Consider the following 57671-nt stretch of genomic DNA (forward strand, 5'->3'; position numbering starts at 1 on the left):
GAAACGCTTGCCCGGCTGTTCGGCCCGGCGGAGGTGCAGGAAACCACTCGGCAGCTCCTGTACAACGCCAATGCCACCGGTACGACGTTCCGCGATGCAGCGCTCGATGTTGGAACTTATTCGTCGCTGATCCTCGACCCGGGCAGCGGCGGCATCGACATGCGCATCTACAAGTTCGGCACGACGGATCGGGTCGCTGCGGAATCAGACGCGCGTTTCACCACCTACCGCCTCGGCGGCATGGTGCTGCGCACGATCAAGCTTTACAATGCCGGCGGCACCAACAGCGAACTCGCGCTGAGCTATGCCAGCTTCTTTTCCATGACCAATGCCGCAGTGGGCGAAGATCGTCGCTGGGACAGCTTCACGGTGTTCGGCCTCAACACCGCAGGCGGCAACGTGCCCAAGACCGGCCATGGCCTCTTTGATGGCCGAGTCTATGGCAGCGCGGTGGGCGCTGGCGCCACGGCCGATCGCTTCTCGATGGAAGGCACCGCAACGATGGATTTCGACTTTGCCGCGTCAAGCTTCACCGGTGCGATGACGACCGCAGCCACCAACCTGCGAACCGGCGTGACCTCGCAACTTGGCAGCTACACCTTCGACAATGGCAAGATCGCGCCCCTCTCGCTCTCCTTCAACGCGGAAATCGCGGGCACGCCGGGCAGCTCCGGCGCTCTGAACGGCAGTTTTTACGGCCCGGCCGCGCAGGAACTGGGCGCGACCTTCGGACTCATCACGCCGGGCGCAGGCACAGTGCTGACCGGCGTGGGCGCGATCGTCGGCAAGCGGCGCTAGTGATCGGCAGCCTTCGTGCGTTAGGTTGATACCATGGCCGACCAGCGCACGAGCGACGCCCCCTTCGCCCCGCCTGCGGGCGCGACCGCCAGCCTGCGCTTGGGCAGCGGCGTGGCTATGGAAGCGCGGATCAGCACCTCGGGCCTGCTGGGAGTGGCCGCGATCGTGTCAGCCGCGCTGCTCGGCTCGGCCGCAATCGTGCTTGCGGCGAGGCGGAGCCGCGCGGCCGCCCCGCCCGACGCGCGCTAAACCTTACTCCTCGCCCATCCGCAGTGCGGCGATAAAGGCTTCCTGCGGGATCTGCACGCTGCCGTACTCGCGCATCCTCTTCTTGCCTTCCTTCTGCTTGTCCAGCAGCTTGCGCTTGCGGCTGGCGTCGCCGCCATAGCACTTCGCGGTGACATCCTTGCGCAGCGCCGCGATCGTCTCGCGGGCGATGACCTTGCCGCCGATCGCCGCCTGAATCGGGATCTTGAACAGATGGCGCGGGATCAGGTCCTTAAGCCGCTCGCACATCCCGCGACCACGGCTCTCGGCGGTCGAGCGGTGGACGATCATGCTCAGCGCGTCGACCGGCTCGTTGTTGACGAGGATGCTCATCTTGACGAGGTCGCCCTCACGGTGGCCGATCTGCTCATAGTCGAAGCTGGCATAGCCGCGGCTGATCGACTTCAGGCGATCGTAGAAATCGAACACCACTTCGTTGAGCGGCAGCTCATAGGTCACCTGGGCGCGGCCGCCGACATAGGTGAGATTCTTCTGGATGCCGCGACGATCCTGGCAGAGCTTGAGAATCGGCCCGAGATACTCGTCCGGCACGTAGATGACCGCCTGGATCCACGGCTCCTCGATCTCCTCGATCCGGTTGGGATCCGGCATGTCGGCGGGGTTGTGGAGTTCGATCTCCTTGGCCTCGGCTTCGCCCGCCGCCTTGGTGAGGCGCATCTTGTAGACCACGCTCGGCGCGGTCGTGATGAGGTCGAGGTCATACTCGCGCATCAGCCGCTCCTGGATGATCTCCAGGTGCAGCAGCCCGAGGAAGCCGCAGCGGAAACCGAAGCCGAGCGCTGCCGAAGTTTCCATCTCGAAGCTGAACGATGCGTCGTTGAGGCGCAGCTTGGAAATGCTCTCTCGCAGCTTCTCGAAGTCGGCGGCGTCGACCGGGAACAGGCCGCAGAAAACCACCGGCTGGACTTCCTTGAAGCCCGGCAGCGCTTCGAGGGCAGGCTTCTTGGCGTCGGTCAGCGTGTCGCCGACGCGCGCCTGGGCGACTTCCTTGATCTGCGCGGTGATGAAGCCGATCTCGCCGGGACCAAGGTCGGCCAGCTGCTCGATCTTCGGGCGGAAGGCGCCGACTCGGTCGACCAGATGGGTCGTGCCGGTCTGCATGAACTTGACCTGCTGGCCCTTCTTGATCGAGCCGTCGATCACGCGGACGAGGATGACGACACCCAGATACGGATCGTACCAGCTGTCGACCAGCATCGCCTTCAGCGGCGCGTCGGGATCGCCCTTGGGCGACGGGATGCGCTCGACAATCGCGTCGAGGATCTCGTCGATGCCGATGCCGCTCTTGGCACTGGCAAGAACGGCGTTGGAGGCGTCCAGCCCGATCACGTCCTCGATCTCGGCGCGCACCTTCTCCGGCTCGGCCGAGGGCAGATCGATTTTGTTGATCACGGGGATGATCTCGTGATCATGCTCGATCGACTGATAGACGTTGGCGAGGGTCTGCGCTTCCACACCCTGCGCGGCGTCGACGACCAGCAGCGCGCCCTCGCAGGCAGCGAGGCTGCGGCTCACTTCATAGGCGAAGTCGACGTGACCGGGCGTGTCCATCAGGTTGAGGACATGGCCCTTCCATTCCAGACGCACCGTTTGCGCCTTGATGGTGATCCCACGCTCCTTCTCGATGTCCATGTTATCAAGGACTTGCTCGGACATCTCGCGGTCGGCCAGGCCGCCGGTGCGCTGGATCAGGCGATCGGCAAGCGTAGACTTGCCATGATCGATGTGCGCGATGATCGAGAAATTGCGGATCTTGGTGATATCGTTGGCCATGATTCCGCGCGCGTTAGCAGCTTGGAGAGAAAAGCCAAAGTACCCGATTGTACGGTGACGCGGCATCGCTAGGCCGCGGCGCTTCATTCTGTTACGGACGCAACCGGGGAGCGGCCTCGCAACGGCGGGCGCCGCTTGGTTGTACAGGGAGGTTTTAGTACGATGATGAAGCAGTTGCTCGGCGCCGCCGGGGCGATGGCACTCTGCATGGGCGCGGTCCCCGCCCTCGCCCAAAGCAAGCCGACCAAGACCCAGCGCACGCAGGAACAAGCCGTGCAGGACGTACCGCATTGCGCGCGCAAACTGGGCACACTGTCGATCGTCGACGGCGACGATCCCCGCGGCTGGACGCAATATTCGCTGGCACCGCCGCAGAAGCTGCTGAAGGTGCTGGTGCAGCGCTCGGGCTGCTTCAACCTCGTCGACCGCGGCTCGGGCCTGCAGGCGGCCGAACTGGAGCGCAACATCGGCGGCAATCTTGGCCATCAGCGCGGCGCGAATGTCGGCCAGGGCCAGATCAAAGCCGCCGACTATGTTCTCGTCGCGGAAGTGCAGGCGTCGAACCGCAATGCGGCGGGCAACGGCATTGCCGGTGCGGCCGGCGGCGTGCTCGGCGGACCCATCGGCGGCCTGATCGGCGGCATCAAGTCGCGCAAGATGGAGGCCAATACGGTCCTGTCGCTCACCAATGTGCGCACGACCGAAACGATCGCTACGCAGGAAGGCTATGCCTCCAAGAACAGCGTATCCTGGGGCGCGGGTGGCGGCGTCGGCTTCATCGGCGGCGGTCTGGGTGCGGTCGGCGGCGGCTATGACAATACCGACATCGGCCGAATCGTGACGCTCGCGTTCATCGACGCCTATTCGAAGATGGTCAATGAACTCGGCCTCGTGCAGCCCGGCGACGCCGGCACCGCCCAGGCTGCGCCGGCCAAGACCTTCACCGCGCAGGCACCGGTGGCGATGCGCGCCACGCCCGCCGCGGCCGGCAAGGTGATCCGCACGCTGCCGGTCGGCGCGATCCTCTACCCCACCGGGAAGAAGGACGGTCTGTGGTGGGAAGTGGCCGACGAGAACGATAATGTCGGCTGGGTACTGAACACCAAGCTCGCACCGTCGAACTGATCGGACGCGGCTAACGAAAAGGGCCGTCGCGGAGATCCCGCGGCGGCCCTTTTCTGTACCCGTGACGCCTCCCCCAGATGGAGGAGGCGCAACCGGTATCGCTTACTTAAACTTCCCGCTGAGCGAGAGGCCGAACACGCGGGGCTCGTTGAGCACGGCGGCGCGGTAGTTCTCGATCACGCCCTTCAGGTTCTTCTCGCCCGTCAGGTTGCGGATGAAGCCGGCGATCTCCCAGGCGTCGTTCTCGGCGGTATAGCCGATCTTGAGACCGCCTTCGAAGTTGCCGTTCGCGGTGAACTCCTTCGTCTTGTACAAAACGAAGTTGGTGTAGCCCTGCACGTTCCAGTCGGTCTGGAGGAACAGCCTGCCACCGATGTCCATCGGGATGTCGTAACGCGCGTTGACGTTGAAGTTATACTCCGGCGCGTTCGGCAGCGGATTGCCGTCGATCTTGGTCAGGAAGACCGGCGAGCCGAATAGCACGGTGGTCCGGGTCGGCGCCAGCACGGTGCAGGCCAGCGCGCCGCCAAAGGCGCAGGTCTGCACCTCGACATTCTTGTCCTCGATCTTGCTGTGCAGCCAGCTTGCGCCCGCCTGAATCGAGAGGTTGCGCACCGGACGCCAATCGAGATCGGCCTCCATGCCATAGGCCTTGGCCTTGTTGGCATTGAGCAGCACGCCGTTGCCGTTGAAGTCGTTGCCGTTCAGCTGGATGTCGTCGACCGTGTAGTAGAAGCCCGACACGTTGAGGCGCAGCGTGCGGCCGAGCTGGCTCTTCACGCCCGCTTCCCAGGACAGGATCTTTTCGGAGTTCGCGGTCGAGAAGTCCGAGTTGAACACTGCGGAGCGACCTTGGATCGTCGGGCCACGGAAGCCCTTGGCCACGCGGGCATAGATGCTCACGTCGGGGTTGATCTCATAACGCGCGCTCAGGTCCCAGCTCGGCTGCGTGTCCGAAAGGCGCGCATGGGTCCGGCCCTTGTAGGTGGAGAGGTTCGCAACCGTGTTCGCCGTCTTCAGCAGATCGGTCGTCTTGGTATCTTCCGTCACGCGGCCACCGGCGGTGATCGTCAGCTTCGGCACGATCTCGTAGCTAACCTGTCCGAACACCGCCCAGCTGGTGTTCATGTTGTGCAGCCGCACCCAGTTGTTGGGATTGTTGTTCGGCGGCGTGAGGAAATAGGCGCGCTGGTAAAATTCGGTGATGTCGCGTGCATCGAAGTACATCGCGCCGACCTGCCACTTGAACGGGCCCTCGCCGTTGCTCGCGACACGGAATTCTTCAGTCCACTGGTCGAGACCGCGCACGCGGCCCATCGACTCGCCATAGCCGGCGTTGCCGAAGTCGGCGCCCGCACCGCCATCGGTGTCGCCGCGGCTGTAGCCGGACAGTGTCTCATAGCCCGTGATCGACGTCAGCGTGACGGGGCCGATATCCCAATTGATGTGCACCGAGGCACCGGCGGTCTTGTAGTTCTGGGGATTGTCGGCGCCTTCGTCCCAGCGCGCGCGGGTGAACTGCACGCCGGTGATCTGGTTCGAACCGAGCGGCAGTGCGGCGCGGCGGAACACGGTGGCGGTGCCGTCATACCAGCGGGCATGGCCCGAGGCCAGGATCGACAGGCTTTCGTTCGGTGTGGCGAGCAGCTGCAAGCGCACGTCACGCTCGTTGAAGCCGCCGGCGGCGTTCTTGCGACCGACACGCGTACCGTCGGCAGTCGGGCCGGTGTAGCTATTGTCGATATAGTCGTCGCGGTGCTGGTAGAGCCCAGAGATACGGAAGGCGAGCTTGTCCTGGATGATCGGACCGCCGACGCCCGCGTCGACATTGACGCTGTTATAGCTGCCATAGCTCGCCGTCGCGCGACCCTCATAGTTCTGCGAGGGGCGAACCGAGTCGAACTTGATGATGCCGGCCGTGGTGTTGCGGCCGAACAGCGAACCCTGCGGGCCACGCAGCACTTCGATCTGGTTTACGTCGAACACCGGGTTCGACTTCATCACGACATGCTCGAGAACGATATCGTCCTGGATGATCGAAACCGGCTGCGAGGCGCCGAGGTAGAAGTCGGCATTGCCGAGGCCGCGAATGTAGAAGCGCGGGAAGATGCGGCCGGTCGACGATTCGACATAGAGGCCCGGCACCTTGCCGGAGAGCGCGAGCAGCGTGTCGTCACCACCGGCGGTGTAGTCGCGCGCCTGCGCGGCCGGCAGAACGGCGACCGAGACGGGCACGTCCTGCTGGTTTTCGGGACGGCGCTCGGCGGTGACCACGATTTCGGCCAGGCCGTCGTCGCCCGCGGCAGACGTGCTGTCCTGCGCGAAAGCTGCGTGGGAGGTGAACAGCGCGCCCAGGGCGGCGCCGATCAGCAGGCTGCGCTTGTCGCGCGCGAGATGAAGCATTGGATTTCCCCGACTGGATGTTTCGTATTTTGATTGAACGGCATGCGTGGAAGCAGCGCGGCCATCGGCCCGCTATGAAAACGTCGTAATGATGTAGTCCCCGTTTACCGTCGCCGTCCCGCTAGGCCGCGATTGTGAACTTCCTGTGACGGAATTCGGGCGGTTCGTCGCTTCGATGCGACCAGGTCAGTCGGCACCGCCGAATGCTGCGATCGCCGCCATCGCAGCGGCAAACCGCGCCTCCCCTTCCCCACGAACCCAGGCCCAGCGTACCCCGCGTCGCTCCAGTTCAGCACGCGAAAGCTCGAAGAAGCGCCGCCGCGCCTCGTCGGTGCCGAACAGTCGCGTGCCATCTGCCACCCAAGGAAGATCGATGTCGAACAGCAGGTACAGGTCGGCGGTTGCGTCCCATGCATCGAACCAGGGGTCGCGCGTGCCGAACAGCATGTCCGCCCATACCGCCGTCATTAGCGGGTCGGTGTCGAGGATCAGGGGGCCATCCTTGGCCGCCAGCATCATCTGCGTGCCCGCATCATGCGTCTTCGCGATCTCGACCAGATCGCGCATCGTGAAGTCGGTGCCCCGCGTCTCCGCATATTCGCGGCCATATTCGTCGAGCACCGTGCCGCCGATCGCTTCCGCAACCCGAGGCGCGATCGTCGTCTTGCCCGTGCTTTCGGGACCATGCAGGCAGATCGTGCGGGGAATCATCGTCGCGCCCTATTCCAATCGATTGCCCCCCACACCGAAAGCGCCAGGAAAAGGCAATAGAGCGTGGCCGTCAACCAGAGCCCCTTCACCATAAACAGCGGAATTGCGAGCAGGTCGACCAGGATCCAGAGCGGCCAGCATTCCCAGGCACGTCGCGACTGCAGAATCTGGGCGACGATGCTCACGACCGCGATGGAACCGTCCCACCAGGGAAAGGCCGCATCGGTGAACCGATGCATCGCCGCTCCCCAGCCCAGGGCGGCAAGCGCTGTTACGCCCGCCCAGCGCAGCCGCGCGCCGTTGCCGAGCAGAACCACCGGCACCTCCCCTGCATCGCTGCGGGCGCGGCGCCAGTTCCACCAGCCATAGCCGTTGACGGCGAAATAGAAGCACTGGAGCAGCGCGTCGCTGTAGAGCCGCTCTTTCAGGAAGATCCATGCGTAGAGCGCGACCATCGCCAGCGCGAAGGGATAGTTCCAAAGGCTTCGCCGCACGACCAGCGTGACATTGGCTACGCCGAAAAGGGTGGCAACGGCTTCGATCGGCGACACCGCATCGGCTTATCCGCACGCAAAGCAGGGGTCGAGAGCGCAACAACGCAGGTTTCGGAAAAAAATCGGTCCATTGCGATTTTGGCGTAACGAACCGCTTGACGGCTCCGCCAACCGGCCCTTATAGGCGCGCCTCCAAGCTCAAGCCGGTCTGCTCCCGAAAGCATTGTAGACCGGACTCCGTCGGGGAGTAGCTCAGCCTGGTAGAGCACTGTCTTCGGGAGGCAGGGGCCGGAGGTTCGAATCCTCTCTCCCCGACCACTTTCTGTCAAAGCATTGAAAACACGTCCCAACCCTCTCCGAGGGGGGACTCTGTACCCCAGAGTGTACCCCTCGCTGTACACGGACGTGCATGCGATGAAGCATCCCAACCTCGCTCGACGCGGTCATCTTTTCTGGTGGCGGCGGAAAATCACCCTCTCCGGTGTGATCATCCCGATCGACCTGCCGCTACGAACAGCAAATTTTTACCAAGCCCGTGTCATCGCCGAATGTCTCGGTGGGGCCTTGGAGGGGTTACGGGTGGCATACGGGCAACGCGGGTCCATGATCGACGCGACCACGCTCAAGCGAATCTTTCAGGACGCGATGCGCTGGCAATTGGACCGCATCCTTCAAAGTCAGATTGGTAGCACCGAACCCGTTGCTGCGCACCGCCTGACCAACCGGATATATGCAGAGTTCTGGCGACATCGCGCAAGCAACGGCCCGGATGCCGCTTGGCCGCACGATGAGCAGCAGCGGCTGATCCGTAGCGGTTGGTCGGAGGCGGATGTCGGGCTGTTGCTGGAAGAGGCCGATAGGCATAGCGGCTCGCTGGTCTCCCTTCGCCAATTGCAGGCTTACGCGGAAAAGTTCGGCTTCGAGCTCAGCCCCACAAACCGATCCCGCGTCCAACAGGTAGTTTTCAGCGCCCGAGCCGCCGCTTGCGAAGCAGCGAACGATGAACTCGGACGTGAACCGGGAGATCTCAGCAAGTGGGCAATGGAGGCGGTTTCGACTACCGAGCCCCTGGGCTTCGAAATGGCACCTTCTTCTCCGCCGCCTCACCCGCGGCCTACACCTGCAACGCCGGACGCAAGACCGCCTGCACCTCGAACACCGACACCCCCCTTATCAACGAGCGCTGAATTCCCCGGAAAGCTGCTCGTCGAAGCTATGGACGAGTGCATCGCCAAGTTCGTTGGCGAAGAGGCATGGAGCCGCGACACCGTCGAGCAGGTTCGGACTGCCATCCGCCTTTTCGACTTCGCCTGCGGGGAGAATGTCGTGATCGAGCAGATCACGAAGGACCACGTCAAGAATTTCGACGAGCTTTGCGATGCGCTCCCCAACCGGTGGGGCCGCACGGCCGAGGAGCAAGCGGGCGGCCTTGCCGCCAGCCTTGCGCGCGCGAAGGGAATGGATCCTTCGATGCTGGGCATGAGTCTGGCCACCAAGAAAAAACACCTGACGTGGATATCCAGCGTTCTTACATTCGCCGCCTCCGACCGCGGGGGCAACCACGAGCCGGTGGAACTAGCGGCGGTCGAGAAGGCAATCCGTGAGATTCGAAAAGGGATCGGCAAGAAAGGCGGCAAATCGAACCGTAAGCGAGCGCGCGATCTGCGTGCCAGCTGGACCAAGGAGGAAATCGCGCAGTTGTTCAGCGCCCCAATTTGGCATGGCTGCGCCAGTCTGGATCGACGCCTGGAGCCAGGTAAAGAGGTGTATCATGACGCTTGGTATTGGCTACCACTCATGATGGCACTGTACGGTGGACGATCTTCTGAACTGGTAGCCCTGCCCCTCGCCGACACGTTCGAGAAGGCAACTATTCCGTATTTTGAGATAGACTACACGGATTTGAGATCCTTAAAGAATGTTCAGTCAGTACGAAAGCTACCAGTGCACCCTGAGTTGATAAGATTGGGGTTCATCGACTATATTGCAGAAGTTCGCGCACGTGGACGCGAATTGCTTTTTCCCGAGATGCGCTCGGCACGAAGCAAAAGCTTCGCGAGCACCTTCTACAAGTCTGTCTTCAAAAAATGGAGAGACTGGGCTTTCCCAAATGGAACTGAATGGCGCCATCAAGTCAGAGGTGCAATGAAGGACAAGGATGTCCACAGCTTTCGAGGCACTGCTTCTTCCATCATGAAGGGCAAGGTCCCAGACTCAGTCCGATTTGATATCTTGGGCCATGAAGGTGGAAACGAGACCACACGAACATATGACGAGGAGGCCACGCTCGAAGATAAGCTGGATGCGCTGCAGTGGTTGACACCATTAACCTCGCATATTCAGCCGAGAGTACTGCAACTTCGGTCCAAGGACCGCCAGAATTTCGGTGGGACTCGAGGACGACGGCCCCGCTAGCCAATCGAGCAAATCGCCCGCCCTTAGCAAATCCAAATGTCCTCATATGAGCAATTTATTGCGTATGTTGGCATAAGTGCCCATATAAGGGCTATGCTGATCACGCCATCCGAGTCGATCGCCAAGTTGGGTGCTCGTATTCAAGCACGCCGTGCTGCCATGGGAATCACCCAGGCCGAGGCGGCAGAGCGATCCGGCGTGTCCTACAGTACCTGGCGTCGCCTCGAAACGCAGGGTAAGGCCTCGATAGAAGACTTGGCGCGGGCGGCGATCCTGCTCCGCTGCGAGCACCAGCTGGCGGAGCTGTTCCCACCCCCAGCGGCCGCCAGCATGGACGATCTGCTGAAACAACAGAAACGGGAACAGCCTGCTCCGCCGCGTCGCCGAGCTCGAACCAGGTCGGCAACGTGACGCGGCTCGCACCGGGGACGCCGATTGCGATCGGCTTGCGATTCGAGGATGGTGCGGACGACCAGCCCGTCGGTCGGGCGGTCATGGCGAACGGTCGTGGGATGCTGGAGTGGAGCAAGGAAGTCCTCGCATCCGGCATCGCCGTATCCCCGTTGCTCTATCCGCCCGAACATGGCCTTGTGGAAGCGCGCGGCCGCGCCTTCGATGGGCTGCATGGCTTCCTCGCCGACAGTCTGCCGGATGGCTGGGGCGCCTTGCTGATGAAGCGCCGCGTGGAGCGCCTGGGCACGCGCTGGGAAACTCTCGACCCCATCGATCGCCTTGCGCTTGTCGGCGAGGAAGGGCGCGGGGCTCTGGTTTTCGCGCCGGCGACAACGCCGCCTGCCGAGGTAGCGGGGCTCGACTTGGATGCGCTCGCCGCGCAGTCGCAGTCGATTCTGCTGGGGAACGATGCCAACCTTGTCGATGTCCTTGCCCGACTTGGCGGTGCCTCCGGCGGCGCGCGACCGAAGGTGCATGTCGGCTTCGATGCCAACGGCGCGGTCAGCATCGACGAGGGCGAGAACGCGCCAGGCTTCGAAAGCTGGATCGTGAAGTTTCCCGCGTTGCTAGATCCCATCGATATTGGCCCCATCGAGCAGGCCTATGCCGAGATGGCGCGAGCAGCGGGTATCACCATGGCCGACAGCCGCCTGCTGCCGGCTCGCCATGGGCCCGGCTATTTCGCCACCCGCCGCTTCGACCGTCCCGGGGACGGCCGGCGTTTGCACATGCTCAGCCTCGCCGGCGCTGTCGAGGCGCCGCCGCATGTGCCGAGCCTCGACTATGACGGTTTCCTGCGGGCGACTCTCGCGATCACCCGCGACGTGCGCGACGTGGAGGAAGCGTTCCGCCGTATGGTCTTCAACGTGCTGGCCTACAATCGCGACGACCATACCCGCCAGCATGCCTTTCTGATGGACCAGACCGGGCGCTGGCGGCTGGCGCCAGCCTATGACCTGACCTATTCGACCGGCCCGGGCGGCGAGCATTATCTCGCGGTTGCCGGCGAAGGGCGGCGACCGACGCGCGGGCATGTCGACCGTATCGGCAGGATGCATGGCATCGCCGACCGCCGGATCGCGGAGATCGTCGACGCAGTCGATGGTGCAGTATCGGACTGGCCACGCTTCGCTGGCGAAGCTGGTGTCGGTGCGTCGCACGCGGAAATCGTTGAGCGCTTGCGCGAGGTGCGCAGCAGGTTCGTGGATACCAAAGCCGCCTGATTGCGGGCGGGCGCGGAGCGCGCAAAATCAAGCAGCGGGCAACAACAGGTTCGCAGCGGTGCCGCCGCTGCGAGCTTGACCCAAAGAAAAGTCGCCGCCCCACTGGATCGCGAAATCACGGACGATGCTGAGGCCCAGCCCCGCCCCGCCCGTCTCGCGGTTGCGTGAGGCTTCGCCCCGCTCGAACGGCAGCAGCAGGCGTTCGCGATCCGCGGCGGGAATGCCGCGCCCTGCGTCCGTCACCGAGATGAGCACCCGATCCTCGATCCGCTGTACGCCGATCTCTCCACCGCCGGCATAGTCGACGGCGTTGCGCAGCAGATTCTCGATGGCGCGGCGAAAGGCGGGCTCGGGCGCGAAGATGCGGGCCTCGTCGCCAGGCAGCAGCCGTATCGCCGCAGTGCGTTCGTTCAGCGCGTCCACGATCGCGTGCAGTTGCGCGCGCACGTCGAGCGCTTCGGGCGGTGTCGCTGCGTCGCGTGCGAATGCCAGGACCTCGCCGATCATTCCCTGCATGCGCTCGACATCGGCGACCATCCGGCCACGCTGGGGCTCGGGCGTACTCTCGATCCGGAGCCGCAGCCCGGTCAGCGGCGTGCGCAGGTCGTGTGCGATGGCGGTGAGCATCCGTGCCCGCTCGGCCGCTTCCGCGGCAAGCCGTGCCTGCATCGCGGCGATCGCCGCCGCGGCTTCGCGCAGCTCGCGCGGCCCCTCCTCCGGGATGCGCACCGCCCCACCGGAGTCGAGCGCATCGGCGAGGGTCCGGAACGGCCGGGTCAGGCGGCGGGCGAAGATCCAGGCGATCGGTGCCAGCAGCATCAGGCTGACGGCCAGGGCGATGAGGATGTTCACCTGCCAACGCGCGAAGAACGGCCGGGCAGGTGCGACGCTCAGCCATCGACCATCCGACTGCCGGACGCTTGCCGTGAAGGCGGGCACCGGCAGCCCGATCATGGCATTGCGGATCGCGCTGCTCACCGTACCGGGCGACACCATCTCGAACCTTCCGCGCCCCCGCTGGACCAGCACGAAGGACGGGGGTGCATCGGTCTTGTCGGCCCGCAATACGCTCCCCACGACGGTCGCGGCCTTGTCGCCCAGTGGCTTGGCCCCGGATGATACGACCCGAACATCGCCGACAGGCCGCCGCAGCTCGGAGGCGATAATCGCTTCCAGCACCGCCGTGCGCGGTCCGGGCAGCGGCTCGGGGACGATCCGGCGCTCGAAGCCCGGCATCGGATTGCGGAGCGCGGCGATCGCCTCGGCGGCGCTGACGCGAACGGCCGGCGGTTGCGGCGCCAGGAGCACGATGGCGGCGGTGGTCGCCACGCTCAGCGTCGCCACGGCCACGCCGAAGCCGCCGATCGCGACGAGCGCGCTGGGCGCCCGCTTCACGCCGCTCGCACCGTCGGCAGGAAGCGGTATCCGACGCCGCGCACCGTCTCGATCACCGGCATCGGGTCTGCCTCGGCGAGCTTGCGGCGCAAGCGGCTGACCGCGACGTCGATCGCGCGGTCATAGGGTGCGGCGTCCATGCCCCGCGCCAGATCGAGCAGCGCATCGCGCGTCAGGATGCGTCCCGGACGCTGGACGAAAGCGGCGAGGAGCGCGTGTTCGCCCTCGCTGAGCGACACGGCACGCCCGGCAGGATCGCGTAGCCGCCGCTCCTCCAGATCGAGCCACCACCCGGCGAACGTCACGCCCCCGCGGGAGGGGCGCTGCTCTTCCCCTGCCCGCGACGGCCGCCGCAGCAGCGCCCGCACCCGTGCCAGCAGCTCTCGTGGCTCGAAGGGTTTGGTCAGATAGTCCCAGGCCCCCACTTCGAGACCGACAATCCGGTCGGTGACGGCGTCGAGCGCGCTGAGCATCAGGATAGGTATGCTCGCGTTCGACAGGCGGCGACAGAGCGACAACCCGTCCTCGCCGGGCATCATCACGTCCAGCACGATCAGATCCGCGGGTGCTTCGGCGAGCTGGCGGTCGCAGGCCACTGCACTGGCGGCGGTCCGCACGGCATAGCCGTGGCCGCTCAGGAAGTCGGCAAGCGCATCCCGAATACTGGCATCGTCGTCGACGATGAGGACCGTGTTCGTGGCAATCACCTCTGCGTGCATGCACAATGTGTAGCAGCCCATTGTAGCATTTGCGTAACAGCGCGCGCTACCGAACGGGCATCCCCAGGCTACGCCCTTCCGCTGCAATCCCACCAACACAGCTTCGGGAGGTGCACGTGGGGCGGACGATCAGAAGACTTGTCGGGGTGATAGGCGGTATCGTCCCCGCCGTGGTGGAGGCCCAGCAGGCATCGCCCGCGGGAAGCGCGAAATCCGACGCGGCGACAACCCAGTCTTCCCCCGCGGCGCAACCGGCCGGCTCTCCGACGCCGGGGCAGAACAGCCCCGCCCCTGTCCAGTTTCGGGGTGCGGATGGCAAGCCGCTGCCGCCGGAGATCCAACGCAAGCTGGAAGAGCAGCTGCGCAACAATCCGTCCGCGCTTCTGGGCAACGGGAGCGCACAGCAGCAGCGCGGCACCGGAAACGATATTCTGGTCACGACTCGCCGCGCGCGCGGCGCCGTGATCGGCGACGTGCCTCCCGAGCGCACGTTCGGCCCGCTCGACATCCGCGCGCTCGGCGCGGACAATATCGGTGCGCTGCTCGATATCCTCGGGCCCCAGCTGGCCAGTGCGCGTGGGCGCGAAGATGGCGGCCCGGTCGTCTTGCTGAACGGCCGCCGCGTAACCAGCCTGCTGGAAGTCGCGCGGATCCCCGCCGAGGCGATCGAACGGATGGAGGTGTTCCCGGAGGAACTGGCGCTTCGCTATGGCTACCGCGCCGACCAAAAGGTCCTGAACGTCGTCACGCTGGAGCGCTTCCGATCCCGTATCGGCCAACTGGGTCTGCTGGCGCCGACCGAGGGCGGGCGGGAGAGCGGCACGGGCAAGGTCGACTATCTCGCGATCCGCGGCGATACGCGGCTTTCGCTGGGCGCGACCTACACCCGCGCCGCGTCGCTGCTGGAGAGCGAACGCGACCTCCGGCAGTTTGTCGGCACACCCGAGCTCGGGCAGTTTCGAACGCTGTTACCCAGCAGCGACCAGGTGACGCTGGAAGGCGTGGTGAGCGGGCAGCTTCCCGGTGATATTGCGGCAACGCTGAACGGCCGCTTCGAGGGAACGCGGACCGAGAGCCTGCTGGGTGCGATCGGCACTCGGTCGCTGCGCCGCCACAGCGACCGAGGCATCGCGCATCTCGGCACGACGCTGGGCGGGCCCAGCGGCCCGTGGCTCTGGACCGTCACCGCCAGTCACGATCGGTCGACCAGCAACACCCGCACGGATCTGGGCGACGGCGCTGCGGGGCGGGAGCCGGCGCGGTCCACGGACGCGCGCACCATGGCGGACCTGCTGCTCAACGGGCCGATCGTGCAGTTGCCGGCAGGCCCCTTGTCGGCAAGCGCGCACGCGGCCGTGGAGGTTTCGACGTTCGACAGCCGCTGGGGCCGCGGTGCGACTGCCGGGCACGTTTCTCCCTCGCGCCAACGCGGGGCAGCGCAGCTGGACCTCGATCTGCCCATCTTCCACCGCGGCGACAAGCACGGGGCGGTGCTCGGCACTCTCTCAGCCAATGTGAACCTTGCGCTGGAGCAGCTTTCCGATGCGGGGAGACTGCGGAGCTTCGGTTATGGTCTGCGCTGGAGCCCGTCGTCGGCGGTTGGCGTCATCCTGTCCGTGGCCGACGACCAGACCGCCCCGACCCTGGAGCAGCTCGGAGCCCCGCTGCTGGTGACACCGAACGTCCGCACCTTCGATCTCGTCCGGCAGGAGGTGGTCGACACAACCCGGATCTTCGGGGGCAATGCCGCCCTGCGCGCGGAGGATCGACACCTCGTCAAGCTGGGCGTGACCCTCCGACCGATCCCGCGGACCGATCTGACCTTGAGCATCGACTATGTGGCGTCGCGCATCGACAGCCCGATCGCCGCCTTCCCGATCCTGACGCCACAAATCGAGGATGCGTTTCCGGGCCGGTTCACGCGGCGCGGTGACGGGGTCTTGTCCGCGATTGACGGACGGCCGTTGAACTTCGCCGATGCCCGGCAGAAGCAGCTGCGCTGGGGCGTGAACTTCGTCAGGCCGCTTGGTCCGGTGCCGCCCGGCCTGCAGAATGGGAACGTTCGGGTGTTCGGAAGCGAAGCGGAGGCGCGCCGCGCATTTCCGGGCGCCGTGTTCACCCAAGCCGATCCGGGGAGCGCCGCGGCCCGTAGCATCGGAAATCTATCGAGCCGACTGTTCCTCAGCGTCTATCACAACTGGTATTTCGAGGACTCGATCCTGCCACGGGCAGGCGTCGCGCGACTTGATCTGCTGGACGGCGGTGCGGTGGACGTACGCGGTGGTCGCCGCCGGCACGAAGTCGAGTTCCAGGCCGGGGCCTTCAAGCGCGGCCTGGGCGCCAGAATGACCGTCAACTGGCAGAGCGGGACGGAAATTCGCGGATGGGGCAGTGCCCAGGGCGATCTGCACTTCGGCGGCTACGCGGTCGTGAACCTCACCGTGTTCGCGAACCTTGCCGAGCGCCTCGGTGGCGTTCACGCGCCCAAATGGCTGAAAGGTGCGCGCGCCACCCTCGGCATCACCAACCTGTTCAACACGCGGCCGTCCGTCCGAGATCAAGCGGGTAACACGCCGCTCAGCTATCAGCCCGCGTATCTCGATCCGCTGGGGCGGATGGTCAGCTTCACGCTGCGTAAGTCGTTCTAGTCGAGATCGAATTTATCGCGGAGACGTCTTCCCGCGTTCGACGTCGATCATGAGCTTCACGGCCTTCGTCGGATGCTTGCGGCTAAGCGAAAGCCGCGACGTGCATGCCCGGCCTATTCCTGCTTGAGTGTCGCAGGGCCATGAAGCGGCAGCGCGCCCTTCGGTACGAGAAGGCGCGCCGCCGGAACGGGCACCGCGAACAGCGGTAGCTGGCGCCAGTCGAACAGGCGGCTGCGCAACCATGCCGGCTGGCTCCACTCGTCGATCACGTGCCGTCCGACCAACAGGAACAGCCAAGTCGCGATGAGATCATCGTCGAATGGATCGGCCGCAGTGTGATATCCGTGCCGTTGCGAAAGGAAGCCGGCGATCGCCCAGTGACACTCTGCCCAGTTCCACCAAATTCGAAGTCGTTCATCGTCGATGAGAATGCTGTAGTCTCCGCCCAACAAACGCGCGAGATTTCGATCGGGCACTTCCGCTTCAGTTGAGCCGATTATCTCGGTATATTCGTGGTCAGCCCACTGCCGAATATTCTCGTCGTCATTGCGCCGGCTCTGGCGCATCATCCGGATCAGCATCGACAGGTTGGCGAAGCGTGTCTGCGCTTGCTTGGCCCACCACGCGAAGGTGTCGTCCTTCTGGATCATCAATTCGTAGCTAGCGAAGCGCGGCATGGGATCGTCTTCCCATTCGAAATTCGAACCATCGCCGATCGGGAGATCCAGCGGCCAGTGGAACGGGAATTTCCGGACGGCATCCCAATAGGGTCGCGAGATCGGGCGGCCCGATTTCTCGAAGTCCGCCGGCGGCAACACGAATCCGGTGGAAAGGGCGCCGACCACGTCACCTTCGGCTCCGGCTGACGCACCCGCCAGGAAATCATCCTCGATCAAGCCTTCTGCGCGGGCTCGCATGAATGCAGCATGGAAAAGCTCGGCGGCCGGCATCTCGACCTTTCGCTCGTGGCGGAGCGCAGCTGAAATTCGCCCGGGCAGGTCCGGGGCAAGTTCCGCTGCCGGAGATTTTCCCGTTTTTCCGCTCCGCTCCGAATATTACCGCTGCCGCTCCATTTGCGCCAGCCGCAGGAGCTTCCCTGAAAACCCGGATTTCCACGGTTTCCGAGCCCATTCTGGGGAGGTAGCCCCCATCCGGCTCCCCGGAAACCGGGATTTCCCCGGCTTCCTAGCCCATTTCTGGGGAAGCAGACCCCATCCGACTCCCCGGAAACTCGGATTTCCCCGGCTTCCGAGCCCATTTCTGGGGAGGCAGCCCCCATCCGGCTCCCCGGAAACCCGGATTTCCCCGGCTTCCTAGCCCATTTCTGGGGAAGCAGGCCCCATCCGGTTTCCCTTAAAACCCGGATTTCGAGGGCTTTCAAACCCATTTTCTGGGAAGTCAGATCCCAGGTTAGTCCAGTCGCGCAATTCCCCAATTCTGTATGCAGTGCATCCAGATTGGGGAGGCTCTGGCGAGCGGTCACTTCGTGATAGTCACTGCCGTCACCGGCAGTGGCGGCTATACGCCGTTAGTTTTTTCCAGTCCATCCTATAACCTGAAGTGACTGGCAAAATTAAGTTTTTTATTGCGCTAGAGTCGCGCGCATCAGACAATATGTGCATGGCTATTCAGCTCGACTTCGACTTCGATCCCACAGCGGCGCTTGCTGCGTCCAAGGCTGCGCGCGCTCGAGCCGCGATGGCGAAGTATCGAGCGCACCTGTCGGACGATTACATCACCGGTAGGGAAACCGACGTGCTCAAGCTGCTACGCCGGGGGCCGACGTACGAACCGAAGCGGCAGCTTGACCCTGAAACACCGCACCCATCTCGCTCGGGTCTGCCTCCGGCACAGTTTCATATACCGCGTCCCCCACGTGGGCGCCCCACCACGCGGGATGGCCGCCAATCCTTTCACTTTGCGCTTACGAACGTCACCAAAGGGGTCGACGGGAAGTGTCGGACCAATGATGGCAAAGATGCAGACCCTGTTTTCCACGTCGGCTATGTGGCGCGTGAAGAGGCCGTCGCCACCGATCTCGTCCCGACGGTGCATGAGGCCGTTGCGCATGTCGGCTACATCGCTCGCGACGAGGCGGTTGCGCTCGATCCGGACGGCACCGCCATCATACTGGCCAATGTCGAAGATCCGACCACATTCTTCGCGAAAATTCTCGAGCATGAGAATAGCGGCCACCTCGACGGCATTTGTCTGTCGCAATCCTACGACGAGGCGGCGTTGCGGACCCTGCTCGGCGTGCCCACGATTCCACCTGCGCTAAAGACCGGTATCATCCGAATCCTCGAAGACCCGGAGGCACATCGCGTACCGAAAACCTCAAGCGAGAAGAGCAAGACGCATCCTTTCCAGATAGACGACGACATTTCCAGCTGTCGCAGCTGGCTCAAAAAGCACGACGCGGACGGGCAGGTATATCTTCGGAGGGGGCGCGGCGGCATCGTCCAGCGCCGCATCACCGGCGAACTGCCTGCCGAACTTGATCGCGGCCAATGTCGGCGTGTCTTGCAGCGCTTGGTACGGGAATTGGAGCGCCGCGGCTTGCGCTATTTCGTAGCACTCCACGCGCCGAGTGCTGCCAACGACAATCGCAACTGGCATTTTCACCTGCTCTATTACGAAAGACCCTGCGACAAAATTGGCGACCAATGGGACTTTGAGATCGTACAGAAAGTACGGTCGTCTACGCGAAATATTCGAGATACTTATCCCTATCGCCAGAATAAGGACCGCGGTGTCGGTCACAAGACTTGGCCTATGGAAATGCGCAAGTGCTTCGCCGCTGCGGTAAACATTGAGTTGGAGGCGATCGGAAGCGTCCGCCGCTATGATCCCCGTTCGTATGCCGAGATGCACCTTTGCGCCGAGCCACAAGAGCACCTCGGCCGAAGCGTCGGGTTCATTGCCGACTGCGGGGCAGCCCCTAGCAAAGACCGCGAAAATGCTCGGAAAGGGTGGAGCGCGCGCCAATTCCAGATGATCCAGCGCTTCGCGGAGGTCGAAAAGGCGGATGAAGAGCGATTTCGCGGACTCCGCGCCAACCTTGGCGATACCCCTCAGGCGCGCGAGAAGCTGACGGAGTTGGAGCGCGCGCAGGCAGAGGCGCGTGCCGCAGCCTGGACGGGCAAAGTTCTGCTCGACATCTTCCACGCCATGGCTTGCAGCAACGCTGAGCAGACTGGCCGGAAGATGAAGGGGCGCGCCGTCGAACAGGCTGAAAAGTGCCGCGCCAGGGGCAAAGATCCAGCGGCAAATCGGATGTTTCAAGCCTATGAGCAGCGGGTGCGAGAGGCGAACACTTATCTCGCAGACCTTGAAGAGGCGTTCGCGCCCGAGGTCGAGCTCGCCAAGTCCCTGATCAGGGATGCCGAGGTCGCTTTCAAGCGTATCGATGCAGAGCTAGTGGCCGTACAGAATGCGGCGACCCAGGTCCAACCTGATCGCGGCCTGGCTCCCAGGCCCGTGCTTGTGCCGCCCACTCCAGCAGCCCTCATCCCATACGAAAAGCCCGCAACCGTGTCGCCGGAGCCGGCCAGGAGGAGTCCTCCACCGCTTGCCGCCCCCGCAAATTCTTCGAAGCCGGCAACAGCTCGTGGCCTGGAAGAGGTCAGCCGCTGGCTCGCCGAGGTCGAGAGCAAGCGGCGGCGACTCAAATTGCGTGACGGGCGGGTTGAACCGTTGGATATCACGCCCCGTGACGTGGAGATGCTCGACATCGCTTCCCTGCAACAACAGAAGGAACTCAGTAGGCTGCGGGACCGCCAGAACCACCTGATCGCCAGAATCGTGAAAGCGGTGGAAGCTGCACCCGGGATCCTCACCATCCCCGCGGAAGCGAACGGCAAATGGACGCTGGCTCATCGCGATGGCGATCTTCAGGATGGCCTGAAGCGGTACATCGTCGATCCCGATGTTCAGAACCGGCTGCGCGCGGCGCAGGAAAAGGGGTTGGCGGAGCAGGCCGCCAATCGGGGCGTCGCGCCGCAGGTGCATCGGGCGATCGACGAAATATCCAGGGCAGCGATCGCCATTCACCAGGGCGAGAACGGCTTCACCATCCGTGAGACCGACGCCAACCGTCTCGGTATCGAGCGCGAGTCTCTGGAAGGGGCAGCCGCACAGCGCCGGCTCGAGGCCATTCGGCGTTCGCAGGAGGGCCGGGTAGCGCAGCCCGCTGCACAACAGACCATCCACACGCCCGCTGAGGAGAACTCGCAGGCGCGAGCGCTTGTGGTTCCAGTACCCATCCCATCAGCCTCGGTGCCCGTCGAGCCGGCCGTTCGGCCAGCGACGCCCACGCCGGTTCAACCTGCCGCTGAAGCTCCGATGGATCGAGTGCCAGCTGTACCCCCTGCGGCCGAGCATCCACTCGTCGAGCAGTGGCTGGAAGCGCACCGCGCCCAGGCGAAGGCCGGCAACAGCATCCCCATTGGGGAACGCAACCGTCGCGCGGCTGTCGCGCTAAAGGATCCACACGCCGCCGAAGAGCTGCGCCGGCTTGGATCCGAGCTCTGGGCAGCGGTCGAAGAACAGGCCGCGGCAAATCGGCGCTTCCAAAAGCGCGCTGCCCGCCAGTTCTCGCAGCGGCCGACGATCACCTGATTGGACAGGTACCGGGTTTGAATACTGCGATCGGCGCCTAGCAGATTGCGACGTCGACCGCTGCCATGACGGCAGCATGGAAAAGCCCTCGGCCAAGGTGAATTTGAAGGCAGGTTGAAGCGAAGGTTCTGAAAGAGCGGAAAATTAAGTTCGGCATCCGCCGAGCTGCGCTTGATCACACCTTCGTCGAGACCGGCTCGGCCGGCCATCCCCAGCAACTGTACGTCGTCATGCCCACCGCCCTGCGCGGTCTGGGTCGATGTCGTGCATCCGGAGCATCTTCATGATACCTGCCCCCATCAAAACCGTGCACATCGCCGAACTGGATGTCGGCTCAAGGTTCGGCCTTGACCGCACCATTCCGGTCGGCGCGGCGATCCTGAGTGCCCAACCGCAAGGCGACCGGGTAAATTTCGTACTCGACAGCATCGTTCTTCGCCCGTCCGATCCCGTCGATACCCTGTTGCACTGGCTCGACCAGCATCTGGAGCACCCAGGCGCAGCCATCTTCGGATACCGGCTGACCGATGCCGCGACGCTGCTCGGTCGCCTGCCGGGCGCCACCGAGGGCAGCGCGCTGTCCACGCTGGCCGGCCTCGGCCAGAATGACGTGCTCAACCTGTCGGCGCGTACCCGCGCAGGCGCACTGTCGTTCCAGCAGGCCTGCGCACAGGCCAAGATCTTGTGCGCGCATACCGCCCCCAACGACCGCTTCGCGTCCTGGGTGCGATCCGATGTGCATACCATCGAGCAGGATGCGCAGATCGACGTCATCGGGTGCTTCCGCCTGATCCTCCATCGGCTCGTGGCGATCAAGGCGGCCGGCCGGCCGATCACCGCCACGCTCCGAACCGCCTTCGCTGCCTGGCTCGAAGAAGCGGATCACGCCGCCGCCCACCTCCATGTCGCGGACCTGCTCTCCGCAGCTGGCTGATCAACCGCAGCCGCACTTCGGTTCAAATCAAGGAATTCTCCCATGTGTCTCATCGATTCGATCGAGGGGCGCGGTTTCGCGCCCGTCTCGATCGGCCTTGCCGTGCGTACCATCGGCACTTGTCCCGGAGCCGGTCACCGGCCGGATGCGCGCCTGGTCTGCGGGATCGGCACGCTGACCGTCATGCCGAACGACGACGGCGGCTATCGCTTTTCCGCCGACGCCCGCTGCCTGGGCGAGGGTGATACCGTCAGCGATTTGCTCGATTGGCTGGAGCCGCAGCTTCCGCCCACGCAAACCGTGGTCAGCTGGGATAATTGGGGCTCGGTGCCGCGGCGCCTCCTCGCGCTGGCCGACCCGGTGCGGCATCCGGGCATCGTCGCCGCGGCTGCCGACACCGCCGGCCGCTGGCGTGATCTGCCGCGCGAGCACACCCCGCATCTGCGGCAGGCAAAGGCAATGCTCCTGCCGTGCTTCTGCGGCCCTAATGCCGATTTCGACGCGTGCGATGCGGCCACGCCCCTTCACCTGCTGCCGGATCCCGGCATCGCCGCCGAGCAATTGATCGGCGAAGCCATCGCCGGCTGGCGAAGCTGGGCCGCCGGGCACGGCTATTTCGACGATGCCGAGCACCCCGCCCAGATTGCCCGGCGCGCGCTCGACCGCTGGCTCGCTGACCAGCGCACCCCTCGCTGACCTTCTGCACCCACAACATGCGGACGCTGCGCGTCCGCCGGAGACCTACCATGAATCAAGACCTGCCCTTGCTCTGGAAGAGCGATACCCCCCGCTTCGTCGTCGTGCTCGATGCGGAGCGCACCTATGATCATAAAGCGCACGCCCGCTACCAGGCGAGTGAACGCCTCCGGTCGGGTCAAGCCGAGTATCTGCCATCGAACGACCCCTGCGTGACGCCGCGATGGCCGCTCCGGCGCATCGCTACCTTATCCTGGCTGGTGATGACGGAAGCCGAGGACGGTCTTCGGCCGATCCGGCTGGAGACCCGCAGCCTGCCGGAACACGATGAGGCAGCCGTCCTCGGTGCGTTCTTCGCTGATATGGAACAGCTCGGCAGCGTCCAGCTTGTCACCTGGGGCGGTTTCCACAGCGACCTGCCGCAGATTCTGATCGGCGCGATGGACGCCGGTCTGCGGCTGCCGCCCGGCATGACCCGTCTCGTCGCGCCGTGGCGCCGGGATGCTTCCGGCCACCTCGACCTGTGCAGCAAGATGTGCGGCGGTGCGGTCCCGGCGCACCTGGCCGAAGTCGCCGCCCGGTTCGGCATCCCCGCGAAGGTCACCTGCCGGCCGGACCTCGTCTCGCAGCTGATGCAGCAAGGGAAATGGTCATCCGTCCGCTCGGTCTGCGAAGGCGACGTGCTGACCACGGCCGCGCTGCTGATGCGCTGGCGGGCACTGACGGGCGGCACCGCCTCCGTCCTCGAGGCGACGCACCGCCTGACGTCCTTCATCGCCACTCACTGCACCCACCGCGACTACGCCGCCGCGTGGCAGCAATATGGCGAAGAGTTGGTGGCCCGGGCCTTCGCGGCGGAAGCCCGCAAGGTGGAAGCGCTGGCGGCGGGGATTGGTGGCTGACGCGGTGACCACGGCCTCGGAGGAGGGGCGGAAAAGAAAGCATTCGGGCCGCCGGCCCCAAAGGAGATTTACGATATGACCATCCAGCATTCGCTCGACACACTGCAGGCCTGGACCATCGGCCTGCGTACCGCCATGGGCTATCCGGACGCCCCCATCGGCAGCCCGGTGGCCTTCGCCTCGGGCAGGCGCCGGGACCCCATGGAGGCTCTCCAGGTCGCCGACGTTGTCGGAGACAACGGCCGCGACGTCGTCTATGTCGAATTCGCTTCGCCGATCGCCAACGGACCGATCGGGGTGTCGCTCGCCACGCGCGCGACTCATTGGGTCGATTGGCACCCGCAGGTGCGGCTCTATGCCGCCTCCGACGAGGCACCGATCGAACTGCTTACCGACACGCACCGGTGGTCGATCGGCTCACGCGCCAGCCTGATAGCCTCGCCGCTGCCCCCGCGTGGCCGGATCGCACGCGGCATGGCGCGCGCCAACCGGCTGTGGCGCGATGCGGCCGGACGTGCGTGGGGCATCAAATTGGTCGGGTCGATCCACGTCCCGGATGGCGCGCGCTTCGCCGATGGCGTGGCGATGGAGGAATTCGCCGCGACCCTCTGAAGCGCCACGATGCCCCATGACACCCGGGCGGACATTGCCTATCGTCCGCCCGGTGATTCCAGGCCCACCGACCCGGGCCGCCAAACACTGGACCTGTCGAACCGAATGAACGCCGTAGAGATCGAAGAAGCCGTATCCGACCTGGTCCAGCAGCCGTTCGACGCCGCCGAATTTCCCTTCCAGTTCCTCCAGGCGTTCGGCGCCAAGAAGGCGACGCTCGATCGGCTGCGCGCGACCAAGAACGGCACCAACCAGTCCGATGTCGGCGGCGTGCTCCAGCGCAACAACATCCATATCGGCATCGCGCCCGCGGGCGAGGTCGCAGCAATGCTCGCCACCCTGCGCGCCAGCCCCAAGACCGCCAGCGCCAAGGCCAAGTTCCTGCTCGCCACCGATGGCGAGACGGTGGAGGCCGAGGATCTGGTCGGCGGCGACGTGATCGCCTGCGCCTATGCCGATCTGCCGCGCCACTTCGCCACCTTCCTGCCGCTGGCCGGCATCTCCACCGTCAAGGAGATCAAGAACAACCCCATCGACGTCAAGGCGACGGGGCGGCTCAACAAGCTCTATGTCGAGCTGCTGAAGGACAATCCGGACTGGGCGACCGAGGAGCGCCGCCACGAGCTCAACCAGTTCATGGCGCGGCTGATCTTCTGCTTCTTCGCCGAGGACACCGGCATTTTCCGCGACAACCAGTTCACCGCCACGATCACCCAGATGAGCCATGCCGGCCATGGCAGCGGCGAGGAGCAATGGGGCAACACGCACGAAGTGCTGACCGAGCTGTTCCGCGCGATGGACACGCCGGTCACCCATGATGGCGCCCCGGACGACCGCTATCGTCGCGCCGCAGGCATCCGCCCCTATGCGGACGTTTTTCCTTACGTGAACGGCGGCCTGTTCACCGGCGCGACCGAGAGCCCGCGCTTCAGCCGCACGGCGCGCGCCTATCTGCTGCGCGCGGGCGAGCTGGACTGGAAGGAGATCAACCCGGACATTTTCGGTTCGATGATCCAGGCCGTTGCCGACGATGGCGAGCGCGGCGAGCTGGGCATGCACTATACCAGCGTGCCGAACATCCTGAAGGTGCTGAACCCGCTGTTCCTCGACTCCTTGCGCGAGCAGCTGGAGGCGGCGGGCGACAGCCGGCAGAAACTGCGCAACCTGCGCAAGCGGCTGGCGAATATCCGCGTGTTCGATCCGGCCTGCGGATCGGGCAATTTCCTGGTCATCGCCTACAAGGAGATGCGCGCGATCGAGGCGGAGATCGTGCGGCGGCTGGGCGGCGAGGCCAGCCTGAAGCTGGACGAGCGCCGCAGCGTGATCCCGCTCAGCAACTTCTACGGCATCGAGATCAAGGGCTTCGCCGCCGAGATCGCCCGCCTCGCGCTGCTGATCGCCGAGTTCCAGGCGGACTGTCTGTACCTCAGCCAGCAGGAAGCCCGCGCGATGGTGCTGCCGCTGCACAAGACCGGGCAGATTACAGTTGGGAATGCGCTGCGGCTGGACTGGCTGGATGTGTGCCCTCCGGTCTGTGCGACGCTGGCGGAGGAGCAGGATCTTGCTAGGCCGACCGGGCGGCTTGCCTTTGACGAGTTTGAGGTAAGCAGATCGCAACAGGTAGAGACATATATATGTGGCAATCCGCCATATGTCGGGACTAAGTATCAGACAAAAGAGCAGAAGGCGGATCTCAAAAATACTGTTGGAACTTATATAAGCAAATTCGGCAATATCGATTACGTTGGTGGCTGGATCGTATCCGCAGCCTCGTATTTGTCGCATGTCGACACTGTGAATTCTGCGTTCGTTAGTACTACAAGTCTCTTCGAGGGTGAGCAGGCTGCTATTTTTCATGAAGTTACCAAGAAATTTCGTATTAAAATATCTTGGTGCCATCAGGGTTTCAAGTGGACCAACAATGCCGCGGATAATGCTGGTGTAACATGCTGTGTGGTAGGATTGACGGCTAGCAAAGGTGCCGCTGTCAGCAAAATATACTCAGATGGAATGGCGCGCGAGGTACCCAGCATTGGGCCATATCTGATTTCTATGCCTGACATAGTAGTCGAAAAGCGATCTGCTCCATTGTCAGATCTTTCGCGAATGGCATTCGGCAGCATGTCAAATGATGGTGGTTTCTTTACTGTCGAAAATGAGCAATATGAGAAAGTCGCGCGTGATTGCCCCAGTGTCGCGACGCTTTATAAGCGCGGCTTCGGTGGAACCGAGTTCATTAATGGGATAACGCGATATGTTCTTCATATTCCTACAAGTTCAACATTGTCAGAGTTCCAAAGAGCGGAGCTCGCAGTTACGATTGAGGCGGTAAGACGATATCGGGGCCAGAGCCAACGAGAGGCGACTGCAAAGCTGGCAGCTTTCCCCGAGAGATTTGCCGAAGACAGGCACAAAGACGTTATTAAACTGGTAGTGCCACAAATTTCATCTGAGCGCAGAATTTATTTTGCAGTTGGCTATCTAAAACCTGAAGAGATCGTGATAGCACCTTCGCAGAGCATTGATAATCCAAAGCCATGGGAGCTAAGTATCGTCAGTAGCCTGCTGCATATGGCTTGGCTGCGGACAGTGGGAGGAAAGTTGGAGAACCGCCTTCGGTACTCGCCGTCGCTTGTATGGAATACCTTTCCAGTCCCCGCGCTCACCGAACAGGACAAGGCCGATCTAACCCGCACCGCCGAGAACATCCTGCTCGCGCGTGAGGCGCATTTCCCCGCGACCATCGCCGATCTCTACGATCCGGAGGCGATGCCGGACGATCTGCGCCGCGCGCATGACGAGAATGACGAGGTGCTGGAGCGCATCTATATCGGCCGCCGCTTCCGCAACGATACCGAACGGCTGGAAAAGCTGTTCGACCTCTACACCAAGATGACCGCCAGCCAGCCAAAGCCCGCCAAACGGGCAAAGAAGGCCTGATCCATACCACCGGGGGGAACGATGGAAGCCAGAAACAAGAAGATCGAGGATTGGTTCGCCATGGTGAAGCAGGGACAGGTGGTGCTGCCCCGCTTCCAGCGGCACGAGGCATGGAAGCCCACCCAGGTCGCCGGGCTGCTGGAGAATATCCTGCGCGAGCCGCCGCTGCCGATCGGTGCCCTGCTGACGCTGGAGGTTGGCGACGAGGAGCTGTTCCATTCCCGCCCCATCGTCGGCGCTCCGGAGCCGCAGTCGAAGCCGTCCTTGCACCTGCTCGATGGCCAGCAGCGCATGACGGCGCTGTGGCGCAGCTTGAACGGCGACTATCCCGCGCATGACGTCTTCGTCAGCCTCGCCTCGGCCCAGCCGGATGACGGCGAGACGGAGGTGGAGGTGCAGCCCGGTGTGGACGCGCCCGTGGTGCGGCTGATCGGCCGTTGGGACCGCAGGGGCGTCCGCGAGCCTGCCTGGGCAAACGATCCAGTAGCGACGCTTGAGCTGGGTCTGATCCCGCTGCCGATACTGTGTCCTGGATCGGCCGGAGAGGCGACGATGAAGGCCTGGGAAGCCGCGGTGGAACATAGCCCGTTGTTCACGCGGGAGGTCGGGCGGCGCGTCGATCGTCTTCGTCAGCGGGTGGCGAAATACGACATCCCGTTCCTGTCGCTCAGTTCCACCACCGGCCGCGATACCGCGCTGGACGTGTTTATCCGGATGAACACCTCCGCGACGCCGCTCAAGGATTTCGACATCGTCGTTGCGCAGCTGGAGAGCGCCACGGGCGATTCGCTGCACGACATGGTCGAGGAACTGGCCGATGCGGTGCCGCTCGCCCGCAATTACGGCCGCATCGAGGACACGATCCTCTCGGTCGCTGCGCTGCTGATGAACAAGCCGCCGCTGAAAAAGACCTATCTCGAAATGTCGTTCGGCAAGGCCTTCGCCGAGGTGTGGCCGCGGCTGAAGCACGGCTTCCGGCACGGCATCGAGTTCCTTCAGTCGGAAGCGATCTTCAACGATCGGAGCCTTCCCAGCGAGGTTGCCGTCTATCTCACCTGCGCGCTGTGGGCGGACGTGCCCGAACATGACTTCGACAAGGGCGGCAACGCGCGTGCGCTGATCCGCAAGGCGCTATGGCGCTGCTGCTACACGGATCGGTACGGCAAAACCTCTGCCACGCGCGCCTATGCCGATTATCGGGTGCTGCGGGCCACGATCGCCGGCGAAGCAACCGATATGTGCGAGCTGTTCGACGAGGAAAGCTACCCGCTTCCGACGCTTGCCGACCTGCGCGCGGCCGGCTGGCCGGGGCGCAAGGATCGCTTGCCACGCGCTATCATGGCCACAGGGCTGCGCCGGGGCGGCCTGGACTTCGCCGATGGGGCATCGATCACCGCGACGAATTTCTACAGCCGGGAATTTCATCACCTCTTCCCGGTCGGGGTCCTCAGTGGCGACCGCAAGGACGAGCGCGTCAACCGGGCGTTGAACTGTGCGCTGATCACCTGGACCACGAATCGCCGTGTTGGGGCGCAGACCCCCAGCACCTATATTCGGGCGCGTGCCGAGGCGGCGCACCTGGGGGAGGCGGGGGTGCGGCAGCGGCTTGAAAGTCATCTGGTGCCGTTCGACGCGCTGGTCGCCGACGATTACGATGCTTTCCTCGATGCGCGCGCCGCGCGTATTCACACCGATATGATGGACCTTTGCGAAGGACGGTCGCCGGCATGAATTCCAGCTCTACGATCCCCGCCGTGCGCCTCGTCACCGGCCAGACCGGCGCCTCGGCCAGCGCCAACGAACTCGGCATGCGGCCGATGCAGGCGCGCGCCTATGCACATCGCGGCGAGCAGTATCTGCTGATCAAGTCACCGCCGGCCTCGGGCAAATCCCGCGCGTTGATGTTCATCGCGCTCGACAAGCTCGCCAATCAGGGCGTCCGGCAGGCGATCATCGTGGTCCCGGAGCGTTCGATCGGCGGCAGCTTCGCCGACGAGCCGCTGACCGCGCACGGCTTCTGGGCGGACTGGACGGTGAAGCCGCACTGGAACCTGTGCAACACGCCGGGCGCCGACGATGTGAAGGTCGCCAAGTCGAAGGTGAAGGCGGTCGGCGAGTTCCTGGCCAGCGACGACAAGGTGCTGGTGTGCACCCACGCCACCTTCCGCTTCGCGGTCGACGAGCTGGGCATCGAGGCGTTCGACGGCCGGCTGATCGCGGTGGACGAGTTCCACCACGTCTCCGCCAACCCCGAGAACCGGCTGGGCGCCCAGCTGGGCCAGCTGATCGCGCGCGACAAGGTGCATCTGGTCGCGATGACCGGCAGCTATTTCCGCGGCGACGCGATGGCGGTGCTGGCGCCCGAGGACGAGGCGAAGTTCACCACCGTCACCTACACCTATTACGAGCAGCTCAACGGCTATCGCTGGCTGAAGACGCTCGACATCGCCTACAGCTTCTACACCGGCCGCTATGTCGACAAGATCAACGATCTGCTCGATCCGGCGGTGAAGACGATCGTCCACATTCCCAGCGTCAACAGCCGGGAAAGCACCAAGGACAAGCACCGCGAGGTCGAGGAGATCATGGATCACCTCGGTACGTGGAAGGGCACCGACCCGGTGACCGGCTTCCATCTGATCGAGACGGCTGCGGGCAAGATGATCAAGGTCGCCGATCTGGTCGATGATGATCCCGCCAAGCGCGATCGCGTGTCGGCAGCATTGAAAAGCGCGGAGGCGCGGAGCAACCGCGACCATGTCGACGTGATCATCGCGCTGGGCATGGCGAAGGAGGGCTTCGACTGGATCTGGTGCGAGCATGCGCTGACCGTCGGCTATCGCTCGAGCCTGACGGAGATCATCCAGATCATCGGCCGCGCCACCCGCGATGCGCCCGGCAAGACCGTCGCCCGCTTCACCAATCTGATCGCCGAGCCGGCGGCTGCCGACGATGTGGTCGCTGAGGCGGTGAACGATACGCTGAAGGCGATCGCCGCCAGCCTGCTGATGGAGCAGGTGCTGGCGCCGCGCTTCGACTTCACGCCGAAGGATGCCGGGCCGAAGGACGGGTTCGACTATGGCCCGGGCGGTTATCAAGAAGGCCACACCAATGTCGGCTTCAACGAGGAACGCGGCCAGTTTCACTTCGAGCTGAAGGACCTGCTGCTACCCAGCTCGACCGAGGGCAAGCGGATCTGCGCCGAGGACATCAACGAGGTGATCACCAGCTTCATTCAGGACAAGCAGGCGATCGAACGCGGCCTGTTCGACCCCGAGGTGGTGCCGGAGGAGCTGACCGTCGTCCGCATGGGCAAGATCGTCCGCGATCGCTATCCCGAGCTGAGCGACACCGACCAGGAGGCGATCCGCCAGCACGCCATCGCCGCGCTGAACATCACCCAGCAGGCGGCGAAGATCGTCACCGAAAGCGCCACCGACGACGGCACCGGCGAACTGAAGGCAAACACCTCGTTCGTCGACGGAGTTCGCAAGTTCATGAACGTGCGCGAGCTCGACATCGACCTGATCGACCGCATCAACCCGTTCGACGCGGCCTATGCGATCCTCGCCAAAGCGATGAACGAGGCCACGCTGCGCCAGGTGCAGGCGGCGATCGCCGGCCGCAAGACGAGCTTCACCGAGGAGGAAGCGCGCAGCTATGCCCTGCGCGCGGTGCAGTGGAAGCGGGAACGCGGCCGCGCGCCGGAGGTGACGTCCCAGGACCCCTGGGAACGCCAGCTCGCCGAGGGCGTCGCCGCCTTCGCCCGCTATCGCGCCAAGGCGCAGGCGGCGGAGGCTGTCGCCAATGGCTGACATGACGGACGACGACATCCTCGCCGAACTGGGCGTCGACCTCGCGCCGAAAAAGGCCCGCGCGCGCACGCCGCGCGAGGAGCGCATCATCGCGGGCTTCGAGGATATCGTGAAGTTCCGCGAGGAGCATGGTCGCGCGCCCCAGCACGGCGAAGGGCGTGACATTTTCGAGCGGCTCTATGCGGTACGGCTCGATCGGCTGCGGGTGCTGCCCGACGCGCGCGACCTGCTGGCCGAGATGGACGTGCACGGGCTGCTGGAGGCGAGCGAGGGCGACGCCCTGGACGATCTCGACGATAGCGCGCTGCTAGCGGAACTGGGCATCGATGCCGGCGCCGAGGGCGACATCACCCAGCTGCGGAACGTACGGTCCGCCAGCGAGCGGAAGGCTGCCGAGGAGGTAGCCGAGGCCAAGCGCTGCGAGGATTTCGCGACCTTCAAGCCGCTGTTCGCGCAGGTTCAGGCCGATCTCGACGCAGGCGTGCGCACCACGCGCCCGTTCGTTCGCGATTTGGGGCTGTCCAAGGCGGAGATCCTGCCCGGTGAGTTCTTCATCCTGGGCGGGCACATCGCCTATGTCGCGAAGGTCGGCGACCCCATCAAGGCGCCGAACGGAGAGACCGATGCCCGGCTGCGGGTGATCTATTCCAACGGCACGGAGAGCGACCTGCTGCTGCGGTCCCTCCAGCGCGCCCTGTACAAGGACGAGGGCGGCCGGCGGATCAGTGAGCCGGTTGCAGGCCCATTGTTCGAGCAGCCGTCCGACGTTGAACCCGATCAACTGGCAACGGGCACGCTCTATGTCCTGCGCAGCCGATCCACACACCCCACGATCGCCGCACACCGCGACCTGATCCACAAGATTGGCATCACCGGCGGCTCCGTCGAAGCGCGCATCGCAGGTGCTGCCGACGACGCCACCTATCTGCTTGCTGACGTCGACATCGTCGCAACGTACAAGCTGTATGATATCGACCGCTCTCGCTTGGAGGCACTGATCCACCGGGTGCTCGAAGCTGTCCGGTTCGACATTGAGATTCCAGATCGTTTCGGCAAGCCAGTCCGACCACGTGAATGGTTCCTGGTGCCGCTTCCGATAGTGGACGAGATCGTTGCGCGGATTGGCGACGGCACGCTGGCGGGGATGACCTACGATGCCAAAGAGGCCGCGCTGGTCTCAATTGTGTCGTGATTGTTCAAGCAATGCAAAGCTTGACTAGATTCCATAGAACATGGGCAGGCGGTTGGACAATCAGCTTCCTACATGTCGGACGTCAAATTGAGGGAATCTTGAATTTTTTCCAATATTTACTTGCCTTAGAGGCTAGGTATCTGTTTGGCGAGGCTACATCGCTTGAAACTGTACAGAGCTTCGGCCCCTTTAGAGAGATGCTGCGCGCTGGCGCGGAGCGCCAGTAAGCTTCTGCATGGCCTTCTGCGTCTTCATTCACCGCTTCGATTCGAACTACCGGGATATCCCGGCGGAGCGGTACCAGTTCCCGCCCCAGTATCTCAGCCGCGCCCGTGCCTGTATCGGCGACTGGATCGTCTATTACGAACCGCGCAAGGTTCGGAACACACGCGGGTACTTCGCAGTAGCGCGGGTGGAACGCATCGTCCCCGATGACAGTGCGCCGGGTATGTATGTCGCCGTGATCGAGCCCGGTAGCTATCTCGATTTCGCCAACCCGGTGTCTTTCGCAAACGCAGACGGCTTAGTTATCGAGCGGGGGCTGCTGAATGAGGCCGGGGGCATCTCCGGCCGCGCTCAGGCGGCGGTGCGGGGATTGTCGGCAACGGACTTCAATCGCATCGTCGAGGCTGGGCTGGCCGAGCCGGACCCGTTGCTGCCCCGCACAGGCTTCGCCGAAGCGCCTTCGGTGGTCCGTGAGGCGCGCTCGCCGTTCGGTTTCGACGAAGCGCGCGAGCGCGTCGACATGCTGGTTTCGCGCGTAGTCCGCGACCGCGTCTTCCGGCGGATCGTCCTACGGGCCTATGACGAGCGCTGCGCGGTTACAGGCCTAAAGCTGATCAACGGGGGCGGTCGGGCGGAAGTGGAAGCGGCGCATATCCGACCAGTCGAGGCCAATGGCCCAGATATCCTCAGCAACGGGCTCGCGCTGTCCGGCACGGCGCACTGGATGTTCGATCGCGGCCTGATCGGCCTGGACGATGACTTGCGGATCCTGATCTCCCGGCAGGCCAACGACCCTGAGAGCATCCGATCGATCATCAACGCGAGCGGGCGGGCGATCCTGCCGTCGCACGCCGGCGACCGTCCCCACCCGCAATTCGTGCGATGGCACCGGGAGCATTGCTTCAAGCAGTAGCGATGGCGCGCCGATCGGCGTTCGCTGGGGGCCTACGCCCTATGTGCTAATCGAGATGGGGGTCATCTTAGGGCGCGGGCTTCGACAATAGGAATTCGAGGGCACGCAGATTGACTGCAGCCGAACCTTGAGTGTACGCGCGAGTGTACACCGGCCCGAAAATGGGTCAGTTTCGATCACGTGTTTTCAATAACTTAGCGCGGACCCTAATTGGTCGGGTATCCTCTCTCCCCGACCATTTCTTGAAATGGCAAGAAGCCGCGGTTTTCCGCGGCTTCTTCCGTTTTGGCGTCGGCTCCATCGATTACGGCAAGCGAGCCCGGCTTCCACCACTCCGGCGCACCCGCATTCGGACTCCGCTTCGCCTCGGATTCGGGATACGCTGCTTGCAACGGTCCGGGATGGAGGGGGTATCCAACCATGGCGTTCGCACGCGTATCGAATCCGTCGCTGCTGATCTTGCCGCTGCTCCTTGCGGGATGCACCAGCAACAACGAAAGCTATGTCCCCGAGAACAGCATGAAGTCCGCGTCAGCGGCCGAGAATAGCGGGGAAGCTGCTGCGCCACCTCAGCCTCGCGTGCCATGTGCGGTGACGGGAACGCGGGAGACTGCCGCCGACTGCGCCGAGTTCGCCCGCAACATCACCAGCGTGAAGGCGGGAGTAGATGCGTTTCAACCCGAACAGGTGATGGTCCGCGATCAGCAAACGACGGTGCGATACAGCGTGAGCGCGCTGCCGGATGCGATCCAGGGAGAGAATGGCGAGATCGCAACCGCCAGCGATTCATCCACTAACAATGCCGAGATCGCCCGCGAGGTGGCGGAGACTGCCAACATGGTCGCCGGCCAGATCGTGCCCGATCGAGAGGCCGGGCAAGTGGAAACGCATGTCGTCAAGCTGGGCCAGCGAATGTTTGCCTGCCTCAGCGGCGACCCCTCCTTCACCATCGGCCCAGCGCAGTGCCAAGTCTTTAATTTGGTCGAGACGCCTAATCCGGTGTGGATCTGGCAAGTGACGCCAACCAAGGCAGGCCCGAGCTTCAAACTCTATCTACGCAGCGGCATCGCGCTGGAAGGATCGGACGGCAGCATCCGCCGCATCGGCCGCTATTCGACGACGCGAGAAATCAAGGTGACGGTTTCCGCGATCGGCAGGTTCCAGGACTTCCTCGGCACGATCACCGCCTGGGTACAATCGCCTACGGGTGCCATTGCGGCGGTAACGGCCTTGCTGGGCGCCATTGCCGCTCTGGTCGCCGCCTATCGCAAGCTCCGCCCAGCCACGCCGCCCAAGGCGCCCTGAAGCTGACGCGGGCAGCGCCGAAACGCCACCCGCCCTTGCTTTAGAACTGCACCCGCCCGCCGAGGGAGAACACGAACGCCCGCGCGTTGCGAAGCTGGCCCTGGGTCAGAATGGTCGAGCCCGCCGCAATGGTAGCCCGATCAATCGGCGCGTTGGCGAAGTCGACGTAGTTTGCGGCGGCATCGAGCACGATATTGCGCGTCACCGCGTAGGAGCCACCAGCGCCGAAGTTCCAGCGGTTCGCATCGGGCACACGCGCATCGCGTCGACCATCCTGCGTCGGCGTGGTCGCGCGCTGCACGCCGGCGCGCAGGGTCAGTTCGGGCGAGACCATGTAATCGACGCCGCCGGCATAGCTCCAGCTTTCCCGATAATTCTCCGGGATGGCCTGGTTGAGCGGTGCGCCCAGGCGGATCGCATCGAACTTGTCCCAATTATAGTGCACCACTTGGCCGTTAAGCGTTAGCCGATCGGTTGCGCGCCAGCGCAGCCCGGCAATCTGCTGCGCAGGCGTATAGAAGTCGGCACGAACGCCGGACAACGCGACATTGTTCGGCTGGAGCGGCCCGACCAGCCCGCTCACCGTCAGATCGCCCTTCAGCTTGTGGCGGATGGCAGACTTGTAGCTGAAGCCGGCGGTAACGCGCGAGCTGTGCATCTGGAAGCCGGCACTCCAGCCCACATCCCATCCGTCGCCCTTCAGCTCCTGTCGGCCATCCGGCAGACTGGCGATAACATTGGGCAGCGCATTACTGAGGCTGGCATCGGTATATTCGACATTCACGGCGACACCGACGCGCAACCAGTCCGTCACCGACACCGCGATCGAGGGCTGGATATCGACGGTCCGCAGCCGCGTCTTGTCTGCGCTATAGCGCGCCCAGCTGCTCGCCGAATAATCGGTGGTGAAGCTGTAAGGCGAGGTCACCGTCAGGCCGATCGCCACGCGGTTGCCGAGTGGTACCGCGACTGCGCCCGACGGCAAAACGCCGTTGTTGATCGGATTTCGGCTGGTCGTCTCGCCGCCGATCGCGGTTGCCGGCTGGCCACCCGGCCGCCGGATCAGCGTGCCGGTATCGACGACTTCGCCGCGCGGAAGGATCGCGGCAGCGTTGAGGTTGACCTCGATGCGCTCGACATTCGCGATGGCCGCGGGGTTCCACCAGAGCGAGGCTGCGCCCGTATCGGCGACTTCGCCCGAGAAGGCGCGACCGGCACCCTTGGCGGACTGTTCCTGCAAATAGAAGGCCTGAGCATGCGCCGCGCCCGCAAAGCCGGCGCTAGCCGCCAGCGTCGTGCCTGCGGCGAGGAGGAATTTCATCTTTTTCATGGTTTTCTCACGCTACTGGAGGTCGCAAAGGGTGCGGCGGCGCCGGCTTAGCGAACTCGGGTCCAGGTCTGGGTGCGACAGAACGGCTTGAACACGCAGCCGCGCAACTTGAGCTGATCGGAACCGGCCAGCGTGATGTCCGCGCTGTAGGTTTTTCCGTCCTCAGCGTTGTAGATCTTGCCGCTGCTCCAATTGGCGCCGTCAGCCGTGAACCCGCCCAGGATCTGCAGACCCTTGAGGGGACGATTGCGCAACTGCGCGTTCGAATTTCGGGTATCCCGCAGATCCGGGTTGGAGCGCAGGGCATCCGAGGTGAGAATCCGACCACAGATCGAAGGACCGCAGCGCTGAATCTCCACGATCGCATTGCGCGTCTGGGTCTTCCAGCGGCCTTCGACACCCTCTCCAGCTTGCGGTGCGGCTACCAGCATCGCGGCAAGCAAACTTATCCACATACTTGTTTTTCCATTATATCGTGTTCCCGCTGCGGATTAACCGCAGCGAGGACAGACATGACGTATGTTTACGTTCCAGCCTCTCCTGGGCCGGAACCATACCCATTCCTCAAAGTTCTGCAATGGCCGGTATGTTTCGGAAAATTTCAGGCCGTACGCCGCCGGCGCGCGATGCGGCGCGCGGTTTCGATCGGCGCCGCGAAGGAAGTGCCGGTGCCGGTCACGGCGCGACCATCCGCAAGGGTGGTCGGCACGTCGACGCCGCGTTGCCAGACATATAGATAGCCCCGGGCGTCCGCATCGGGACGGTTGGTGCCCGCCCATGGCTTGCCGCCGGGATCGAGCGCACCGACCAATACCGCATTGGGGAAACCCTGCCGCGCCATCGCCAGATTGCCGGGATGGGCAAGGCCATTGTTGCCCGCCGCCAGCACCACCACGATCCCCGCCGCGGCAGCATCATGCACGGCAGACGTGATCGCGGCATCGTCCGCCAGCGCCAGCGAAATGTTGATCGCATCCACCTTCAGCTCGATTGCCTTGCGGATCGCTGCAACGATCGGCGAAGCACTGGGCTGGCAGGGCGGGTTGGCGCCCGGCCTGCATCCCGCAGGATCGTCGATCCGCAGCGACACGATCCCCACCTGCCCCGCTGCCGCGCGCGTGAGAATGGTGGCGACCATAGTGCCGTGGTCGTAACGCGGGTGGAATGCGGGTCGGTCTTCCCCGGCGAGGTCATATTCGGCGATCAGCTTACCGCGCAGTTCCGCAGTTTCAGCCACGCCGCTGTCGATAATCGCCACGCGCGGTGCCATGGCGGGATTGCTCCCCGCGACCGCCGCAAACAACGCCATCCCCAGCAAGGGCATGTTCCCCTCCGCCCGACCGACCGAACCAAGGAAAATGCTAAGACGGAAGCGTTAACAAGCGCTTCACCCGCCCTTCGGGCTTGCACGTAGCCGGGCCGCGTGCGAACCGGCCCGGCCATTCAAGGGAAACCCAGCCATGTCCAAGGCCACCCGCGCCACGCGGATGCTCGAAGCGGCGAAGATCGCCTTCAGCGTGCACGCCTATGACTATGACCCCGATGCCGACGCGATCGGCATGCAGGCCGCAGACGCGCTAGGTGAAACGCCCGCGCGCGTGCTGAAAACATTGATGGTGAAGGTGGATGGCAAGCCCGTGCTGGCGATCCTGCCCTCGGACAAGCAGGTGGCGATGAAAAAGCTAGCCGCCGCGCTCGGCGGCAAATCGGCGGAGATGATGAAGCCGGCAGATGCGGAGCGACTTTCAGGCTACAAGGTCGGCGGGATCAGCCCGTTCGGCCAGATGCGCGCCTTGCCTGCGGTGATCGAGGAGAGCGCGGCGCTGGAGCCCTATGTCTATATCAATGGCGGTCAGCGCGGGCTGCAGGTGCGGCTTGCCCCGCAGGACGCCGCACAGTTGCTTCGGGCCAAGGTCACGGCGATTACCGCCTGATCGTCAGAGGGGTTGGGCATGCCGGGCGGCATCCTGCAACAGGTCGATGACATGTTCTAGCTGCGAGCGCCTTCCCTTGGGGCCCTGCACCACAGTGGCGTAGACATAGCCATGCACCTTTGCCCGCAACCGCGCCTCGGCGCGCAGACGCATCCAGTCACGGGGTAACCCTCTCCCGAGGCCACCGGCGATCGGCAGGCCCGTAGCGGCGCCGCGAACGAGCCCGGTGAGCGCTGCACCGCCCGCAGCTGCCCAGTCGCCCAGTTCCTCCATCATGTCGCGCATCAGGTTGGCGTCCACGGGTAGCGGTTGCCACTGCAAATGATGATAGGCTATCGGCTGCAGCGCGCGGTCCGCTTCTTCCACCACGCGACGTGCCAGCGGCTCGGCCACCTGGCGGACGACCGGCGCGATCCGGACCGCAACGAAGCGGGTCTGCTCGATCAGGCCGTCCCGCCAATCGGCTTCGGAAAGTTCGGCATCGAAGCTTTCGACGAGATCGGCAGCGGCCTGCTGCAGCACCGCTCGCGCCATGGCGACATGAAGATCGCGCCAGCGGCGGATTTCGCCGCGACCGAACAGGCGCATCAGGACCAAGGCTTGCGCTCCAGGATCATGCCCCGCACCAGACCAGAAATCGCGGCCGGGCTCAACGGGCGGTGCCGAAGGCCGGCGCTCCCGGCGGCACGGCGGCATAGCGCCAACGCTCTACCGGTACCGTCTCCAGCTTGCCGTCACGATTGCGCTGTCGCTGGATCAGTGTCGCCTCCTGCTGGGCCGTGCCGCCGATCGTCGCACGCGTGCGGACCCAGAACGAGGTGGATCGGAAGGAGCAGCCCCAGGGCAGCGTGACGTGCTGGTCGTCTAGATCCTTCAACGTCAGGAATCCCTGACGCGCACGCACCTGCAGCAGGCGGCTCGCCACAAGCGGATCCTTGAACAGGATCTGCATCAGTTCCGGTTCGGCCGCATTGATGTTGATCGCGGTGGCTCCCGGCAGCGCCGTCACCACCTTCTCCAGCCGCTCCGCAACCTTGGGGTCGAGACCGGCCAGCCGCAGCGGGCGCAGGTCCGTCACCGGCCCTTGGAGCCGAACATATTGAATCGCAGCAACCACCTGTTCAGGCGGCATCTCGATAGCGTTGGCGATTTCCTGGAGAAGCACAACGGCACCCGCCTCGCCGGTACGCACCGAGTTGATGTTGAAACGCCCTTCCGCATCGCCGATGACGAGATCGAAGGTGCCGCCTTCGATCGGCGCGGCCGTGGTGGCGATCTTGGCCCAAGGCTCGCGCGCATGATCGACGTCCCCGGCGGTTTCGCCGTCCCGACGCAGCGCCACCAATGCAGACAGTTCGCCGCCGCGAACGATTGCTTGCGCCCGCGCCGCCTCACGCATCCTCAGCCCGCGATCAAGCGCCAGCTCCTCCCGGTCGATCATCAGCAGCACAAGGCCGCTGGCGATCGCCACGAACATCAGCACGTTAACGAGGATCATGCCACACTCGTCGTCCTTGGGCTTTCGGCGGCGGGTCATTGCGGCGTGGGCTCTTGAGCACGGACCGGCAGCGTCACCACCCGGCGAAGCATCACCGGAGCGCCGCCCGGTCCCGCTGCCTGCACGTCGAGCGCAATGGCGCGCGGCCAGCGCTCCTTGGCTTCCTTGCTGCCGTCGATCGGCCAGCGATCGATCCAGCCACCGTCCCAGAAGCGCCACCGGGCGGAGACCACGCCGGGCAACAGCAGTTGCGGTGCTGGTGCCGCGCGGACCAGCACGCCGCCCGCTACGGCATAGCGCACCGGCGTGGCGACGCCGCCGGTCCCAGGCGCACTGCGGGTGAACGCCAGTCGGTCTCCACGCCCCTCGATCGTCCCGCTTGCCATTTGGTCGAGATCACTCGTCAGAACAAACATCGTTCGCTGAAGCGCGGCGAGACGATCGAGCCGAGCCCCAGTGCGGCCGTTCACGCGAAGGATGCCGTCCACCAGCGCCAGCCCCGCCACCGCGATCAGCGCGAACAGCCCCAGCGAGATCATCAACTCGATCAGCGTGAAGCCGGCCTCGCCGGCTTCGCGGCGCCTGGTCACGAGCCCGAACTCACCGCCACGCTGGCATAGCCGTCGCGCGAGGCGACCACGATAGCGAAGTCGCGTGCCACCGATCCGTCGGTGCGGAAGCGTACTGGGCCGGTGACGCCGTGGAAGCCTTTCGCGTCGACTAGCCCGTTCATGTTTAGCGCGTTGGCTTCGCGCAGCTTATTGGCGACACCCGCCGCATCATAGGCGAGCGCGGTGATCGTGCCCGGATCGCCGCCATTCTTCGCGGCGAAGGCTTGGGCGAAGGAAGCGAAGGCTGCGGGATCAGGGCAGGCCAGCCATGCGCCGTCGAGCGCTTCCAGCGATTCCGGGCGGTTATCGAGCCCTTGCAATGTCCCAAGGAGTTGCACGCCACTCCCCTTCAACGCCCGCGCCGCAGCCAGAACGCCTTCGCCGCTGCCCGGCAGCAGCACGGCATCGGGCGCGTCTCCAGCTTGGGGCAGCGGCTGCCCCGGCTTCACCTGAAGCACGCGGAGGCTGAGCCCGATCTCGCTTTCCATCCGTCCCGCGGCGAGGCTGGCCGCCGCGCACCAGGGCGATCCGTCGTCGATCATCACCACGGATCGCACGCCCCGCGTCCGCGCATAGCGGAGGATGGCGCTCGTCACCTGCGCTGCGGTGATGCCGAAGATCCACACGCCCGGCTGGCGCAGCACCGAATCGTTGCTGAAGGAAATCACCGGCACCCGGTTCGCCACCGTACTGCCCACCGCTGGCACTTCGGCAGCCATCAGAGGTCCCAGCATAAGGGCGGGATGGCGGCGCAGTGCATCGGCGGCCGCACGCGCGGCGCCCTCGGCGGAACCGCCGGTATCGAAAGCCAGCACGAAGTCCGCGTTTTCCGCGAGCAACGCCGCCTGTCGCATGCTACGGCCCAGCTCCGCTCGCGGTCCAGTGAGCGGGAGCAACAGGGCGATCGGACGCTTGTCCTTCTTCTCGCCCGCCCATGCGTTGGAGGAAAGCGATGCCGCGGATAGGACGAGGCCCGAGGGCAGCAGCCGCAGCAGGGACCGACGGTCCATTGCGAACTCCGGATTCAGCGAGTGAGGCACGGCGGCGTCTTATCGTCTTCGTCGGCTTGGGCATAGGGGCCTATGCGCTTGCGATGGCGGCTACCGCACCGGCAAGCCTGCTCGTCCGCAATGTACCCTGGCGAAGCGGCGTGGCGGGAACGGTCTGGAACGGCGAAGTCGGCGTAGCCGGCGGCAGCAAGCTCGAATGGCGGATCGCGCCGCTGCGTTCGCTGACCAGTTTCGGACTGGCAGCAGACTGGAAGGCGACCGGGCCGGATACCGATCTCGGAGGACGGGCGCTGGTGCATTTCGGCGGGCGGACAGTGCTCGACCATGTCAGCGGCGCGGCGGACGCGAGCCTGCTCCAGGCGATCCAGCCGGACCTGCCCTTCACGTGCCAACTGGTGATGCAAGTGGAGATGGCCAAGATCGCGGTGCGCGGCGGAAGCCAGATGCTCGACGGGAAAGTTACGACGGACCCCGGCAGCTGCCGCCCCAAGGCCGCGGGGGGCGCGGCGACGGCAGTGCCGGCGCTGCTTCTGACAGCCGAGCATGTCGGTCCCCGCACGACGATCCGGCTGGCCCCCGCAACCCAACGCCGCCAGCTGCTGCTCGACGCGATCCTCAGCGAGGACGGCATGCTGGACCTTGGAATGAGCAAGAACGGCGCAACGACGCTGCCGTTCGTCGGCCTGCCGGGCGGCGCACGGATTCAGGGGAAGATGTGACCTGAAGTCACCCTCCCGCAAGCATGAGAGATCCCTTATACGCCTACCAAATTGTTGAGATTGATGATCGGCAACAGGATTGCCAGCACCATCAGCAGCACCAGCCCGCCCATCACCAGCAGCACCAGCGGCTCGACCAGCGCGACCAGCGTGGAAACGAGCGCGTCGAGCTCGCGCTCGAGTTCGCCCGAGGCACGGCCCAGCGCCGGCGCGAGCTTGCCCGAGCTTTCTCCCGACGCGACGATCGCGACCAGCATCGAAGGGAAGATCTCCGCTTCCTGCATCGCCACGCGCAGACTGATGCCTTCGCGGACCCGCATCGCCACGCCGAACGCCTTCTCACGCACAAACTGATTCGGCGTCACCGCCGCGGCGGCGTGCAGCGCCTCTACTAGCGGGACCGCACTGCCGACCAGTGTCGCAAGACTGCCAGCGAAGCGTGCGGCGTTCATCTGTCGGCTGAACCGGCGAAAGGGCCGACGCTCGGCGAAGAAACGATGGACACGCAAGCGGTTGGCCGGGATCCGCAGCCATCGGCCAAAGGCAACGATGCCAAGCCCTATAGCGATCAGCAGATACAGGCCGAAGCCCTGTAGGAACGCGCTGATCGCAATCAGCGCGCGCGTGAGCAGCGGCAGGTCAGCGCCACGCGAGACGAACACCTTCACGATGTCCGGCACGACATAAACCATCAGCAGCACCATCATGCCGAACGACACCAGCGCAAGCAGCGCGGGATAGAGCAGTGCTAGCTGCAGCTTCTGACCGTTGGCCTGCCGATTCTCCACGAACTCGGCGAGGTGGTTGAGCACGTCCGGCAGCCGGCCGGAAGCTTCGCCTGCCGCCACAGATGCACGGTAGAATTCCGGGAAAGCCTTGGGGTGCTGAGCGAGTGCCGCAGCGAAGCTACGCCCGTCCAGGATCGCGCCGCGCACATCCAGCAGCAGCGAGCTTACCGCAGGCTGCTCCGATTGCGTCGCGACGAGGCGCAGAGCCTCCTCGATGGCGATGTCGGATCCGACCAGCGTGGAAATTTGCCGGGTGACGGTGGCGAGCGCACGGGCACTTACTCCGCTGCGGCCAAAGCGCGGGAGGGTAATTGAGCCGATCGAGCGGCCGCGCTCCGCCGCGGGCTCGACCGAAAGCGGGAGCAGCGCCTGCTCACGCAGCAACGCCCGAGCGGCGGCCTGGCTGGACGCTTCGATCACGCCGCGCTTGGCGGCACCGGTGCGGTCGGCCGCGCGATAGGCGAAGGCGGGCATTCAGATCCTCCCCTGCAAGGGAAGGGGGACCGCGCCGAAGGCGTGGTAGAGGGGTGTAGCGGCTGTAGTAAAGAATCCGCCTCCCCATCGGTGACACCCCTCCGTCGCGCTGGCGCGCGCCACCTCCCCTTCGAGGGGAGGATTGCAACGTGGCCTCACGCCTCATCCCTCACGACTCGGGCAACTTCTTCCACCGTGGTCACCCCGGCCTGGAGCTTGGCCACGCCGTCATCGAGCAGGCCGGGATTGTCCGCTCGCGCGTGGCGCTCGATCTCTGCCTCGCTGGCGCCGTCATGGATCAGCTTCTGGAACGCGTCGTCCACCGCGACGACCTCGTACAGCCCCGCCCGGCCGCGATAGCCTTCCTCATGGCACTGGTCGCAGCCGACCGCGCGCCATACCGTAGCCCCTACCGGCAGCGCACCGCCGAGCAGTAGCGAGTCCGCTTCGCTCGCCACATCCTCGCGGCGGCAGCTCGGACACAGCCGCCGCACCAGCCGCTGCGCGCACAGCCCGACGACCATCGGCGCGAGCAGATAGCGCTCCACCCCCATGTCGATCAGCCGGGTCACCGACCCCACCGCGCTGTTGGTGTGGAGCGTCGACAGCACGAAATGCCCAGTCATCGCGGAGCGCACCGCCACCTCCGCGGTTTCCTGGTCGCGGATCTCGCCGACCATGATCACGTCCGGGTCCTGGCGCAGGATCGCGCGCAGCCCCCGCGCGAAGGTCATATCGGTGCGCGGATTTACCTGGGTCTGCGCCACACCCGGCAGTTCGTACTCAATCGGATCCTCAACCGTCATCACGTTGCGCTTGCGGTCGTTGAGGCGAGTGAGCGCGGTGTAGAGCGTCGTCGTCTTGCCCGATCCGGTGGGTCCGGTGACCAGCAGGATGCCGTGCGGCCGCTCCAGCAGCCGGCCGAACACCGCCTGGTCGCGCTCGCTCATGCCGAGCCCCGACAGATCGAGCTTCAGCGACCCCTTTTCGAGCAGACGCAGCACCACCCGCTCGCCATGCTGGGTCGGAATGGTCGAGACGCGCGCATCGACATCATGGCCGCCGATGCGCAGCGTCACGCGGCCGTCCTGCGGCACGCGCCGCTCGGCGATGTCGAGCTTGGCCATCACCTTGATGCGGCTGACCAGCAGCGGCGCCAGCGCGCGCGGCGGCTCAATCATGTCGCGCAGCACGCCATCCACGCGGAAGCGGACGACGAGCCGCTTCTCCTGCGTCTCGACATGCACGTCGGACGCACCTTCCTTCACCGCCTCCATCAGGAGCGCGTTGATCAGGCGGATGACCGGCGCGTCGTCCCGCGTGTCGAGCAGGTCATCGACGCTCGCGGCGCTGTCGGCGAGCGCTGCCAGATCCATGCCGCCCAGGTCGATATCGGCAGCCGCCCCGCCCGCCCCGCCATAGGCTTCGCCCAGCGCGGCATCGAACGCAGCCCCGTCGAGCCGGACGAAGGCCGCGCCGGGCGCCAGTCGCTGCACCTCCAGCAACCCATCGAGCGGCGCGTCCGCACGGTGGACGCATTCGATTCCCTGGGGTGTCTCGCGCAGCAGCACGCCGTGCCGGCGCGCGAAACCATAGGGCAAGGTCGGCACATCGAGGATCATTGACCGAACTCCACGGTGCCGGAAACATGCCCCGGCGCCCCAAGTCGCTGGAGCGTGACGCGGCGGACCCGCAGGTCACTGGTCGTGGTCACGTCCGCAAGCCAGTGGACGAGCGACTCATAGCTCGCATCCGCCACCGTCGCCCGCACCCCGCCGGGAATCGGCGCGGTGGTCAGCGCAACACCGAACGCACCTGCCGACTGGGTGGCGATCGCCTCGGGTGCGCCGGTGCGCCGCTGCGGCTTGGCCGAACTCAGCGATCCCGCCGCCCGGATGCGCGCGTTGAGCGTTTCATAGGTACGGATATCGGCAAGCGCGGCGGCGCGCGCGCCCTGGATCGGCTTCACCACGCCGTAGATCAGCACCATCGCGCCCAGGAACAGCCCCAGCCCCGCCAGCATCATCCGCTCGCGAGCGCTGCGCCCCTGCCACCAGCCGCCGGCACGGGAAAGGCCGGCATCGAGAGTCGGCAGCTGCGTACGGAGAAAATTGCTCATGCAGCGCTTGCCGTAATGCGAATGGAGCCGTCTGGCGAGGCCGTGGCCTGCCCCTGGATCCGCCCCGCACGCAGCGCCGCTGCGATTCGGGCGGCGAGATCAGGCGGGCCGGGATCGCAGTCCATCGTCATCACTCTGCCCTCATAGCGCACCGACCGCACGGCGATGCTGCCGGCCAGCGGGCCCAGCGCCGCCGAAACCCGCGCCAGCAGCGGGACGAAACGATCGGGCGCGCGGGCGCCGCCGGCCGGTAGAAGATCGGTGACGGTGGCCTTGAGATCACCGGTGAGATCCGTCCCCGGCGCCGCGACCGAAACCAGCGCCCGCGTTTCCGCCGCACGGCGATCCGCGATACTGCGCAGCATCAGGGCGTCGCCACCGGCGATGAGGATATGCGCGGCCGCACCGAGGCCGAGGATCCAGCCGAGCCGCCGCCAGCCGCCCGACACGCGCTCGCGACGCGCGGCAAAGGCGCCCTGCCGCAGGTTCAATTCGGCCGCGGCAACGTCGGCGCGGGTCGCATCGTCGCGCAGGTCCGGCGTCGTGGCATCGGCCGGCAGGTCACCGCCCAGCGGCACGCCGACATTATGGATTCGCGGTTGGCCCGCCGCCGCCCAGGCCGCGCCGAGCAGCGCCTCCGGCATCGCGAAGCCCGTCCCATCGGCAGCGAGCACCAGCGCCCGGCCGTCGCGCACCGACACCGCCCAGCCTTCGACCGGTCGCGGCAGCAGAAGGACATCGGGCACCATCGGCGCGCCGCCCAGCCCCTGTTCGTCGGCGAGCGCTGTCCATGCGGCCATGATTTCCGCCCGGACCACGCCCACCAGATAGCGGTTCGGGGCCCCGGCCGGATCGGTTCGCGCGCCCAGCGCGAAATGCAGCGAATCGAGCGGCTCCGCCACCTGGTCTTCGATCGCGAACGGCAGGGCGGCGAGCCGGCGGGCGCGATTCGGCAACGGCAGATCGACGTTGAGCAGCCGCACCCGCTCGGTCGGCACGAGGATGGTTGCGGGTCCCTCGGCGGAGACTATGATCAGGCGGTCGCCCGCCAGCGTCCACACACCCCCGGCGTGCGGCGGCGGCAGATCCGGCGTTCGGGCGCCGCGTGTCACAGAAGCTTCATGGGTAGGACGCATGAGGCAGGGATGCGCATAAGTTTGAAACCATTTTGTGACATCGCATCGCAGCGCGCCCCGCGCAAGCTCTCCCCCGTCGGCGAGCATGAAGCCGGGCTGACGCTGATCGAGATGCTCATCGTGCTCGTGATCATCGCCGTGGTCGCGGGTCTCATCACCGCAAATGTGATCAACCGGCCCGACGAGGCGCGGGTGACCACCACCAGGGGCAACATCTCCAGCATCGAAGGCGCGCTGAAGATGTATCGCCTCGACAATGGCGATTACCCGACGACCGAGCAGGGCCTGAAGGCGCTGGTGGAGAAGCCCACCATCCCGCCGGTGCCGGCAAACTGGGCGCAGGGCGGCTATCTTTCCGCGCCGCCACTCGATGCCTGGGGCAAGCCCTATGAATACAAGTCGGAAGGCGGCGGGTTCACCATTCGCTCCTTCGGCAAGGACGGCAAGCCCGGCGGCGAAGGCATCGACGCCGACATCGAAGGCAAGGGCTGATGCTCCGCGGGGGGGCCGGCAGCGCTGCGCGTCGCGCCTCCCAGGCGGGCATGACGCTGATCGAGATGCTGATCGTCCTCGCGATCATCGGTGTCGCCGCCGGTGCGGTGACGCTGGGCATCGGCGCCGCCACGCGAAAGCCGAGCGTGGAGACCGAGGCGCGCCGCCTCGCCTCCCGCCTCCAGGCGGCAGCCGACGACGCGATGCTCGGGGACCGGGTGATCGCCTTCACCGCACAGTCGCATGGCTATGGCTTCGCGACGATCGGCCCGAACGGCCGGCTGGCCGCACGCAGCGACGGCGCGCTCGCGCCGCACACGCTGCCCGGGGGCATCACGCTCACGCTGGATACGCGTCCGCCCGTCGTGCTGGGCGTGGACGGGTCCGGCAAGCCGATGGCAGCGACCATCGACAACGGCAACCAGCGCTGGCTGGTGCGCTATGACGGCATGACCGCGACGGCCACCCCGGCCCCGGCATCCTGATGGCGGACGAGCAGGGATTTTCGCTGATCGAGGCGCTGGTGGCGCTCGCGGTGCTGGCCATCGCGACGGTCGGCCTGATGCGCACGGTGCAGACGCACATCGATTCCACGCGCGGGCTGGAGCGCCGGGCCGCGGCCATGTGGGTCGCCGAGAATCGCCTGGCGGAGCTGGAGGCCGGCATTCCCGACGAATCGCAGGCGGACATGCTGGGCGAACGCTGGCGCATCGCCGTGGACAAGCGCAGCACCGACGACCCCGAGATCGTGCGCGTGCGCATCAGCGTGTTCCCCGCTGCCGAGAAGACGCCGCTTGCATCGCTCGACGGCTTCGTGGACGGACGCAAGGAATGATCCGCTCCACCCTCACGCCGCGCCAGACCCGCACCGCGCTCGACCTGCTGACCGGCGCGATGGTCGTTTCGGTCGCTGTCGCGCTAGCCGGGCTGACCTGGCGAATCGCCGGGCATGCCGGCACCGGTGCGATCACCGTGCCCTCCGGGCGGTCCGGCCCTGCCGTGGCGCCCGACATGGCGCCCGCCATCGCGCTGGCACCGTTCGGCAAGCCGTTGATCGTCGATGCGCCGCAGCCGACCACGCTCCCGCTGGAATTGAAGGGCATCGTCGCCGCCATTCCCGCCGAACTTTCCACTGCCTTCATCGCGGTGAGCGGCGCGCCCGCCACCGGCTTTCGCGTCGGCCAGGCGGTGAACGGCGCCACCATCTCCGCCATCCAGCGGGACCGCGTGATTTTCGACAATGGCGGGCGTCGCGAGTTCCTTGCCTTTCCCGACCCCTCGCTGTCGCCCGAACAGCGCCAGGCTGCCGCCGCGGCGCCTGCCGGTGCCGCGGGACAGACAGCCGCGGCGCCCGCGCAAGCCGCAGCGCCGTTGCCCGGCAACAGCGCCGCGGTCCTGCAGAAGCTGGGCGCCACCCAGACGGCGGATGGCGTGCGCATCGGCAGCAACGGCCCCCCGGGCATGCAGGCGGGCGACGTCATCACGTCGGTCAACGGCACCCCGCTCACCGACACCCAGGCAGCCAATGCCGCCTTCGCCGCCGCGCAAGCAAGCGGTTCGGCCCAGATACAGATCATGCGCGACGGACGGCGGATGACGCTGACCGTTCCGCTGCGATAGAAGAGAGAGCCCCGTGAAGATTCGCCCTGCCCTCGCCTGCCTCGCGCTCGCGCCGATGCTGCTGAACCCGGTGCTGGCCGCTGCGCAGGCCGCGCCGCAGGAGGCCGCCGACGTGGTAATCAACATGCGCGGCGTGGAAATCGCCGACGTCGCCGATCAGATCTCGCGCATCACCGGCCGCACGCTGATCCTCGACCCGGCGGTGAAGGGCGTGGTGACGGTCACCTCGTCGAGTCCGCTCACGCCCGGCGGGGTGTGGGACCTGTTCCAGTCGGTGCTGCGCGCCAACGGCTATGCGGCGGTGCGATCGGGCCGCGCCTGGCGGATCGTGCCCGCGGCCAACGCGGTGCGCGACGGCGGCGTGCCGGCGCGCGGCATTGCGGGCCAGGAGCTGATGACGCGGATGGTCCGCCTGTCCAATGTGCCCTCCGCGGACGCCGCCCGCATCGCCCGGCCGCTGGTGGCGAGCTTCGGCAGCGTCGAGCCGCTAACGGCGCCCAATGCCGTGGTCATCACCGATTATGCGGACAATGTTCGCCGCATCGAATCGATCATTCGCCAGCTGGACGGCGGCGGCGGGGCGACCTTCGCCGCGATCGCGCTGAAGAACGGCAGCGCACCCGCCGTCGCCCAATCGGTGCAGAATGTGCTCGGCGGCGACCAGGGCGCAGGCACGCGCGTCGCTGCCGACGAGCGCAGCAACACGGTGATCCTGCGCGGCACGCCCGCCGCCGTGGCGGAGGGCCGCCGCATCGTTGCGTCGCTGGACCTGCCGGGCGGGTCGACCCCGATCACGCGCATGTTCCGGCTGAACTACGCCGATGCCGAAACGGTGACCGACGTGCTGCGCGGCGTGCTCGGCCTCGGCGAAAGCACCGACAATGCGGTGGCGAACAGCCTTTCCACCGGCAACAGCAATCCCTTTGCGCGCCTGTCCGCACAAGGCGCGCTGTCGGGCGGGGCGACCGGCATGTCGAGCGGCACGCCGGGTTCATCGCTTCCCACCGGCACCGGCGTGCAGGCCGCGACCGGCACGACCACGCCGATGATGCAGTCGACCGCGCCGCAGACGCCGAAGGGCTTCTCGACGCCCGACCTCACCGTCCAGCCGGCCCCCGAGCTGAACGCCATCGTGGTGCGCGGTGCGCCCAGCGCGATCGCCTCGATAGAACCGCTGGTCCGCGATCTGGACGTGCGGCGGCCGCAGGTGCTGATCGAAGCCGCGATCGCCGAGATCACCGGCGACGACGCCGAGCAGCTCGCGGTGCAGATCGGCACGAGCGGCGCGGTACTGAACCGGGTCACCGGCGCGGGAACCTCGTTCGACGCGGCCGGCCCGTCGCTGGGCGCCGTGCTGACCGCGCTTGGCGTGCCGGCAGGGTCCATCCTCGGCACCACCGCCGGCGGGTTCACCGGCAATTTCAAGATCGGCGACGATTTCTCGGTGCTGCTCCAGGCGCTGGGCACGTCGAGCCGCGCCAATCTGCTGTCGACGCCGCAGATCACGGTGCTCGACAATGTCGCCGGCGAGTTCATCGCCGGGCAGAACGTGCCGTTCGTCACCGGCTCGATCCTCACCAATTCCAGCGCCGCGACACCGTACAACACGATCGAGCGCAAGGACGTGGGCATCACGCTGCGGGTGCTGCCGCGGATCAATGCCGGCGACACGATCCGTCTGCAGGTGAACCAGGAAGCCTCGTCGATCGCGAGCACCACCGTCTCGCGCGCGACCGATCTCATCACCAACAAGCGCGCTATCAACACCACCGTGCTTGCGGACAACGGCTCCACCATCGTGCTCGGCGGCCTGACCAGCGACGATTATCAGGACGTGCGCCAGCAGGTGCCGGTGCTCGGCAACATCCCGCTGATCGGCGAGCTGTTCAAGGGACGCAAGGAGCAGCATTCCAAGCGCACGCTGTTCATCTTCCTCAAGCCGACCATCCTGCGCGACGGGGTGGACGCCAGCGCGGCGGCGAAGGATCGCTATGCCCGGTTGCGCGCCGACGAGGCGCAGAATGCCAAGCGCAACAGCCTGCTGCTCGCGCCGCCGCCCGCCCGGCTGCGGGTGGAGATCGACGGGATCTACTGAGCCGGGGGCCCGGCATCGGCCGCAGGCATCGGGACCCGCGCCCGCTGCCCGCCCCGGCTGAACAGCGCCGCGTCGATGGAAAGCGACTCGAGCTTCCAGCCGTCGACGCTGTCGCCGAGGGCGAGGCTGCGGCTGCTCCCCTGCGCGGTGCGGACCAAGGCTACCGCGTCCGTGCCGAGCCGCCCGACGATCCCGGTGAGCTGCGGCGCATCCGCCGGCAGCGGCGCCTCCTCGGCGGCCGTCGCGGCGAACAGGGCGCGGTCATAGGCATGGGCAAGCGGCGGGCGACCGCCGATCTCGAGCGACCGCACGGCGCGCGCCGGCACGGCGGGCGGCGGCGTCCCCGGCCGCAGCAACATCGCCGGCATCGCCACGGCGACGATCGCGGCCAGCGCAAGTGCGAGGCCCTGGCGCCGCGACATCATCGTGTGGCTCCCACCAGTTCGCCGGACAGGCGCACGCCGCCGCCCTCCGCCGGCACCAGCCGCCAGACCCGGAAGCGCAGGAGCGGCTGATCCCGCTCGATCGAATCGGCCAGCGCGACGACCGCCTTTTCGGGACCCGATACCCGCAATCGGATCGCGACAAGCGGCGCGGGGGCCGGGATCGGCTGGGCATCCTCGATCAGCACGCCGCCCGCCCGCGCGCGCTGCTCGATCCGCGCACGCACCGCCGCGATGCCCGGCGGCGGGACCGATTGGCCAGGGCCAAGGAGCGGTGCCATGACCTGCGGCGCCGCCAAGGTCGCCACCTCCCGGTCGCGTGCCAGCCGTGCCTTGTGCAGCCGCCCGAGCGCGGTGCCCGTCCAGGGCGCAAGGAGCAGCGCGAGGATCAGCCCCATGCCGACGCCCCACAGAACCGGACGGCGGCTCACGCTTCCACCTGCCGCAACAGCACCAGCGTACGCCCCTCGCCTTCCTGCTGGCGCACGTCGCGCAGACCGGCAAGCGCCGGAGACCGCCGCAGCGCGGCGCGGAGCGCGTCCGGATCGCTGGTCGCGATTTCGATCTCCAGCGCGCCGTTCGCCAGCCGCTCGGCACGAGCCACGCTGGCATCGGCCGGCAGCACCGCCGCCAGCTGGTCCAGCAGTTGCGCTGGCCCCGCGCGATGCAGCGCTGCCGAAAGCACGTCGCGCGCCGCCCCCCACGCGCGTTCGGCAGCAACCCTGGGCGCCAGCCGCGCATGCGCCGCCCGCGCCTCCGCCTCCACCTTCGACGCGAGCGCCATCGCCCCCAGCATCGTCGCCATCGGCCCGGCGGCGATCAGCAGTACCAGCGCCACCGACGGCCATCGCCCCCCCTGCCCCGCCGGCGCCGGCAGCGGGCGCCACCGGACAAATCCCTGCAATCGCACGCCTAGCTGCCCGGCAAGACTGGGCATGGGCGGCGTATCGCGATCGGGTTCGGCCGGCGTCATGCGGCTGCGCTTAGCCGGAACGCCGCCATTGGCAAGTGTCACACGATCGCCCCGCAAGCGTCGCCGATCCGTCACGGCAACGGCATCATCGCTTCATCTGGCTTCCCCATGGAGAAGCACGAACCGGGAGCCGCACGCCCGGCCGAAAAGGGGAATCCGATGACCGACCTAACCGAGACGCCGTCTGGCTATACCGATGGCGATGTGGATACCAACCACAGCACCGCCGTCACGCTCAACGAACTCGCCGACCAGCGCTATTCGCGTCGCACCCTGCTCCGCGGATCGAGCGCGATCGTCGCCGCGACGATGGGAAGCTCGCTACTGGCCGCTTGCGACAACAACAATCTCGAAAGCGATACCGCCCCCGCCGTATCGGCCGGAACGGCAGCGGCCACCACCGCGGGCCGCATGGTGACACTGGCCGGTTCCGCGACCGACGACAAGCAGGTCGGCAGCGTGGCGTGGACCCAGGTCGCAGGTCCCCAGGTTACCCTGACCAACGCCTCGACCAACACGGCCACCTTCCTCGCGCCCGTCGTCGCAGCCTCGACCGAGCTCAAGTTCCGCTTTGCCGCCGTCGATTCGCGCGGGCAGACGTCCTTCGCGGACACCAGCGTCACGGTGACGCCCGCGACCCTCGGCTTCACCGCCGTCGCCAAGAACAAGCTGGATGTCGTCACCGTGCCGACCGGCTACACCGTCACCGTGATCAATCGCACCGGCGACCCGATCGCGGCGAACGTGCCCGCCTACAAGAACGACGGCACCGACACGAACTTCGCCCAGCGTATCGGCGATCATGGTGACGCGCTGTACTGGTATGGCCTGAACGCCGACGGCACCGCACGCGACGCGAACAGCTCGACCCGCGGGCTGATCGTGCAGAACCACGAGAACATCAACCAGCAGTATCTGCACGTGAACGGCCCGACCGGCACCAAGACCGGCGAGGTTCGCCCCGAAGGCGAAGCGCAGAAGGAAATCGATTGCCACGGCGTCTCCGTGACCGAGGCCAGCGAGGGTGCCGCCCGCGCCTGGAGCGTGAAGCAGGATTCGACCTACAACCGCCGCATCACGCCGGCGACGCCGATGGCATTCAGCGGCCCGGCCAAGGGATCGGACCTGCTCAAGACCGTCTACTCACCGACCGGCGTGGCAGGTCGCGGCACCATCAACAACTGCGCCAACGGCACGACGCCCTGGGGCACCGCGATCACCTGCGAGGAGAATTGGGCGGGGTATTTCCGCCGCACCGGCGACAATGCGAACCGCACCGCCAGGGAACTGACCGCCCTCGCCCGCTACGGCGTCAGCGGGAGCGGCAACTATGGCTGGTCCACGGTGACCCCGGCCGATTCGACCAACACGCTGTTCCGCCGCTGGGACGCGCGCGCCGGCACCGGCACGGCGACCGACGATTTCCGCAACGAACCGAACCAGTTCGGCTGGATCGTGGAAATCGATCCCTATGCGCCGACCTCGACGCCCCGCAAGCGCACCGCGCTGGGCCGTCTTGGCCATGAAGGCTGCTGGCCCGGCGCGTTCGTGGTCGGCAAGAAGCCGGCCTGGTATATGGGCGACGATTCCCGCCGCGAATATATCTACAAGTTCATCTCGGCCACCGCCTGGGTCGCCGCCGACGCTACCGCCAGCGACCGGCTTGCGACGGGCGACAAGTATCTCGACAACGGCACGCTCTACGTCGCCAAGTTCAACGCCGACGGCACCGGAAGCTGGCTGCCGCTGGTGTTCGGCCAGAACGGGGTGGATGCGAGCAACGCGACCTATGCCTTCGCCAACCAGGCCGATGTGCTGGTGAACGCGCGCCTCGCGGCCGACGTGGTGGGCGCGACGCCGATGGATCGCCCGGAATGGACCGCGGTCAATCCGGTCACCGGCGAAATCTACGTCACGCTGACCAACAACAATGCGGCCAATCGCCCGCTTACCGGCACCGACGCGGCCAACCCGCGCCATTACAACGACCCGTACGGCACCGCGAAAACGGCGCAATATGGCAACCCCAACGGCCACATCATCCGGATGAAGGAAGCCGATACCGAAGCGACCAGCTTCACCTGGGACATTTTCGCCTTCGGTGCGGGTGCCGATCTGGACAAGGCCAACATCAACCTGTCGTCGCTTGATGACAGCAACGACTTCTCCAGCCCCGACGGCATGGCCTTTGCGCGTGCTACCCATGCCGGCGGCCAGGTGAAGCCGATCATGTGGCTGCAGACGGATGACGGTGCTTATACCGACGTCACCAACTGCATGATGCTCGCCGCCCAGCCGGGCACCGTGGGCGACGGCGGCGCGCGAACGATCACCAACACCGGATCGAACGGCGCGACGGCCACCCAGGCGACCCGTATCGGCGCGGCGCCCGGCGCCAACCTCCGCCGCTTCCTCGTCGGCCCGGTCGAATGCGAGATCACCGGCGTGGACTCGACGCCCGATGGCCGCACGCTGTTCGTCGGCATCCAGCACCCCGGCGAAGGCGCGACCGATCCCACCAAGCCGACCAGCCACTGGCCCGACAGCCAGGCCGGCGGCACCGTTGCGGCGAGCGTGCGCCCGCGCTCGGCGGTGGTGGTGATCACCAAGAACGACGGCGGCGTTGTCGGCCTCTAAGGCCCATCAATCGCCGTACAATCGGGGGGGAGGCCATCCGCCTCCCCCCTTCTTCATGCGCGCGATGCGCTTGCCCGGCTCGCGGCCTGGATGAAGCGGAAGACCTCGGCATCGAAACCGGGATCGGCCTGCCCCTCCCAGGCGGGCATGTCCGCATACATGCGGGAGACCCCGGCCTGCATTGCCGGAGTCGCAACCGCGTTGAACGGCGCCAACAGTGCCGACCATTCCCCCAGGAGCGCCTGCGCCGCAGCACTTGCAGGATCCAGGGGCAAGGCCGCCTTGATCCGATCGCCCAGCGCTTTCCACCGTGCCGCGTACGCCGCCTGGTCGAAACCGTCGGGAAGCGTCGCGAGCGTGGCCGCGAAGTCCCCCCGTTCCGCATCCGTGAGATAGTGGGAAGCAACCGCGTCCCACTGCGCCTTGCTGTTCATCTGCCTTTCTCCTTGTTCGATCAGCGAGCAGAAGGTCGCGACGTCGATGGGCTCGCTGCGCTCGACGCGGGACTTGGTTTGAAGGAGCAGCTGGCGCGAGCGTTCGATCTCCGCCGCCTGCGTCTCCAGATGGGCGAGCTGCGCATCTATCAGCGCCGCCAGATTCTGACTGCGCCCGTTCAGCAGGCGCTGGATCTGCGCGAGGGTGAGCCCTGCCCGCTTCAGCGCAAGGATATGGTGCAAGGTCGAGAGCGCAGCCGCGCCGTAGTGGCGACGCCCGGACGCGGTCCTTAGCGGCTTCAGCAAGCCGCGTGCCTCATAGAAGCGCAGCGCCCGCGCGCTGACACCGGTACGGCGGGACACCTCGGCGATATCGATCGACTCCAGCATGGGCATGCTATGCAGGTTGACGCAACGTCAAGCACAAGCCCTTTTTCGGGCGCTCCGCCTTTCTCAGCTTGCGCTTCCCGAGGCGCCCGAGTGAAAAGCAGCCATGCAGATCGCGGTGCTGACCTTCGACGGCTTCAACGAGCTGGATTCCTTCATCGCTGCCGCGATCCTCAACCGGCTCCGCGCCCAGGGTTGGGCGGCGCACATCACGTCCCCGACCGAGGAAGTCACCTCGCTCAACGGCGTCACCATCCGGCGGCAACAGCCTCTCGGCTTTGCGGCCGAGGCTGATGCCGTGCTGATCGGCAGCGGATCGAAAACGCGGGACATCGCCGCAGACGCGGATCTGCTCGGTCGGCTCCGGCTCGATCCCGAGCGCCAGCTGATCGGCGCGCAATGCTCCGGAACCTTGTTGCTGGCGAAGCTCGGCCTGATCGGCACGCTGCCCGCCTGCACCGATCTCACCACCAAGCCCTGGGTGGTGGAGGCGGGCGTGGAGGTGCTGGATGCGCCGTTCGTGGCGCACGGCAATATCGCGACCGCCGGGGGGTGCCTCGCCTCCCAGTATCTAGCGGCCTGGGTGATCGCCCGCCGCGCAGGCGTCGCTGCCGCGCGCGCGGCGATCCACTATGTCGCGCCGGTCGGCGAGAAGGAGGAGACGGTGGCGCGCACGCTGCGCGTCCTGTCTCCCTTCCTCCTCGCCGAGGCCGACCTCAGCGATCGGTGCGGCTGATGATCTTGGCGGTCCCGTCCGGCGTGATCGTCACCATGTGCGCGACGCCGCCGCTGCAATTGGCGCGCCACAGCGGGTTGCCGTCCTGATCGGGCAGGCGCTGCGAGCTCTCGACGTGGTCGCACTTCAGCCCGGCATCCATGATCGCGCGGATGAAGACGACATTGCGCTGCGCGTCGTTCATCGCAACGACCTCGGCGGCGACGTTATTGCCCATCGCGCCGTTCCCGACCACCGCATTCGCCTCGGCCGCATTGTCGGCCGCCGCGTTGCCCGTCGCCTCGCCGCCCTGCTGGCACCCGGCAAGCGCCAGCGCCACGAGAGAGGGCAGAAGGATACGCTTCATCATCGTTCCATACTCCTGATTGCCCGACGCGAGCATTCCCGCGTCGGGCCCGTTCCACCTTGCCGCCAAAGGATCGACGATCGTGAAGGTTCCGTATTGAACGCTTCTGATCAGCGTTGATAGGCCTTGGGCAAAGCCCCTTCCTCGGGCTTCCAATAGCGGTCGCGCAGGCGGGTCTGCCGGTTGGCCAGCGGCTGCTCGATGCCGTCGACGAACAGCTTCACCGGCTCGCTGCCGATTTCGAGCGGGTCGCCGTCCCACACCACCACATCCCCGGCGCGGCCGGCGCGCAGCGATCCGTACGCGTCGCCCATCCCCATCGCTTCCGCGGGCTTGGAGCTGATCGCCGCGAACGCCGCGTCCCAGCTGAGCCCCGTGGCGCCGGGCACGCGGGTCAGCGCGACGAGATTGCCGGCGAACTGCTTCTCCAGCCGCGCCTGGCGCGCCTCGTCGTCGTTGATCATGCCCACGCCGACCAGCACGCCCGCCGCCTGCATCCGCCCGATATTGGACTGGGTGGCGGCAAGCTGTTCGAAGCTTGCCGGCAGGTCGTTGAGCGCATTGGCGATCACCGGCACGCCGGCGGCGGCGATGTCCCGCGCCACGGTCCAGCCCTCGCTGGCGCCGACCAGCACCAGCTTCAACCCCGGCATCTCGCGCTTCAGCTGGAGCAGCACCAGGATATCCGACGCGCGCTCGACATGGACGAGCAACGGCACCTTGCCCTGCGCCACCGCGGCCAGTGCCTCGGCATCGGCGCGGGTGAGGAGTGCGTCCTTGCCCCGATCGGCGAAGCTGGCCGGGTTGCGCGCATAGTCGCGCGCCTCCAGCATCGCGTTGCGGAACATCGCGATCGCCGCCGGACGGCTGCCGCCGGCCGAACGACCGCCGCTCTCGCCATATTCCATGAACTGGAAGGCGCGGGGGCGGGCAACCGCGTGCAGGTCGCTGCGCGTGTCGATCACCGCCCCCTGGCCGGCGAAGATCGACCCCTTGCTGGTGTCCGGCGCGACCACGGCGCGGGTGACGCCGTCGGTGCGGTTGATCGCGATCGGGGTCGCGCGCGGGTTTACCGCCGGACTGACGTCCAGCGCCGCGTTGAACGGCGAGCTGCCGGCAGCGGCATCGTTGGTCACGCCGACCCCGTCGACTTCGACGATACCCATGCGAGTGAAGCCGGCGAAGATGCCCGGCGTCACATAGCGTCCGCCGGCATCCACCGTCTGCATGCCCGCCGGCACCGCGACGCCGCGCCCGGCCGCGACGACCTTGCCGCCGCGCACCACCACC

General features: G+C 65.9%; 51 protein-coding genes and 1 tRNA gene (2 of these 52 running past the window's edge). 28 read left to right on the plus strand and 24 right to left on the minus strand.

What is annotated here, in order from left to right; all coding sequences use genetic code 11:
• Both A7X12_RS26670 and A7X12_RS24005 read left to right on the plus strand, forming a co-directional pair.
• Positions 1–798: the 3' portion of a transferrin-binding protein-like solute binding protein gene (locus tag A7X12_RS26670; RefSeq protein WP_157105713.1), read on the plus strand. It extends 1017 nt beyond the left edge of the window; 798 of the gene's 1815 nt are visible here — the last part of the coding sequence; its start codon lies off the left edge, out of view; its stop codon occupies positions 796–798.
• Between the two features lie 33 nt (positions 799–831).
• Entirely contained in the window at positions 832–1047 is a 216-nt protein-coding gene (locus A7X12_RS24005; protein WP_064313945.1) for a hypothetical protein, read from the plus strand.
• Positions 1048–1050: 3 nt separating this feature from the next.
• Here A7X12_RS24005 and lepA read toward each other — a convergent pair whose 3' ends face one another.
• Positions 1051–2859: a translation elongation factor 4 gene (lepA, locus tag A7X12_RS24010; RefSeq protein ID WP_064313946.1), complete on the minus strand. Its 1809-nt coding sequence runs from the start codon at positions 2857–2859 to the stop codon at positions 1051–1053.
• 162 nt (positions 2860–3021) lie between these two features.
• Between lepA and A7X12_RS24015 the strand changes: the two genes are divergently transcribed.
• The gene (locus A7X12_RS24015) at positions 3022–3984 is read left to right on the plus strand and encodes a CsgG/HfaB family protein (RefSeq protein ID WP_157105714.1); all 963 of its coding nucleotides are present in this window, start codon (positions 3022–3024) and stop codon (positions 3982–3984) included.
• Positions 3985–4086: 102 nt separating this feature from the next.
• Here the strand turns inward: A7X12_RS24015 and A7X12_RS24020 are convergent, their stop codons facing one another.
• The 3 genes from A7X12_RS24020 to pnuC all read right to left on the minus strand — a co-directional run bounded on the left by A7X12_RS24020 (position 4087) and on the right by pnuC (position 7649).
• Positions 4087–6387 (minus strand): TonB-dependent receptor, encoded by a 2301-nt coding sequence (locus A7X12_RS24020; protein ID WP_064313947.1) that lies wholly within the window; start codon positions 6385–6387, stop codon positions 4087–4089.
• 186 nt (positions 6388–6573) lie between these two features.
• A complete protein-coding gene (locus A7X12_RS24025) occupies positions 6574–7098 on the minus strand; it encodes an AAA family ATPase (protein ID WP_064313948.1) in 525 nt (174 codons plus the stop codon).
• Positions 7095–7649, minus strand: a complete 555-nt coding sequence (gene pnuC / locus A7X12_RS24030) for a nicotinamide riboside transporter PnuC (protein ID WP_064313949.1) — start codon at positions 7647–7649, stop codon at positions 7095–7097. Before pnuC ends, A7X12_RS24025 begins: the two co-directional genes overlap by 4 nt.
• A 184-nt stretch (positions 7650–7833) precedes the next feature.
• On the opposite strand from pnuC, the gene A7X12_RS24035 reads away from it, so the two are divergent.
• From A7X12_RS24035 to A7X12_RS24050, 4 genes are all read left to right on the plus strand, one after another.
• Positions 7834–7910, plus strand: a tRNA-Pro gene (locus A7X12_RS24035).
• Positions 7911–8006: 96 nt separating this feature from the next.
• Positions 8007–10007 carry a hypothetical protein gene (locus tag A7X12_RS25790; RefSeq protein WP_157105715.1) on the plus strand — a complete coding sequence of 667 codons (2001 nt, stop codon included), beginning with the start codon at positions 8007–8009 and terminating at the stop codon, positions 10005–10007.
• Between the two features lie 93 nt (positions 10008–10100).
• On the plus strand, positions 10101–10418 hold the full coding sequence (locus A7X12_RS24045; protein ID WP_064314126.1) for a helix-turn-helix domain-containing protein: 318 nt from the start codon (positions 10101–10103) through the stop codon (positions 10416–10418).
• Complete coding sequence (locus tag A7X12_RS24050) at positions 10415–11683, plus strand: type II toxin-antitoxin system HipA family toxin (RefSeq protein WP_064313951.1); 1269 nt, start codon at positions 10415–10417, stop codon at positions 11681–11683. The genes A7X12_RS24045 and A7X12_RS24050 overlap by 4 nt, the downstream gene beginning before the upstream one ends.
• 27 nt (positions 11684–11710) lie before the next feature.
• Here the strand turns inward: A7X12_RS24050 and A7X12_RS24055 are convergent, their stop codons facing one another.
• Both A7X12_RS24055 and A7X12_RS24060 read right to left on the minus strand, forming a co-directional pair.
• Positions 11711–13078: a sensor histidine kinase gene (locus A7X12_RS24055; RefSeq protein WP_064313952.1), complete on the minus strand. Its 1368-nt coding sequence runs from the start codon at positions 13076–13078 to the stop codon at positions 11711–11713.
• On the minus strand, positions 13075–13797 hold the full coding sequence (locus A7X12_RS24060) for a response regulator (protein ID WP_064313953.1): 723 nt from the start codon (positions 13795–13797) through the stop codon (positions 13075–13077). The genes A7X12_RS24055 and A7X12_RS24060 overlap by 4 nt, the downstream gene beginning before the upstream one ends.
• Before the next feature lie 116 nt (positions 13798–13913).
• Here A7X12_RS24060 and A7X12_RS24065 point away from each other — a divergent pair, with 116 nt between their 5' ends.
• A complete protein-coding gene (locus A7X12_RS24065) occupies positions 13914–16445 on the plus strand; it encodes a TonB-dependent receptor (protein ID WP_232318670.1) in 2532 nt (843 codons plus the stop codon).
• A 113-nt stretch (positions 16446–16558) separates the two neighbouring features.
• Here the strand turns inward: A7X12_RS24065 and A7X12_RS24070 are convergent, their stop codons facing one another.
• The gene (locus A7X12_RS24070; RefSeq protein ID WP_064313955.1) at positions 16559–17395 is read right to left on the minus strand and encodes a hypothetical protein; all 837 of its coding nucleotides are present in this window, start codon (positions 17393–17395) and stop codon (positions 16559–16561) included.
• Positions 17396–18005: 610 nt separating this feature from the next.
• Between A7X12_RS24070 and A7X12_RS24075 the strand changes: the two genes are divergently transcribed.
• From A7X12_RS24075 to A7X12_RS24125, 11 genes are all read left to right on the plus strand, one after another.
• Positions 18006–21065: a MobA/MobL family protein gene (locus tag A7X12_RS24075; protein ID WP_157105716.1), complete on the plus strand. Its 3060-nt coding sequence runs from the start codon at positions 18006–18008 to the stop codon at positions 21063–21065.
• Between the two features lie 283 nt (positions 21066–21348).
• The gene (locus A7X12_RS24080; protein ID WP_064313957.1) at positions 21349–21999 is read left to right on the plus strand and encodes a hypothetical protein; all 651 of its coding nucleotides are present in this window, start codon (positions 21349–21351) and stop codon (positions 21997–21999) included.
• 42 nt (positions 22000–22041) lie between these two features.
• Positions 22042–22695 (plus strand): hypothetical protein, encoded by a 654-nt coding sequence (locus A7X12_RS24085; protein ID WP_010543165.1) that lies wholly within the window; start codon positions 22042–22044, stop codon positions 22693–22695.
• A gap of 50 nt (positions 22696–22745) precedes the next feature.
• On the plus strand, positions 22746–23597 hold the full coding sequence (locus tag A7X12_RS24090; RefSeq protein ID WP_064313958.1) for a hypothetical protein: 852 nt from the start codon (positions 22746–22748) through the stop codon (positions 23595–23597).
• Between the two features lie 75 nt (positions 23598–23672).
• The gene (locus A7X12_RS24095) at positions 23673–24209 is read left to right on the plus strand and encodes a hypothetical protein (protein ID WP_064313959.1); all 537 of its coding nucleotides are present in this window, start codon (positions 23673–23675) and stop codon (positions 24207–24209) included.
• 9 nt (positions 24210–24218) lie between these two features.
• Complete coding sequence (locus A7X12_RS24100; RefSeq protein ID WP_332308580.1) at positions 24219–27149, plus strand: class I SAM-dependent DNA methyltransferase; 2931 nt, start codon at positions 24219–24221, stop codon at positions 27147–27149.
• 21 nt (positions 27150–27170) lie between these two features.
• Positions 27171–28880 carry a DUF262 domain-containing protein gene (locus A7X12_RS24105; protein ID WP_064313960.1) on the plus strand — a complete coding sequence of 570 codons (1710 nt, stop codon included), beginning with the start codon at positions 27171–27173 and terminating at the stop codon, positions 28878–28880.
• Positions 28877–30964, plus strand: coding sequence for a DEAD/DEAH box helicase (locus A7X12_RS24110; RefSeq protein ID WP_064313961.1), 2088 nt, complete (start codon positions 28877–28879; stop codon positions 30962–30964). Before A7X12_RS24105 ends, A7X12_RS24110 begins: the two co-directional genes overlap by 4 nt.
• Positions 30957–32156 carry a GIY-YIG nuclease family protein gene (locus A7X12_RS24115; RefSeq protein WP_064313962.1) on the plus strand — a complete coding sequence of 400 codons (1200 nt, stop codon included), beginning with the start codon at positions 30957–30959 and terminating at the stop codon, positions 32154–32156. Before A7X12_RS24110 ends, A7X12_RS24115 begins: the two co-directional genes overlap by 8 nt.
• A 235-nt stretch (positions 32157–32391) precedes the next feature.
• Complete coding sequence (locus A7X12_RS24120) at positions 32392–33294, plus strand: HNH endonuclease (protein ID WP_064313963.1); 903 nt, start codon at positions 32392–32394, stop codon at positions 33292–33294.
• 420 nt (positions 33295–33714) lie between these two features.
• The gene (locus A7X12_RS24125; protein ID WP_064313964.1) at positions 33715–34599 is read left to right on the plus strand and encodes a hypothetical protein; all 885 of its coding nucleotides are present in this window, start codon (positions 33715–33717) and stop codon (positions 34597–34599) included.
• A 40-nt stretch (positions 34600–34639) separates the two neighbouring features.
• On the opposite strand, the gene A7X12_RS24130 is transcribed toward A7X12_RS24125, so the two are convergent.
• From A7X12_RS24130 to A7X12_RS24140, 3 genes are all read right to left on the minus strand, one after another.
• A complete protein-coding gene (locus A7X12_RS24130; protein ID WP_084446113.1) occupies positions 34640–35920 on the minus strand; it encodes an OmpP1/FadL family transporter in 1281 nt (426 codons plus the stop codon).
• A 56-nt stretch (positions 35921–35976) separates the two neighbouring features.
• A complete protein-coding gene (locus tag A7X12_RS24135) occupies positions 35977–36384 on the minus strand; it encodes a DUF2147 domain-containing protein (protein WP_064313966.1) in 408 nt (135 codons plus the stop codon).
• 146 nt (positions 36385–36530) lie between these two features.
• A complete protein-coding gene (locus tag A7X12_RS24140) occupies positions 36531–37253 on the minus strand; it encodes a S8 family peptidase (protein ID WP_064313967.1) in 723 nt (240 codons plus the stop codon).
• A 136-nt stretch (positions 37254–37389) separates the two neighbouring features.
• Here A7X12_RS24140 and ybaK point away from each other — a divergent pair, with 136 nt between their 5' ends.
• Entirely contained in the window at positions 37390–37863 is a 474-nt protein-coding gene (gene ybaK / locus A7X12_RS24145; protein ID WP_064313968.1) for a Cys-tRNA(Pro) deacylase, read from the plus strand.
• A 3-nt stretch (positions 37864–37866) separates the two neighbouring features.
• Here ybaK and A7X12_RS24150 read toward each other — a convergent pair whose 3' ends face one another.
• The 4 genes from A7X12_RS24150 to A7X12_RS24165 form a co-directional block, all read right to left on the minus strand.
• A complete protein-coding gene (locus A7X12_RS24150; protein WP_064313969.1) occupies positions 37867–38451 on the minus strand; it encodes a hypothetical protein in 585 nt (194 codons plus the stop codon).
• 61 nt (positions 38452–38512) lie between these two features.
• The gene (locus tag A7X12_RS24155) at positions 38513–39361 is read right to left on the minus strand and encodes a general secretion pathway protein GspK (protein ID WP_232318671.1); all 849 of its coding nucleotides are present in this window, start codon (positions 39359–39361) and stop codon (positions 38513–38515) included.
• A gap of 35 nt (positions 39362–39396) precedes the next feature.
• Entirely contained in the window at positions 39397–39951 is a 555-nt protein-coding gene (locus A7X12_RS24160) for a prepilin-type N-terminal cleavage/methylation domain-containing protein (protein ID WP_064313971.1), read from the minus strand.
• On the minus strand, positions 39948–40982 hold the full coding sequence (locus tag A7X12_RS24165) for an ABC transporter substrate-binding protein (protein ID WP_064313972.1): 1035 nt from the start codon (positions 40980–40982) through the stop codon (positions 39948–39950). Before A7X12_RS24165 ends, A7X12_RS24160 begins: the two co-directional genes overlap by 4 nt.
• 83 nt (positions 40983–41065) lie before the next feature.
• Between A7X12_RS24165 and A7X12_RS24170 the strand changes: the two genes are divergently transcribed.
• Entirely contained in the window at positions 41066–41701 is a 636-nt protein-coding gene (locus tag A7X12_RS24170; protein WP_064313973.1) for a type II secretion system protein N, read from the plus strand.
• Positions 41702–41736: 35 nt separating this feature from the next.
• Here A7X12_RS24170 and A7X12_RS24175 read toward each other — a convergent pair whose 3' ends face one another.
• From A7X12_RS24175 to gspL, 4 genes are all read right to left on the minus strand, one after another.
• Positions 41737–42963: a type II secretion system F family protein gene (locus tag A7X12_RS24175; RefSeq protein ID WP_064313974.1), complete on the minus strand. Its 1227-nt coding sequence runs from the start codon at positions 42961–42963 to the stop codon at positions 41737–41739.
• Positions 42964–43118: 155 nt separating this feature from the next.
• The gene (locus A7X12_RS24180; RefSeq protein WP_064313975.1) at positions 43119–44585 is read right to left on the minus strand and encodes a GspE/PulE family protein; all 1467 of its coding nucleotides are present in this window, start codon (positions 44583–44585) and stop codon (positions 43119–43121) included.
• Entirely contained in the window at positions 44582–45082 is a 501-nt protein-coding gene (gene gspM, locus A7X12_RS24185) for a type II secretion system protein GspM (RefSeq protein ID WP_064313976.1), read from the minus strand. Before gspM ends, A7X12_RS24180 begins: the two co-directional genes overlap by 4 nt.
• Entirely contained in the window at positions 45079–46194 is a 1116-nt protein-coding gene (gene gspL, locus A7X12_RS24190; protein WP_064313977.1) for a type II secretion system protein GspL, read from the minus strand. The genes gspM and gspL overlap by 4 nt, the downstream gene beginning before the upstream one ends.
• A gap of 33 nt (positions 46195–46227) precedes the next feature.
• Here gspL and gspG point away from each other — a divergent pair, with 33 nt between their 5' ends.
• The 5 genes from gspG to gspD are packed head-to-tail and all read left to right on the plus strand — an operon-like array spanning position 46228 to position 50425.
• A complete protein-coding gene (gene gspG / locus A7X12_RS24195) occupies positions 46228–46710 on the plus strand; it encodes a type II secretion system major pseudopilin GspG (protein WP_084446073.1) in 483 nt (160 codons plus the stop codon).
• Positions 46710–47195, plus strand: coding sequence for a GspH/FimT family pseudopilin (locus tag A7X12_RS24200; RefSeq protein ID WP_064313978.1), 486 nt, complete (start codon positions 46710–46712; stop codon positions 47193–47195). The genes gspG and A7X12_RS24200 overlap by 1 nt, the downstream gene beginning before the upstream one ends.
• On the plus strand, positions 47195–47545 hold the full coding sequence (gene gspI / locus A7X12_RS24205; RefSeq protein WP_064313979.1) for a type II secretion system minor pseudopilin GspI: 351 nt from the start codon (positions 47195–47197) through the stop codon (positions 47543–47545). Before A7X12_RS24200 ends, gspI begins: the two co-directional genes overlap by 1 nt.
• Complete coding sequence (locus A7X12_RS24210; RefSeq protein WP_064313980.1) at positions 47542–48330, plus strand: type II secretion system protein N; 789 nt, start codon at positions 47542–47544, stop codon at positions 48328–48330. Before gspI ends, A7X12_RS24210 begins: the two co-directional genes overlap by 4 nt.
• Positions 48331–48343: 13 nt before the next feature.
• A complete protein-coding gene (gene gspD / locus A7X12_RS24215) occupies positions 48344–50425 on the plus strand; it encodes a type II secretion system secretin GspD (RefSeq protein ID WP_232318672.1) in 2082 nt (693 codons plus the stop codon).
• Here the strand turns inward: gspD and A7X12_RS24220 are convergent.
• Genes A7X12_RS24220 through A7X12_RS24230 form a run of 3 tightly spaced genes read right to left on the minus strand, consistent with a single transcriptional unit; the run spans position 50419 to position 51898 of the window.
• A complete protein-coding gene (locus tag A7X12_RS24220; RefSeq protein WP_064313981.1) occupies positions 50419–50850 on the minus strand; it encodes a hypothetical protein in 432 nt (143 codons plus the stop codon). The genes gspD and A7X12_RS24220 overlap by 7 nt on opposite strands.
• Positions 50847–51299 carry a hypothetical protein gene (locus A7X12_RS24225; RefSeq protein ID WP_064313982.1) on the minus strand — a complete coding sequence of 151 codons (453 nt, stop codon included), beginning with the start codon at positions 51297–51299 and terminating at the stop codon, positions 50847–50849. Before A7X12_RS24225 ends, A7X12_RS24220 begins: the two co-directional genes overlap by 4 nt.
• Positions 51296–51898, minus strand: coding sequence for a hypothetical protein (locus A7X12_RS24230; RefSeq protein WP_232318673.1), 603 nt, complete (start codon positions 51896–51898; stop codon positions 51296–51298). Before A7X12_RS24230 ends, A7X12_RS24225 begins: the two co-directional genes overlap by 4 nt.
• A gap of 102 nt (positions 51899–52000) precedes the next feature.
• On the opposite strand from A7X12_RS24230, the gene A7X12_RS24235 reads away from it, so the two are divergent.
• Positions 52001–54478, plus strand: coding sequence for a PhoX family protein (locus A7X12_RS24235; protein ID WP_064314130.1), 2478 nt, complete (start codon positions 52001–52003; stop codon positions 54476–54478).
• A 53-nt stretch (positions 54479–54531) separates the two neighbouring features.
• On the opposite strand, the gene A7X12_RS24240 is transcribed toward A7X12_RS24235, so the two are convergent.
• Entirely contained in the window at positions 54532–55302 is a 771-nt protein-coding gene (locus tag A7X12_RS24240; RefSeq protein ID WP_064313984.1) for a MerR family transcriptional regulator, read from the minus strand.
• Between the two features lie 103 nt (positions 55303–55405).
• Here A7X12_RS24240 and A7X12_RS24245 point away from each other — a divergent pair, with 103 nt between their 5' ends.
• A complete protein-coding gene (locus tag A7X12_RS24245; RefSeq protein WP_064313985.1) occupies positions 55406–56035 on the plus strand; it encodes a DJ-1/PfpI family protein in 630 nt (209 codons plus the stop codon).
• Here A7X12_RS24245 and A7X12_RS24250 read toward each other — a convergent pair.
• Both A7X12_RS24250 and A7X12_RS24255 read right to left on the minus strand, forming a co-directional pair.
• Entirely contained in the window at positions 56016–56384 is a 369-nt protein-coding gene (locus A7X12_RS24250; RefSeq protein WP_064314131.1) for a hypothetical protein, read from the minus strand. The genes A7X12_RS24245 and A7X12_RS24250 overlap by 20 nt on opposite strands.
• 107 nt (positions 56385–56491) lie before the next feature.
• Positions 56492–57671 carry the 3' portion of an amidohydrolase family protein gene (locus tag A7X12_RS24255; protein WP_064313986.1) on the minus strand. The gene runs 131 nt beyond the window's last position, so only the last 1180 of its 1311 coding nucleotides appear in the window; its start codon lies off the right edge, out of view; its stop codon occupies positions 56492–56494.

The sequence above is a fragment of the Sphingomonas sp. TDK1 genome (assembly GCF_001650735.1).
Classification (GTDB): domain Bacteria; phylum Pseudomonadota; class Alphaproteobacteria; order Sphingomonadales; family Sphingomonadaceae; genus Sphingomonas.

Coding starts and splice junctions, on each gene's coding strand:
- A7X12_RS24005 (WP_064313945.1), top strand. CDS start 832: ATGGCCGACCAGCGCACGAGCGACGCCCCCTTCGCCCCGCCTGCGGGC.
- lepA (WP_064313946.1), bottom strand. CDS start 2,859: ATGGCCAACGATATCACCAAGATCCGCAATTTCTCGATCATCGCGCAC.
- A7X12_RS24015 (WP_157105714.1), top strand. CDS start 3,022: ATGATGAAGCAGTTGCTCGGCGCCGCCGGGGCGATGGCACTCTGCATG.
- A7X12_RS24020 (WP_064313947.1), bottom strand. CDS start 6,387: ATGCTTCATCTCGCGCGCGACAAGCGCAGCCTGCTGATCGGCGCCGCC.
- A7X12_RS24025 (WP_064313948.1), bottom strand. CDS start 7,098: ATGATTCCCCGCACGATCTGCCTGCATGGTCCCGAAAGCACGGGCAAG.
- A7X12_RS25790 (WP_157105715.1), top strand. CDS start 8,007: ATGAAGCATCCCAACCTCGCTCGACGCGGTCATCTTTTCTGGTGGCGG.
- A7X12_RS24045 (WP_064314126.1), top strand. CDS start 10,101: ATGCTGATCACGCCATCCGAGTCGATCGCCAAGTTGGGTGCTCGTATT.
- A7X12_RS24060 (WP_064313953.1), bottom strand. CDS start 13,797: ATGCACGCAGAGGTGATTGCCACGAACACGGTCCTCATCGTCGACGAC.
- A7X12_RS24070 (WP_064313955.1), bottom strand. CDS start 17,395: ATGCCGGCCGCCGAGCTTTTCCATGCTGCATTCATGCGAGCCCGCGCA.
- A7X12_RS24080 (WP_064313957.1), top strand. CDS start 21,349: ATGATACCTGCCCCCATCAAAACCGTGCACATCGCCGAACTGGATGTC.
- A7X12_RS24085 (WP_010543165.1), top strand. CDS start 22,042: ATGTGTCTCATCGATTCGATCGAGGGGCGCGGTTTCGCGCCCGTCTCG.
- A7X12_RS24090 (WP_064313958.1), top strand. CDS start 22,746: ATGAATCAAGACCTGCCCTTGCTCTGGAAGAGCGATACCCCCCGCTTC.
- A7X12_RS24095 (WP_064313959.1), top strand. CDS start 23,673: ATGACCATCCAGCATTCGCTCGACACACTGCAGGCCTGGACCATCGGC.
- A7X12_RS24100 (WP_332308580.1), top strand. CDS start 24,219: ATGCCCCATGACACCCGGGCGGACATTGCCTATCGTCCGCCCGGTGAT.
- A7X12_RS24105 (WP_064313960.1), top strand. CDS start 27,171: ATGGAAGCCAGAAACAAGAAGATCGAGGATTGGTTCGCCATGGTGAAG.
- A7X12_RS24110 (WP_064313961.1), top strand. CDS start 28,877: ATGAATTCCAGCTCTACGATCCCCGCCGTGCGCCTCGTCACCGGCCAG.
- A7X12_RS24115 (WP_064313962.1), top strand. CDS start 30,957: ATGGCTGACATGACGGACGACGACATCCTCGCCGAACTGGGCGTCGAC.
- A7X12_RS24120 (WP_064313963.1), top strand. CDS start 32,392: ATGGCCTTCTGCGTCTTCATTCACCGCTTCGATTCGAACTACCGGGAT.
- A7X12_RS24125 (WP_064313964.1), top strand. CDS start 33,715: ATGGCGTTCGCACGCGTATCGAATCCGTCGCTGCTGATCTTGCCGCTG.
- A7X12_RS24130 (WP_084446113.1), bottom strand. CDS start 35,920: ATGAAATTCCTCCTCGCCGCAGGCACGACGCTGGCGGCTAGCGCCGGC.
- A7X12_RS24135 (WP_064313966.1), bottom strand. CDS start 36,384: ATGTGGATAAGTTTGCTTGCCGCGATGCTGGTAGCCGCACCGCAAGCT.
- A7X12_RS24140 (WP_064313967.1), bottom strand. CDS start 37,253: ATGCCCTTGCTGGGGATGGCGTTGTTTGCGGCGGTCGCGGGGAGCAAT.
- ybaK (WP_064313968.1), top strand. CDS start 37,390: ATGTCCAAGGCCACCCGCGCCACGCGGATGCTCGAAGCGGCGAAGATC.
- A7X12_RS24150 (WP_064313969.1), bottom strand. CDS start 38,451: ATGCGCCTGTTCGGTCGCGGCGAAATCCGCCGCTGGCGCGATCTTCAT.
- A7X12_RS24155 (WP_232318671.1), bottom strand. CDS start 39,361: ATGATCCTCGTTAACGTGCTGATGTTCGTGGCGATCGCCAGCGGCCTT.
- A7X12_RS24165 (WP_064313972.1), bottom strand. CDS start 40,982: ATGGACCGTCGGTCCCTGCTGCGGCTGCTGCCCTCGGGCCTCGTCCTA.
- A7X12_RS24170 (WP_064313973.1), top strand. CDS start 41,066: ATGGCGGCTACCGCACCGGCAAGCCTGCTCGTCCGCAATGTACCCTGG.
- A7X12_RS24175 (WP_064313974.1), bottom strand. CDS start 42,963: ATGCCCGCCTTCGCCTATCGCGCGGCCGACCGCACCGGTGCCGCCAAG.
- A7X12_RS24180 (WP_064313975.1), bottom strand. CDS start 44,585: ATGATCCTCGATGTGCCGACCTTGCCCTATGGTTTCGCGCGCCGGCAC.
- gspM (WP_064313976.1), bottom strand. CDS start 45,082: ATGAGCAATTTTCTCCGTACGCAGCTGCCGACTCTCGATGCCGGCCTT.
- gspG (WP_084446073.1), top strand. CDS start 46,228: ATGCGCATAAGTTTGAAACCATTTTGTGACATCGCATCGCAGCGCGCC.
- A7X12_RS24200 (WP_064313978.1), top strand. CDS start 46,710: ATGCTCCGCGGGGGGGCCGGCAGCGCTGCGCGTCGCGCCTCCCAGGCG.
- gspI (WP_064313979.1), top strand. CDS start 47,195: ATGGCGGACGAGCAGGGATTTTCGCTGATCGAGGCGCTGGTGGCGCTC.
- A7X12_RS24210 (WP_064313980.1), top strand. CDS start 47,542: ATGATCCGCTCCACCCTCACGCCGCGCCAGACCCGCACCGCGCTCGAC.
- A7X12_RS24220 (WP_064313981.1), bottom strand. CDS start 50,850: ATGATGTCGCGGCGCCAGGGCCTCGCACTTGCGCTGGCCGCGATCGTC.
- A7X12_RS24235 (WP_064314130.1), top strand. CDS start 52,001: ATGACCGACCTAACCGAGACGCCGTCTGGCTATACCGATGGCGATGTG.
- A7X12_RS24240 (WP_064313984.1), bottom strand. CDS start 55,302: ATGCTGGAGTCGATCGATATCGCCGAGGTGTCCCGCCGTACCGGTGTC.
- A7X12_RS24245 (WP_064313985.1), top strand. CDS start 55,406: ATGCAGATCGCGGTGCTGACCTTCGACGGCTTCAACGAGCTGGATTCC.
- A7X12_RS24250 (WP_064314131.1), bottom strand. CDS start 56,384: ATGATGAAGCGTATCCTTCTGCCCTCTCTCGTGGCGCTGGCGCTTGCC.